The organism is Streptomyces tagetis (assembly GCF_018069565.1).
GTDB lineage: Bacteria > Actinomycetota > Actinomycetes > Streptomycetales > Streptomycetaceae > Streptomyces > Streptomyces tagetis.
On sequence record NZ_JAGPNL010000008.1, the window covers coordinates 352,405 to 397,035 of the forward strand.

A 44,631-nucleotide genomic window follows, 5' to 3' on the forward strand; every position below is an offset into this window, starting at 1 on the left:
CGGCGAGCTGTTCCGCGACGGTGTCCCGGTCATCATCAACCTGACGGCGATGGAGGCCGGCGACGCCAAGCGGGTCGTGGACTTCGCGGCCGGGCTCATCTTCGGCCTGCGCGGTTCGATCGAGCGGGTCTCGACCCGGGTGTTCCTGCTCAGCCCGGCCGACACCGAGGTCATCAGCGGGGAGTCGGCCGCGCGCCGGTCGGACGGTTTCTTCAACCAGAGCTGAGACGGGGCCCCGCGTCGCCGGCCCCGGCCTCCGGTCCCTGTCCCGCCCGCCCGTCCCGCCCCCTTGCCCGTTGCCCCTTGCCCCGGACCGGCCGGCCTACCGGAAGGCGTCGAGTCCGGTGAGCGCCTTGCCCAGCACCAGTTGATGCATCTCGACGGTGCCCTCGTAGGTGAGCACCGACTCCAGGTTGGTCGCGTGCCGCATCACGGGGTATTCGAGGGAGATCCCGTTGGCCCCGAGGATCGTGCGGGACGTGCGGCAGATGTCGATGGCCTCGCGCACGTTGTTGAGCTTGCCGAAGCTGACCTGCTCCGGGCGGAGCCGGCCGGCGTCCATGCGCCGCCCGAGGTGGTGGGCGAGCAGCAGCCCCTTGTGCAGTTCGACCGCCATGTCGGCCAGCTTGGCCTGGGTGAGCTGGAAGCCGCCGATGGGCCGGCCGAACTGCTCGCGCGAGGTCGCGTACTCCAGGGCGGTCTCGAAGCAGGAGCGGGCGGCGCCCATCGCGCCCCAGACGATGCCGTAGCGGGCGTGGCCCAGGCAGCTCAGCGGTCCGCGCAGCCCCTCGGCCTCCGGCAGGACGGCGTCGGCGGGGAGCCGGACGCCGTCGAGGACCAGTTCGCTGGTGACGCTGGCGCGCAGCGACCACTTGTGCCGGATCTCGGGGGCACAGAAGCCGGGCGTGCCCGCCGGGACGAGGAAGCCGCGGATGCCCTCGTCGGTTCGGGCCCACACCACGGCGACCCCGGCGACGGACCCGTTGGTGATCCACATCTTGCGTCCGTCGAGGACCCAGTCCCCGCCGTCGCGCCGGGCGCGGGTACGCATCGCCGCGGGGTCGGAGCCGTGGTCGGGCTCGGTCAGCCCGAAGCAGCCGATGACCTCGCCGGCGGCCATCCGCGGCAGCCACTCCCGCTTCTGCTCCTCGCTGCCGAAGCGGTGGATGGCGTACATGGCGAGGGAGCCCTGCACCGAGACGAGCGAGCGGATGCCCGAGTCGGCCGCCTCCAGCTCGACACAGGCCAGTCCGTACTGCACGGCGCTCGCGCCGGCGCAGCCGTAGCCCTCCAGGGACATGCCGAGGGCGCCGAGGGCCCCGAGTTCGCGGGCGAGTTCCCGGATGACGGGGAGTTCGCCGCGCTCGTACCAGTCGGCGATGTGCGGCAGCACGCGGTCGGCGGCCCAGCCGCGCACGGTGTCCCGGACCGCCAGGTCCTCGGGGGCGAGCAGGTCGTCGAGGCCGAGCGGGTCGGCGGGGTCGAACGGGGGTCGCGGCGCGGACGGGGACGACGGGGTCGAGACCATGGGACACACCCTCCGAGGACGAGAAACTAGCACCGCTAGTCACGGCTCCGCGCCGACGTTACGTGGCAGTCTCCCGCACGTCCACCTCGGCCGGGCTCCACCCCGCCGGGGCGTCACACCGAGACGCGGGGCGTCTCCCTGGCGTCGCGCGGGGCGGGCACGGCGACGGTCTCGCACTGCATGGCCCGGGGCAGCCGCAGCGCCATGAGCGCGCCGAGCAGCAGCAGGACCGCGCTGACCAGCAGGGTCACGTGCAGTCCGTGCACGAAGGCGTCGGCCGCGGCCCGCCGCAGGGCACCCGCCGCGGGCTCCCGCAACTTGCCGGCCTCCTGGTACGCCTCGCCCAGTGAGTGCCCGGCCGCGTCGGAGGCGGAGCGCGGCACCCCGGGCACGCCGCCGCGCAGGCCGGGGGCGTAGGCCGCGTTCATCACGCTGCCGAGGAGCGCGATGCCGATGCCGGCGCCGAGCTGGTAGGAGGTCTCGCCGATGGCGGCGGCCCCGCCGGCCTGCGACGGGGGCGCCTCGCTCAGCATCGACTCGTAGGCGCCGAACAGCGTGGTCTCCAGGCCGAAGCCGAGCAGGACGAACCCGCACAGCAGCAGCACCACGTTGTCGGCCCGGCCCATCGCGGTCAGCAGCACCACCGCGCCGGCCGTGAGGCAGAAGCCGGCGGAGACCATCCGGCGCGGGCCGAAGCGGCGCAGCATCCGCGCCCCGGCGAGTCCGGCGGCCATCGCGGCGAAGGTCAGCGGGAGCAGCCGCAGCCCGGTCTGGAGCGGGGAGAGTCCGAGCACCAGTTGGAGGTACTGGGCCGCGATCAGCTCCAGGCCGACCAGGGCCAGCATGGCGAGCACGATGCAGCCGACCGAGGTGCTGAACGCGGCCCGGCGGAACATCCGCAGGTCGACCAGGGGGTGCCGGCGGCGGCGCTGCCGTCGGGCGAAGGCGGCCAGCAGGGCGGCGCCGACCAGCGGGGGGACCAGGGTGAGCAGGCTCAGCGTCGGCTCGGTGCCGCCGAGCCGCTTCACGCCGAGGACCACGCCGAAGAGTCCGGCCGCCGCCATCAGGGCGCCGAGCACGTCCCAGGGGCCGTCGCGGTCCCCGGTCGACTCGGGCAGCAGCAGCCACCCCACCGGCAGGCTGACCAGCATCAGCGGGATGTTGACCAGGAAGACCGAGCCCCACCAGAAGTGCTCCAGCAGGAATCCGCCGAGCAGCGGTCCGACGGCCGCGCCGACCGCGGCCACCGCGCTCCAGACGCCGATCGCCAGCGCCCGCTCCCGCCGGTCGGGGAAGACCTGGCGCAGGATCGACAGCGTCGCCGGCATGATCATGGCCCCGCCGACGCCGAGCAGCGCGCGGGCCGCGATCAGCACGTGTCCGTCGTCGGCGAGGGCCGCCAGGGCGGAGGCGATGCCGAACAGGGCGTAGCCGAGCAGCAGAATCCGCCGGCGGCCCACCCGGTCGCCGAGCGTGCCGAAGAGGATCAGCAGCGAGGCGCAGACGAGCGGGTAGACGTCGACGATCCAGAGCAGCTCGATCGGGCCGGGCCTGAGGTCCTCGGTGACGGCGGGCACCGCCACGTGCAGGACGGTGGCGTCGAGGGCGACGAGCAGCAGACTGGCGCAGAGGACGAGGAGGACCACCCAGCGGTTGGCGCCGGCCCCGGCCGCCCGGCGGCGCAGCGCTGCGGCAGCCGTGGTCGTCCCGGACATGCGCGTACCTCCAAGGTGTTCCCTCGCGTCCGGCGGGCCGGACGGGGCGGGGACTGCCCTGCGGCCCACCCGGAGAGGAGCGGCGCCTGGTGGCCGGGCGGCGGAACGCGAGTGGTTCGTCAGCGTACGCGAGTCCGAATCCGGTCCGCGTGGCGGGCCTCACACATCCGGTGCGAGCGGCGTGACCTGCGTCACCGGGGTGGTACGGGCGGGCGTGCACCGGGCGGCGCGGACGGGTGCGCGGCGGATAATCGCCCGGTGACCGATGTTGCGACGCGTGGCGCCCCGGCCCGGCCCGGTCTCCTGGGCCGGGCCGCTCCCGCGCTCCTCGGCTACGCGGCCGTGCGCGCCCTGGGGCTGGCCGTGCTGGCCCTGTGGAGCGCCGCGCGCGGCAAGAGCGGCCACACCCTGCTCACCGCCCGCTGGGACGCCCTGTGGTACGCCCGGATCGCCGAGGGCGGCTATGGGTACGAGGTGCGGCTGCCCACCGGTGACGTCCACTCCGACCTGGCCTTCTTCCCGCTGCTGCCGTGGCTGGAGCGGCTGGGGGCGGCGGTGTCGCCGCTGTCGTACGCGGACGTCGGCTTCCTCGTCTCGCTGTGCGGCTCGTTCGCCGCGGCCTGGGGGATCTTCGCGGTGACCGAGCACCTGTACGGCCGGCGGGCCGGGGTGTGCGCGGTGGTGCTGTGGGCGGCGCTGCCGGTGGGGATCGTGCAGTCCATGGCGTACAGCGAGTCGCTGTTCACCGCGCTGGCCGCCTGGTCGCTGTACGCGGTGCTGACCGGGCGGTGGGTGAGCGCGGGGGCGCTGGCCGCGCTGGCCGGGCTGACCCGGCCGGTGGGGCTCGCGGTGGCGGCGGCGGTGTGGGCGGCGGCGTACGCGGCGAACGGGCGAACCGGGAGCGGGGGCGGCCCGGACGGCGTGCCCGGCCCGGAACGCGCCCCCGGCGACGGCGCGCGACGCGCACTGGCGTTGCTGCTCGCGCCGCTTGGCGCCGCCGGGTACGTGCTGTGGGTCGGTCACCGCACCGGCGCGGGTCCGCTGGGCTACCTCGACGTCCAGGCCGGCTGGCGCAACGGCTTCGACGGAGGTCTGGCCTTCGCCCGCTTCGTCGGCGGGCGGTTCACGTCCTTCCCCTCGGCCCTGGCGGGCGCCGCGCTGGTGGCCGGGGTGGGCCTGGTCGTCTGGCTGTACGCGCTGTGCCTGCGGCGGCGCCAGCCGCCGCCGCTGCTGGTGTACGCGGGGATCGTCACCGCCCTGGCGCTGTGCGCGTCGGGGTACTTCGGGTCGAAGCCCCGGCTGCTGCTGCCGGCCTTCCCGCTGCTGCTGCCCCCGGCGGTGGCCCTGGCCGGTCTGCGGACCTCCAGGTCGGCGCCGGTGCTGGGAGGGCTGGCCCTGGTGGCGGCCGGGTACGGGGCGTTCTGGCTGAACGGCTCGGGCCCCCCGTGAGCGCGCCCGGGGGCCGCGGTGAGCGCCGGGGAAATTCCGTACCGGCATTCGGTGAACGAATTCAAAAGCACGATAAGACCGTCGGCCGGGCCGATCAAAGGAATTGAACTCCCGCACGGGTGGTGATTGCGGATTTCCCGGAAATGGCGCGGCTCCTGAGAGGAATCCCACATCACATCGTCATCACAAACCCGTTGATTCGTCAGGGTTGAGTCCTCACTCGCTGTAACGTCGATTGGGTGCGTACCGAACGGAACCTCGCCCGTCTGGACCGGGTGTTCACGAGACTCGACCGGGAGCCGGAACGGCCGGCCCACCTGGTTGTGCCGGAGATGAGCCGGCACAGGATCGCGCTGTTCGCCGGAACCCTCGCGTTCTACGTGGCGATCGTGTGGGCCGTGCTCATCACTTCCTGGCTGGTCCGGCTCGACTGGCAGGTCATGTTCTTCCGCCCGTACCAGCAGTGGCCGGACATCCACGCGTTCGTCGACTACTACGTCGTGCTGGGCCAGCGCGGGCCGACCGCGGTGATGGTCGCGGCCTGGCTGGGCTGGCGCTCCTGGCGGCAGCACACCCTGCGCCCGCTGCTGGCGCTCGGGGTCTCCCTGCTGCTGCTCAACGTCACCGTGGGTGCCGCCAAGATCGGGATGGGCCGGCTCGGCCCGCACTACGCGACCACGGTCGGCGCCAACGAGATGTGGCTCGGCGGCGATATATTTCCGAGCGGTCACACCGCGAACGCCGTCGTGACCTGGGGCATCCTGGCCTATCTGGCGTCCACGCCGCGCGCCCGGCGCTGGCTGTCGGCCCTGTCGGCGGTCACCTCGCTGGGCGTCGGGATGTCCACCGTCTACCTCGGGACGCACTGGCTCAGCGATGTGCTCCTCGGCTGGGCCGCGGGGCTGCTGATCCTGCTGGCGCTGCCGTGGTTCGAGCCGCTGATCGCCCGCGCGGAGACCTGGCTGCTCGCTCTGCGCGACCGCCTGCGTGACCGGCTGCGCGACCGGCTGCGCGACCGCAGGGGCCGCCGCACCCGCGCGCGGCGCCCGGCCACCGCGCCGGTCCGCCTCACGCCCGTACCCGAGCGCGAGGAGCCGCCGGCGCGTGAGCCGGTGGCCGCCCCGCGCACCCGCGCTCCGGCGTATCTGGCCCCGGGCCCGCACACGGTCCGCGCGGACCGTACGCCGGTCACCCCGGCCGGCAGCCGGCGCCCGGCTCCGTACGCCGACCGCTCCCCGCGCAGCACGGCCCCGGCGGCCCGGCCCGTCTCGGGCGGCTGAGCGCGGCGCCGTCGCGCGCGGTCACCGTCGGCCGGCCCGTCCGGGCGGGCCTCAGCCCTTCCAGGCGCGGGTCACGCGGCCGGCCTCGACCTCGAAGTTGATCCGGCCCACGCGGTACTCCATGGTGATCATCGTGCCGGGTGCCAGCGACCGCACCGTGGACCAGCCCCGCTGCCGTGCGAGCCGTTCGGCCGCGCCGGATTCGAGGCCGACGTATGCGTCGGTGCTGTCCCGGGGTTCCTCGGGGGGTGTCGGAATCGATGCCATGCCGCCACGCTATGCCCCGCTTCGCGGCCGGGGAAGCCCGCCCGGGTAACGGGGGTCTCCGATGCCCCTCCGGTCACATTTCTGTCACAGGTCGACGACATGCGTTTTGGTCGAACTCCGTCACCCGGACGGACGGTTCCCGCCACCTTTAGCCGTCGGCCGGACGGAATTCCCCGCCACCTCGACGGGCCCGTGAATAGACGGCCGGAAAAGGACGGTGCGGAGGCGCCGGTGATCTCATCATTCCCCTTTCCCACGAAACGGAACGAACGCGGGGGATCAGATGTCGCCACAGGAAATACATCGTTCGATCACGGTGCCTCCGGGCCGGCCGCGGCGGCCTCGGAGCGGGCGAGGGAACGCGCCAGCCGGTCCCGGGCCGACCGGATCGCGTCGGTCAGGCCGGCCGGCTCCACCACCTCGAACTCCACCCCCAGCATCATCAGGTGCAGCACCATGACATCCGGGTCGGCGGCGCCGGTGCGCAGCAGGCAGCGGTCCGGACCGTCCGCCGTGAGCACCCCGACGGCCGGGGAGATCCGCTCGGCGGCCCGCGCCAACGGCATCGGCAGCCGCACCAGCGCGTGGGTGGCGTAGACCCGGGTGGAGACGCCCTCGGAGACGTACGCCGCGAGGTCCTCGGCGGGCGGCTCGCGCGGGGTGAAGCGCGGCCCGTGCGGCGGCGCCGGGGTGAGGCGGTCCACCCGGAAGGTGCGCCAGCCCGCCCGGTCCACGTCGAAGGCGACCAGGTACCAGAGGCGCTCGGTGCAGACCAGCCGGTACGGCTCGACGGTGCGGCGGCTCACCGTGCCGTCGTGGCCCCGGTAGGAACAGCGCAGCCGCTCCGTGTCCCGGCACAGCCGCGCCAGCTCGGTGAGGACGGCCGGGTCCACGGCACGGGCCCCCGGGCGGCGGAGCATCGGCACCGTGACCGCGTTCAGGGCGCCGACCCGGCGGCGCAGCCGCTCCGGCAGCACCTGCTCCAGCTTGGCGAGGGCCCGTACGCAGCTCTCGTCGATCCCCTCGATGCCCTGCCCCGCGGCGGTGCGCAGCCCCACGGCGACCGCGACGGCCTCCTCGTCGTCCAGCAGCAGCGGCGGCAGCTCGGCGCCGGCCCCGAGCCGGTAGCCGCCGCCCGTGCCGGGGGCGGAGCCGACCGGGTAGCCCAGCTCGCGCAGCCGGTCCACGTCCCGGCGGACGGTGCGCGGGGAGACGCCGAGGCGGTCGGCGAGGTCGGTGCCGGACCACTCGCGGTGGGCCTGGAGCAGGGAGAGCAGGCGCAGCAGCCGTGCCGAGGTGTCGAGCATGCGTCCAGTCTGCCGACGGCCCCGGACGGCGGGCGCGGGGGTCAGCCCGGCAGGGCGGTGACCTCCACGGAGAGGTCGTTGTCCCGGGTGAAGTACGGCCCCGCCTCCAGCAGGCCGCCCGGGGCGCGCACCCGGGCCCGGGGGTAGGTGACCACGGGCTGCTTGTCGGCGATGTCGTCCAGGAGCCGGGCGACGCGCACGGCGGGGCCCTGCTCCCCGGCGGGACGCAGCCACAGGTCCCACACGCCGGGCTCCAGGGCGGTGTAGTCGACGGCGAGGCGGAACTCCGTCCCCTCGGCGTCCAGCGCGGCCCGGCGCGCGCCGTCCGCGCCGGAGCCGGGGCGGGGCCGCAGCTCGGCGTGGGCGCCGGTGTCGAAACGGGTGCCGTACAGGCGTCCCCGCAGGGTCAGCCCCTCCTCGGCGAGGTGCGGCTCGCCCGCCTCGGCGTGCGGGGCGCGCAGCCAGCTCCGGACGGTGAGGTTGCCCTGCCGGGTGGCGTACGGGATGCGCACGGCGACGTGGCCGAGGAGTCCGCTCGGGGTGCGCTCGGTCAGGGAGCGCAGGTCGGTGACGCCGGGCACCAGGCGCAGCGGCTCGCCGTCGGACACGCGGGCGTAGGCGTCCCAGCGGCCCTCGGGCAGCAGGACGCTGCTGGGCAGCGCGGCGCGCAGCCGCCCCTCGGCGGCGGGGGCGAGGGGCAGGCCGACCTCGTCGTCCGCGTCGCGGCGGCGCAGTACGAGGTGGGCCGTGGCGGACTCGCCGCGCGCGGCGACGTCGAAGGTCAGTCCGCCCGCGGAGTCGGCGATGCAGTCGGCCCGCAACGGAGCGGCCGACGGAGCCTGCGGCGTCATGCGGTGCGGTGCCTCCTCGGTCCTCTCGTCGTCCGTTGAGACCGGGAACCCGGGCTCCTGGTTGTCCCTGTCCGGTTGCGAAGTGGTCACGGTCGGGGAACAGGGGCCACCCGGGGTCCCGCCGGACGGGACCGGACACCGCCGGAACCGGTGGCCGCGCCCTCCCGGCACGCTCGCACGCCTTCCCCACGACGGCGATTTCCCGCCATCGTCGTCCGCCGCCCTCCGGCACGGGTTTCCCGATATGTCGACTGAAGATCCCCAGGCGGGACGGCTCTCCTCCCCCGCACAACCCCCTTGTGCCACGGAGAACTTGACGCCTGACGGAGGTTTCCGGCCACCGGGCGGGCGGACTCTTCGGATGATTCGATTCCGTTCGCCCCGGAGCGTGACCCCCGCCACGGATCGCCCGTTGTCTTCAGCATGAGCCGGGAACCACCCCGGACATCGGACCGGGAGCCACCCGGCCCGGTCACGCACCGCATCCCGAGGAGCCACCCGTGCCGCGCATGCTCGACGTCAGCGACGAGGTACGCGCCGAGATCGGCGACGAAGAAGCCGACCGCCTGCTCGCCGGGGGCCACGCCCCGGGCGCTTACGACTGCACGTCCTGCCGTACCCCGGGCGACTGCGAGCAGGAGCGGACCAGCACCGTCCTCTTCATCGGCGACGAGACCGCCGTCCTCGCCTTCGCCCACGCCGGCTGCCTGCCCTCGCAGGTCGTCAAGGTCACCGAGGAGCAGCTCCAGGGCGCCGTGAGGTCCATCAGCTCCGGCGCCGTCCCGCAGGAGCCCGCGCCGGCCGCGCCCGAGCAGCGCGCCGCGCCCGCGCCCGAGCAGGCCGTCCTCGGCGTGACCAGCGGACTGGTCCTGATCGCCGGGGAGCTGCACCCCGCGCTGGTGGTGGAGCCGACCGCGCCGATCGTGCGGCCGGGCACCACCGGCGCCGGGGACGACTTCCTGCCGCTCCTCATCGAGCAGGGCTTCCGGCCCGTCACCGAGCTGTCCACCGCGCCGTCCGTGCTGCACGGCTGGTCGGTGCTGCTCGCCATGGGCCAGTTGCACGCGGTGCTCCAGCCCGGGAACCACGGCGGCCGTCCGGTGGCCTGGTGGCAGGCGCACCAGCCGCTCCAGGTCACCGAGGGCTGGCGCACCGCGGCCAACAAGCACCAGCAGGTGCTGATGTTCGCCGCGCCGGTCGGGTCGATCGGCCGTCAGCCCCGCGAGGACCTGCTGCGGGACGCCCTGGACAAGGCCGCGGCCAACGGCCGGCTGGTCGCCGCCGCGCTGCCGCTCGCCGGTACCTGAGCCCGGCGGCGGCGCGGGCGGGCCGGTGACCCCCTCCCCCGCCGCCGGCGGGCCCGCCCGCCGACCGCATCCCTTCCGGCCCGGGGTCGTTTGGACATACGTGCACGCATACGACTCCTTCCGCCGATACGGTGGCCCCTCGGCCACGCCGATCTACGACGCGCTCTACGCCGAGTACGTCAAGACCTTCCGCTCCCTGCCGGGCGACCGCAGCGGCGAGGAGGAGCTGGGCTTCACCGGATTCGGGAACATCTTCCGCGGCCGGGGCGGATACAGCGCCTACAGCGCGGGCGCCCACAGCGCGCGGATCGGCCAGCCGTCGCCGTGGCAGCGCGTCGGCCCCCTGGTCCCGCCGGGCGCCGGGCCGCTGCGCCCCGCGCAGGCGGCGCTGCCGCCGGCCCCGCGCAGGGGCATCTGAGGACGCGCCGACGCGCGAGAGGGGCGGTCCCGTCCGGGACCGCCCCTCCGCCGTGCCGCTCGGGCTACTTCTTCTTCGCGCCGCGCTTCTCGCGCACCCGCACCGAGATGTGGATCGGCGTCCCCTCGAAGCCGAACTCCTCGCGCAGCCGGCGCTCGATGAACCGCCGGTAGCCGGCCTCGATGAAGCCCGAGGCGAAGAACACGAACCGCGGCGGCCGGGTGCCCGCCTGCGTGCCGAACAGGATGCGCGGCTGCTTGCCGCCCCGCACGGGGTGCGGGTGGGCGGCGACCAGCTCGCCGAGGAAGGCGTTGAGCCGCCCCGTGGGCACCCGGGTCTCCCAGCCGGCGAGGGCGGTCTCGATCGCCGGGACCAGCTTCTCCATGTGCCGCCCGGTCTGCGCCGAGATGTTGACGCGCGGCGCCCAGGTCACCTGGCCCAGCTCGGTCTCGATCTCCCGCTCCAGGTAGTAGCGGCGCTCCTCGTCGAGGGTGTCCCACTTGTTGTACGCGAGGACCAGCGCGCGGCCCGCCTCCACGGCCATGGTGACGATCCGCTGGTCCTGCACCGAGATGGGGTCGGCGGCGTCGATGAGGACGACGGCGACCTCGGCCTTCTCGACGGCGGCGGCGGTGCGCAGCGAGGCGTAGTAGTCGGCGCCCTGCTGGAGGTGGACCCGCTTGCGGATGCCGGCGGTGTCGACGAAGGTCCAGCTCTTGCCGCCCAGCTCGATCCGCTCGTCGACCGGGTCGCGGGTGGTGCCGGCCAGCTCGTTGACCACCACGCGCTCCTCGCCGGCCACCTTGTTCAGCAGCGAGGACTTGCCGACGTTGGGCCGGCCGATCAGGGCGATGCGGCGCGGGCCGCCGACGGAGGTGCCGAAGGTCTGCTGGGGTGCCTCGGGCAGCGCCTCCAGGACCTGGTCCAGCATGTCGCCGGTGCCCCGGCCGTGCAGGGCGGAGACCGGGTGCGGCTCGCCCAGGCCCAGCGACCACAGGTAGGACGCGTCGGCCTCGCCGCTGGGTCCGTCGACCTTGTTGGCGCAGAGCACGACGGGCTTGCCGGCCTTGCGCAGCAGCCGTACGACGGCCTCGTCGGTGTCGGTGGCGCCGACCTTGGCGTCGACGACGAAGACGACCGCGTCGGCCGCCTCGATCGCGTACTCGGCCTGTGCGGCCACGGAGGCGTCGATGCCGAGGACGTCCTGCTCCCAGCCGCCGGTGTCGACGACCTTGAAGCGGCGGCCGGCCCACTCGGCCTCGTAGGTGACGCGGTCGCGGGTGACGCCGGGCCGGTCCTCGACGACCGCCTCGCGGCGGCCGATGATCCGGTTGACCAGGGTCGACTTGCCGACGTTGGGGCGGCCGACGACGGCGAGGACGGGCAGCGGGCCGTGCCCGGCCGCCTCGATCGCGCCCTCGACGTCCTCGACGTCGAAGCCCTCTTCCGCGGCGAGCTCCATGAACGCCTCGTATTCGGCGTCGCCAAGCGCCCCGTGGTCGTGCTCCTCGCCCGAGCCCGCGGAGTGGATGTGGTCGTTCATGAAGTCCGTACCTCGTTCATCGTGGTGATCGGTGGGCACCCGGTTCCGGGTGCGCCACTACTCGGATGCCGCCGTGCGGCCGGTGAGCCGTCCGGCGTGGTCCAGATGCGCGGTGAGCTGCTTCTGGATGCGCTCGGTCGCCTCGTCCAGCGCTTTGCGGGTCCGCCGTCCGCTGCCGTCGCCCGCCTCGAAGGGGTCGCCGAAGACGACGTCGACCCGGGAGCGCAGGGGAGGCAGCCCCTTTATCAACCGGCCGCCCCGCCCGGAACTTCCCAGCACGGCGACCGGGACGATCGGGGCGCCGCCGCGCACGGCGAAGTAGGCGAGTCCGGCGCGCAGCGAGGCGAAGTCGCCGTCGCCCCGGGTGCCCTCGGGGAAGATGCCGAGCACCCCGCCGGCGTCCAGGACGCCCAGGGCGCGGGCTATCGCCGTGCGGTCGGTGGAGTGGCGGTCCACCTCCACCTGGCCGATGCCGGTCAGGAACGAGCCGAGCGGGCCGACGAACGCCTCCTTCTTGACGAGGAAGTGCGTCGGCCGGGGCGCGACCCCCATGACCATGGGGCCGTCGATGTTGTGCGAGTGGTTCACGGCGAAGATCAGCGGGCCGCTCGCGGGCACCCGCCAGGCGCCGAGCACCCGCGGTCTCCACAGGCCGTACATGAGGCCGACGCCGATGCGGCGCCCGACCTCGGCGCCCCTCTCGGACGCGACGGTGGCGGCGGTCACTTCCCCGCCCGCTTCTCCTCGACGAGGGTGACGACGCACTCGATGACCTGCGCGAGGGTGAGGTCGGTGGTGTCCACCTCGACGGCGTCGCCCGCCTTGGCCAGCGGGGAGGTCCTGCGGCTGGAGTCGGCGGCGTCCCGCTTGATCAGGGCCTCGCGGGTGGCGTGCACGTCGGCGCCCTTCAGCTCGCCGCTGCGGCGGGCGGCGCGGGCCTCCGCCGAGGCGGTGAGGAAGATCTTGAGGTCGGCGTCGGGCAGCACGGTGGTGCCGATGTCGCGGCCCTCGACGACGATGCCGCGCGGGGCGCCGGCGGCGATGGTGCGCTGCAGCTCGGTGATGCGGGTGCGCACCTCGGGGACGGCGCTGACCGCGCTGACCCTGGCGGTGACCTCCTGGGTGCGGATCGGGCCGGCCACGTCGACGCCGTCGACGGTGATGGCCGGGCCAGCCGGGTCGGTGCCGGAGAGGATCTCGGGCTTGCCGGCCGCGGCGGCGACGGCGTGCGGGTCGTCGGTGTCGATGCCGTTGGTCACCATCCACCAGGTGATGGCCCGGTACTGGGCGCCGGTGTCCAGGTAGCTCAGGCCGAGCTGCGCCGCGACGGCCTTCGACGTGCTCGACTTCCCCGTGCCGGAGGGGCCGTCGATGGCGACAATCACGGCCGGCTCGGTCGGGGCGGCGCCGTTTTCCACGAGGAGACACCTTCCTGGTGCGGTGCGGTGGGTGGGGTGCGGGGCGATCGGTGCGCCCCGCACAAGGTTACTTGCTCCGCGCGGGCCCCAGGACCGGCCCGGGGCGGCACCGGGAGCGGGCCCGAAGCCGCCCGCCCGGGACCGGCGCGGGCGGTCCCGGGCGGGCGCGGTCACTGCCGGATGGCCCAGCCCCGTTCGCTCAGCGCGGCCGTCAGCACGGCGGCGGCCTTCGGCTCGACCATGAGCTGCACCAGTCCGGCCTGCTGCCCGGTGGCGTGCTCGATGCGTACGTCCTCGATGTTGACCCCGGCCCGTCCGGCGTCGGCGAAGATGCGCGCGAGCTGGCCGGGCTGGTCGTCGATGAGGACGACCACGGTCTCGTAGGCCCGCGGGGCCGAGCCGTGCTTGCCCGGCACCCGGACCTGCCCGGCGTTGCCGCGCCGCAGGACGGCCTCGATCCCGGCGCCGCCCTCGCGGCGCTTGTCGTCGTCGGCGGACTGGAGGGCGCGCAGGGCCCGCACCGTCTCCTCCAGGTCGGCGGCGACGTCCCCGAGCAGGTCGGCGACGGGCCCCGGGTTGGCGGAGAGGATGTCGATCCACATCCGGGGGTCGGAGGCGGCGATCCGGGTCACGTCCCGGATTCCCGGGCCGCACAGCCGTACGGCGGTCTCGTCGGCGTGCTCCAGGCGGGCGGCGACCATGCTGGAGACCAGGTGGGGCATGTGGGAGACGAGGGCGACGGCGCGGTCGTGGGCGTCGGCGTCCATGACGACCGGCACGGCCCGGCAGTACGAGACCAGTTCCAGGGCGAGGTTCAGCACCTCGGTGTCGGTCTCCCGGGTGGGGGTGAGCACCCAGGGGCGCCCCTCGAAGAGGTCGGCGGTGGCGGCCAGCGGGCCGGACTTCTCCCCGCCGGACATGGGGTGGGTGCCGATGTAGGCGGCCAGGTCGAGGCCGCGGGCCTCCAGTTCGCGCCGGGGGCCGCCCTTGACGCTGGCCACGTCGATGTAGGCGCGGGCGGCGCCGCGGCGCAGGGCGTCCGCGAGCACGTCGGCGACGAGGGCGGGCGGGGCGGCGACGACGGCGAGGTCGACGGGGCCGTCCGGGGCCTCCTCGGTGCCGGCGCCGAGCGCGGCGGCGGTACGGGCCTGCTCGGGGTCCCGGTCGGCGAGGTGGACGGTGACGCCGCGCCGGGTCAGGGCGAGGGCGACGGAGGTGCCGATCAGGCCGGTGCCGATGACGAGGGCGCTTCTCACTGGGCGATGTCCTTGCGCAGGGCCGCGGCGGCGCCGAGGTAGACGTGGGCGATCTCGGCGCGGGGCCGGTCGGACTCGATGTGGGCGAGGAGCCGGACGACGCGGGGCATGGCGCCCTCGATGTCGAGTTCCTGGGCGCAGATCAGCGGGACGTCGACGATGCCGAGCCCCCGGGCGGCGGCGGCCGGGAAGTCGCTGTGCAGGTCGGGGGTGGCCGTGAACCAGATGCTGATCAGGTCGTCGGCGGTGAGCCCGTTGCGTTCCAGGACTGCGGTGAGCAGGGCCGTGACCTGCTCGTCCATGTGGTCTGCGTCGTCCCGTTCGAGTTGGACGGCGCCCCGGACCGCTCGTACCGCCACGGCGATGCTCCTTGCTGACGTGCGTATCGGCTGCTGTCCGTCCAGCCTAGCCAGCGCGGGGTGGGCCGGTGTGCGGCGACCGGTCGCTGAGACGGGAGGCCGGGCCCGCCGCCCGCCCCCGGCGCGGGCGGGTTCAGGCGTCCCAGAGGTGTCCGAGGGCGAGCAGTTCCCCGCGGTACTCGATCCGCCCGGACCAGGCGTCGGGCCAGGCGTCGGCGCCGAGGTGGGCGCCCGCGAAGGCGCCGGCGAGGCAGGCGATGGAGTCGGAGTCCCCGGCGGTGCAGGCGGCGCGGCGCAAGGCGGTCAGCGGCTCGTCGGGGAAGAGCAGGAAGCAGAGGAGTCCGGCGGCCAGCGCCTCCTCGGCGATCCAGCCCTCGCCGACGGCGAGACAGGGGTCGGTCTCGGGCGAGACGGTGCGCACCGCCGTCCCGAGCCGGTCGAGCATCGCCAGGCACTCGTCCCAGCCGCGGGCGATGAAGTGCCCGGGGCCGGGGTCCTGGGAGCGGGTCCACAGGTCGCCGAGCCAGCGCTCGTGGTAGCGGGTGCGGTTCTCCAGGGCGTGGGAGCGCAGCAGGGCGATCAGTGCGGTGGGCTCGGCGCCCTCGGCGAGCAGGTGGACGGCGTGCGCGGTGAGGTCGGAGGCGGCCAGCGCGGTGGGGTGGCCGTGGGTGAGGGCGGACTGCAACTGGGCGGCGCCCGAGCGCTGTTCGTCGCCGAGTCCGGGGGCGAGGCCGAGCGGGGCGACGCGCATGTTGGCGCCGCACCCCTTGGAGTGGATCTGGGAGGCGTCCTGCCAGGGGCGGTCCGGGCTCTCCAGCAGGTGGCAGGCGCGCAGGCAGGTGTGGCCGGGGGCCCGGTTGTTCTCGGGCGACCGGTACCAGGCGGTGAACTCCTCGCGGACCGGCCGTTCCAGCCGCCGGGGGCCGAGCGGGCCCCGGTCCATCGCCGTGCGCAGGCCGCGGCCGAGGGCGAGGGTCATCTGGGTGTCGTCGCTGACGACGGCGGGCCGGGGCAGCTCCCTCTCCCGCCAGGGGCCGTGCCCGGCGAGGATCGAGGGGACGTCCTGGAACTCGGTGGGGAAGCCGAGCGCGTCCCCGAGGGCGAGTCCGGTGAGCGCTCCGGTGGCGGCGCGTTTGGCGGCTGCTCGTCCTGCGGCGGTCCTGGTCACGCGGGGTGTCCTTCCCTGGGGGTGCGCGGCAGCGGCGGGTGGAGGGCGGTGGCGGGGCCCGCCCGGTAGAGGGCGGCCGGTTTGCCGCGTCCGCCGGTGAGGCGGGCGCCGCCGGGGACCGGTTCGACGAAGCCGGGGGTGGCGAGGACCTTGCGGCGGAAGTTGGGCCGGTCCAGCGGGGTGCCCCAGACGCTCTCGTAGACCTGTTGCAGCTCGCCGAGGGTGAACTCGGGCGGGCAGAAGGCGGTGGCCAGGCAGGTGGACTCCAGCCTGGCGCCGACGCGGGCGCGGGCGTTGGCCAGGATGCGGTCGTGGTCGAAGGCGAGACCGGTGGCCCGCTCGTACGGCGTCCAGCGGGCCTCGGCCGCGTCGGTGCCGGGGCGCGGCTCGGGCGGGTCGGGCAGCAGGGCGGCGAAGGCGACGGAGACGACCCGCATCCGGGGGTCGCGGCCGGGTTCGCTGTAGGCGCGCACCTGCTCCAGGTGGAGCCCGCTCACGTCCGCCAGGCCGGTCTCCTCGCCCAGTTCGCGCCGGGCCGCCTCCTCGGCGGACTCCTCGGGCAGCAGGAAGCCGCCGGGCAGTGCCCAGCGGCCGGCGTACGGCTCCTGCCCCCGCTCGACCAGTAGCACGTGCAGCGCGCCCGCGCGGAGCGTGAGGACGGCGAGGTCGACGGTGACGGCGAAGGGCTCGTAGGCGTGCTTGTCGTAGCCGCGCAGGACCGGCCACCCCCTTAATAGTCAGTACGACTATAAAAGGGGGCGGCCGGTCGGGGCAAGCCCCTACAGCTCGACCTCCCGCATGAGCATCCCGACCTCCGTGTTGGAGAGCCGGCGCAGCCAGCCGGACTTCTGGTCGCCCAGGGTGATCGGGCCGAAGGCGGTGCGCACCAGGCCGTCGACGGGGAAGCCCGCCTCGGCGAGCATGCGCCGCACGATGTGCTTGCGGCCCTCGTGCAGGGTCACCTCGACCAAGTAGTTCCGCCCGGTCTGCTCGACCACCCGGAAGTGGTCCGCGCGCGCGTACCCGTCGTCGAGCTGGATGCCGTCCTTGAGTCGCTTGCCCAGGTCGCGCGGGATCGGGCCGACGATGTGGGCGAGGTAGGTCTTCTGCACCCCGTAGCGCGGGTGGGTCAGCCGGTGGGCCAGCTCACCGTGGTTGGTGAGCAGGATGACGCCCTCGGTCTCGGTGTCGAGCCGGCCGACGTGGAAGAGGCGGGTCTCCCGGTTGGTGACGTAGTCGCCGAGGCACTGGCGACCGTCCGGGTCCTCCATGGTGGAGACCACCCCGGCGGGCTTGTTGAGCGAGAAGAACTGGTACGACTGGGTCGCCACGGTCAGGCCGTCGACCTTGACCTCGTCCTTCTCCGGGTCGACCCGCCGGCCCTGTTCGAGCACGATCTCGCCGTTGACCTCGACCCGGGCCTGCTCGATCAGCTCCTCGCAGGCCCGCCGCGATCCGTACCCCGCGCGGGCCAGCACCTTCTGCAGCCGCTCGCCCTCCTGCTCGGCGCCCGGGAAGGTCTTGGGGAGCTTGACCTCCTTCTTCCCGGCGTACCGCTCGCGGTTGCGCTCCTCGGCCCGGGTCTCGTACTCGCGGGAACGGGCCGGGGCCGAGCGCCCGCGCTCCTGGGGCTTGCGCGGGCCGCCCTTGGCGCCGCCGCGGGCCGTGGGGCCGCGCCCGGACCGGGAGCCCTCGGGGGAGGCGCCGGGGCCGTCCTCGTAGCGGCGCTCCTCCGGGCGGGGCTTGCCGGGGCGGCCCTGCCCCTGCTTCTGGTCCCTGCTGTTGCCGGCGCCGCGGTAGTTCCCGCGCCCGCCGCTCTTGCCGCTGCTTCGCATCAAAGTTCCGTCGTCGTCGTGTTCGTATGGGTCGTGCTCGCCGTGGGAGCGTCGTCCGCGTCGGGCGCGTCCGGGTCGAACGACGGAACGCCCTCCTGGGTCTCGGCCTCGATCGCGTCCGCCTCCGGGAGGAAGGGCGCGAGGTCCGGAAGTTCGTCCAGGCCGCGCAGGCCCATCCGCTCCAGGAAGTGGTTCGTCGTCACGTACAGGATCGCACCTGTTTCGGGTTCCGTGCCCGCCTCGGCCACCAGGCCCCGCTGGAGGAGGGTGCGCATCACGCCGTCGCAGTTCACGCCGCGCACCGCGGAGACCCGGGCGCGGCTGACCGGCTGGCGGTACGCGACCACGGCGAGGCTCTCCAGCGCGGCCTGGGTGAGGCGGGCGTGCCGGCCGTCCAGGGCGAAGCCCTCGACGGCCGCGGCGTAGGCGGGCCGGGTGGAGTAGCGCCAGCCGCCGGCGACGGCCCGCAGCTCGAAACCGCGGCCCTGGGCGGTGTACTCGGCGGCCAGTTCGCGCAGGGCGCGGGCGATCTCCCGCCGGGGCCGGCGCAGGACCTTGGCGAGGTGCTCCTCGGTGGCGGGTTCGTCGACGACCATGAGGACGGCTTCGAGGGCGGGCCCGAGGTCCAGCGCGGCGACGGCGTCGGCGTCGCCGGGGCCGTGTGCGGCCGGATCGGCCGTGCCCGGAACGGCCGTGTGCCGTCGTTCCGGCCCCCCGGCCGCGTCCGCCGCGTCCGCCGCCCCGGCCGCTGCCGCCCTGCCCGTCGCCTGCGCCATGTCGTCTCCTCTCCCGTGGCCTACCCGTGGCTCCCTGCCATCTGTCTGCCGTCTTGTCTGCCGTCTGTCTGTTTGTCTGTCGCCTGGCTACCGTCCGCCTGCCGTCCGTCGGCGCTACCGGCCCCGGACCGGCCGCGGCTCCCGCGCCTGCTCCCTGCCCTCGCCGCGCCCCCCGGCGCCGTCCCGCTCCCCCGGCGGCCGGTCGAACTCGTCGGTCACCGCCGGTCCGGCCTCCCCGGCGCCGCCGGTCCAGCGCACCCGCAGCTCGCCGAGGGCGGTCTCCTGCTCCAGCTCGACCGCCTTCTCCCGGTACAGCTCCAGCAGCGCCAGGAAGCGCGCCACGACGGTCAGGGTGTCCCCCGCGTCCGCCACCAGCGCCTGGAAGCCCGCCTCGCCCAGCTCCCGCAGCCGCGCGACCACGATCCCGGCCTGCTCCCGCACGCTCACCAGCGGCGTGTGGATGTGGTCGACGTAGACCTGCGGCTCGGGCCTCGGCCGCATCGCCCGGACCGCGAGCCGGGCGAAGCCCTCCGCCCCGAGGCTGATGACCACCTCAGGCAGCAGCTCGGCGTGGTGCGGCTCCAGCCCGACGGTACGGGGGTGGCGGCGGGACTCGGCCTCCAGGCGCTCGCTGAAGATCTCCGCGATCCGCTTGTAGGCGCGGTACTGGAGCAGCCGCGCGAAGAGCAGGTCGCGGGCCTCCAGCAGCGCGAGGTCGGCCTCGTCCTCGACCTCGGCGGCGGGCAGCAGCCGGGCCGCCTTCAGATCGAGCAGGGTGGCCGCGACGACCAGGAACTCGGTCGTCTCGTCGAGGTCCCAGTCCGGCCCCATCGCCCGGAAGTACGCCATGAACTCGTCGGTCACCTTCGACAGGGCGACCTCGGTGACGTCCATCTTGTGCCGGGCGATGAGCTGGAGCAGCAGGTCGAAGGGGCCCTCGAAGTTGTCCAGCCTGACGGTGAAGCCCCCGTCGCCGTCCCCGGGAAGCTCAGGCGCCGTCCCGGGAGGCGCGGCCGTCTCGGGAGGTTCGGGAGGCTCGGCCGTCTCGGGAACCTCAAGCGCGCCGGCCGGCCCCGGCCCAGCCCCCGGTTCCGCCCCCGGAGGGACGGGCGGCGGCGCGCTCCCCGGGCCCCCGCCCAGGGCGCGTCGGCGGCGGGCCGGGGCCCCGGGGCGGTGAGCGTCGTTCGAGGTCATGGCCTCCGCAGGCTACCGCTACCGCCCGCGCAGCCGGCGTACGAGGATGCTGGCGTCCCCGCGGGTCTCCAGGTCGGCGAGGACCACGGCGACCGCCTCGCGGACGATCCGGCCGCGGTCGACGGCCAGCCCGTGTTCGCCCCGGAGCACCAGGCGGGCGTGCTCCAGGTCCATCAGCTCCTCGGCGGAGACGTAGACGGTGATCTTCTCGTCGTGGCGTTCCCGGCCGCTCGGCCGGCGGGCGGCGGGGCGGCTGCGCTTGCGGGGCGCGGCGGGCGAACCTTCCTGCATCGCCGGTCCGGGGACCGACCGCCGGGCGGGGCGCTCGCCGGTGCGGCTGCGCGACTCGCCGGTGGCGTCCGGTTCCGCGTCGGCCGCGGCGTGTTCCGTGCCCTCGCCGTCCCCGGCCTGGGCGGGCACCGACTGGGGCGCGTCGTCGGCGGCCGTCGGGTCGCTCTCCCCGGCCGGCGCCGGCACCCGGGCGTCGCCGCCGGCCGGCCGTCGCGGGGTGGACGCCTGGAGCGCCGTTCCCCCTGTCGTGCGGAAGAGTTCGTCGGCCCCGGGCAGACTCACTCGGCGTGACACCGGGCGAGCACCTCCCTGGCGAGCTGGCGGTAGGCGGCGGCACCGACGGAGTTGGACGCGTACGTGGTGATCGGCTCACCGGCGACCGTGGTCTCCGGGAAGCGGACCGTGCGGCCGATGACCGTGTGGTAGACGTGGTCGTCGAACGCCTCGACGACCCGCGCGAGCACCTCGCGGCTGTGCACGGTGCGCGAGTCGTACATGGTGGCGAGGATGCCGTCGAGTTCCAGGTCCGGGTTGAGCCGCTCCTGGACCTTCTCGATGGTCTCGGTGAGCAGGGCCACGCCGCGCAGCGCGAAGAACTCGCACTCCAGCGGCACGATCACCTTGTGCGCGGCGGTCAGCGCGTTGACCGTGAGCAGGCCCAGCGAGGGCTGGCAGTCGATGACGATGTAGTCGTAGTCGTCCAGCAGCGGCTTCAGCGCGCGCTGGAGCGTGGACTCGCGGGCGACCTCGCTGACGAGCTGCACCTCGGCCGCCGACAGGTCGATGTTGCTGGGCAGCAGGTCCATGTTGGGGACCGCGGTCTTCAGCAGCACCTCGTCGGCCGCCATGCCCCGCTCCATGAGCAGGTTGTAGACGGTGAGGTCGAGTTCCATGGGGTTGACGCCGAGGCCGACCGACAGGGCGCCCTGCGGGTCGAAGTCGACGAGCAGCACCCGGCGGCCGTACTCGGCCAGCGCGGCGCCCAGGTTGATGGTCGACGTGGTCTTGCCGACGCCGCCCTTCTGGTTGCACATCGCGATGATCTTCGCCGGGCCGTGGTCGGTCAGCGGGCCCGGGATCGGGAAGTAGGGCAGCGGACGTCCGGTCGGGCCGATGCGCTCGCGGCGCTGGCGGGCCGCGTCGGGCGCCAGCGTGGCCGCGTACTCGGGGTCGGGCTCGTACTCCGCGTCCGGGTCGTAGAAGTGCCCTTCGGGCAGTTCGTCGTAATCGGCGAAGTGGTTGCGGGGCGTGCCACTTCCGTTGCCGGCCATGGCGTTCACGTGTTGGCCATCCATGCTCTGGTGTGCTGTCTGAGGTGCCTGCGGGCTCTGGTGGGCTGCGAAGGTGCGTACAGCGACGGAGCCGACAGCCTCCAGACGCCCGGGGCCGTGGGACCGTACGGACATTCCTGGTTGACCACCCCCGGGAGTAAATGTCGACTCATTCACAAGTCGTCTTACCTCCTTGGGGACCAGGGAACTTCTAGACAGGTCAGCGTGGCACCATGCCGACGGTTGGCGACTCTATGGCGTGTCGGCCGTCCGCAGCAACACAATCCGCCGGACCCGGCCCGATGTGTCGGCAATGAAACATCCCCCTGTCAAGGGCGTACGGCCGTCGCACCGCAGGTTTCACCGGGAGGCGAAAGGTGCGAAGGGTGACCTTCGAGGCGAGTTGACCGAGAGCCGCGAAGTGACCATACACACACCCGGCCGGACCTTGTCGACAAGGTCCGGCCGGGTGAACGGGGTTGACGACCGGGGTTGACGTATCGCCTTGGTCACCGGGTGACTTGGCGACACGGCGCGGGCCGCCCGCCACCCCGGAGACTCAGCCCCGGAGCGTGTCCGGGTCGGCGCACTCCAGGCCGTGGGCCTGCGCGACCTGCGGATGGACCACCTTGCCGGCGTGGACGTTGAGGCCCTTGGCCAGCGCCGGGTCGCGGCGCGTCGCCTCGGCCCAGCCGAGGTCGGCGAGTTGCACGAGGTACGGCAGCGTGGCGTTGGTGAGCGCGTAGGTGGAGGTGTTCGGCACCGCGCCGGGCATGTTGGCGACGCAGTAGAAGACCGACTCGTGGACGCGGAAGGTCGGTTCGGCGTGGGTGGTCGGGCGGGAGTCCTCGAAGCAGCCGCCCTGGTCGATGGCGATGTCGACAAGGACACTTCCGGGCTTCATACGGGACACCAGTTCGTTGGTGACCAGCATGGGGGCCTTGGCGCCCGGGATGAGCACGGCGCCGATCACGAGGTCGGCCTCCAGACACGCCTTCTCCAGTTCGAAGGCGTTGGAGACGACGGTCTGGATGGTCGTGCCGAAGATCCGGTCGGCCTCCCTGAGCTTGTTGATGTCGGTGTCCAGCAGGGTCACGTGGAAGCCGAGGCCGATGGCGATCGTCGCCGCGTTCCAGCCGGAGACCCCGGCGCCGATGACCACGGCGCGGCCGGCGAGCACCCCGGGCACGCCGCCGGGGAGCACACCGCGCCCGCCGTTGGCGCGCAGGAGCTGGTAGGCGCCGACCTGCGGGGCGAGCCGGCCCGCGACCTCGGACATCGGGGCGAGCAGCGGCAGCGTGCGGCCGGGCAGTTCGACCGTCTCGTAGGCGATGGCGGTGGTGCCGGCGGCCAGCAGCGCGTCGGTGCACTCGCGGGAGGCGGCGAGGTGGAGGTAGGTGAAGAGGGTCTGGTCCCCGCGGAGTCGGCGGTACTCCTCGAAGACGGGCTCCTTGACCTTCAGCACCAGGTCGGCGGCCCAGACCTCGTCGGCGGTGCCGACTATCCGCGCGCCCGCCTCCAGGTACTCCGCGTCCGGGATCGAGGAGCCGACGCCCGCCTCGCGCTCGACGACGACCTCGTGACCGCGGCGTGCCAGTTCGTGGACTCCGGCAGGGGTGATGGCCACCCGGAACTCGTTGTTCTTGACCTCGCGGGGGATGCCGACCTTCACGGGGATCACGGTCCTTGGCTCAGGGAATGGGAGGATCAAGGCCATACCCGCTCAGGAACGGGCACGCCCGGAACGCCGCCGAAAAGGAAGCGACAGAACCAGTCTAATGAAGGCGTTCCCACGATCCAGCCTTTCAAAGCATCAATCTTTAGTCGGATCTCCGATAGATTCGCAGGAATCCAATGCGTCTTCCCTCAGCATTCGCTCGGCGGTGGCGCGATGCAACCCCGCCGCGGCGGGGTCGCCGAGCCGGTCGAGGGTGTCGGCGAGCCTGAGGTGCAGCGCCGCCTGCAACCGGACGTCCTCGGCCCGGCGGGCCCACTCCACGGCCTCCTGGCAGGTACTCAGGGACTCCTCGGGGCGGCCCGCGTACTCCTGGACCCGGGCCAGTTCGCTCAGCGCCCGCGCGTGCGCGGGGACGTCGCCCGCCCTGCGGTGCCCGGCGATCGCCGCACGCCAGTTGCGCAGCGCCTCGCCGTAACGGCCGGCGTAGGTGTGGGCGGTGGCGGTCCGGCCGTAGAGACGGGCGGCGTCGGCGCCCTCGTCGCGGGCCAGCCGCTGGGCGAGGGCCCGGCCGAACCAGTCGGCGGCCCGGTCGTAGTCCCCCAGCTCCAGGTGGGCGCCGCCCACCGACTCCATCGCCCGCGCGGTCGCGTACGGGTCCTCCGCCTCGCGTCCGGCGTCCAGCGCGGCCCGGTAGCGCACCAGGGCCTCGGCGGTGCGGCCGGTACGGGCGTCCAGGTCGGCCAGGTTGAGCAGGGCCGCCGCCTTCTCGCGGGGCAGGTGGCGGCGTTCGGCCACGTCGAGGACGAGGCGGTGGATGCCGTAGAGGTCGGGGGCGGCGGCCTGGGTGCCGAAGTGGGCGACCATCGCGCGTACGAGCTGGGACATCAGCCGGCGGGCGAGGGTGTCCAGCTCCCCGTCGGCGACGGCGAGGCGGGCGGCGGCCAGCAGGGCGGGCCGGCGGGCCCGCAGCCAGTCGGCGGCGGCGCGCGGTCCGGGAAAGCGCAGGGCGCGGGGCGTGCCGAGGAGCCGTTCGCGGGCCTGCGGGCTGTCGGTCTCGGTGATGGTCCGGCAGGACTGGAGCAGCCGCACCGTCCGCTCCAGCATGCGGGCGCGGGCGAGCTGGAGTTCGGCGGGCCGCTCGTGGGCCTCGGCGCAGGCCCGCAGCAGGGGGTGCAGGCAGCCGGGCACCTCGTACTGGGGCAGCGGGGAGCCGGCCGCGCGCAGCAGGCCGAGGGTGACGAAGTCGTCCAGGGTGGTGCGGGCCACGGTGACCGAGCAGCCGGCCAGAGCGGAGGCGGTGTGCGGGTCGACCAGCCCGGCGGGGGCCAGCGAGAGCAGGCGCAGCATCCGGGCGGCGGGGGCGGGCAGGGAGGTGTGGACGAGGCGGAAGACGCGGGCGAGGGGCCCCGCTCCGGCGTCCTCGGCGTGAAGCTGCTTGGCGAGGTCGGCGACGGCGGCCTGGGGACGGGTGGCGAGCCAGCCGCCGGCCAGGGTCAGCGCGGCGGGCTGGGCCTGGCAGATCTCGACCAGGTGCTCGGCGGCCCGGGGGTCGACGGTGACGCGGACCGAGCCGGTGTGCCGGGAGAGCAGTTCCACCGCCGACGTGGTGTCCAGTCCCCCGAGGGTGCAGGGGCGGACGTCGGCGATGCCGGTCAGCGGTCCCTCGGCGACGGCGACGACCAGGCACTCGGGGGTGTCCGGCAGGAGGGCGTCCACCTGCTCGGCGTCGGCCGCGTCGTCGAGCAGGAGCAGGGCCCGGCGGCCGGCGAGGGCGGTGCGCAGTTCCTCGGTGAGGTCGTCCTCGTCGGCGCCGGGCGGGGCGTCCAGGTCCAGTTCGGTCAGGAGGTCGCGGGCGAGCCGGGCCACGGGGACGCGGGTGCCGTCCGGTTCGCCGAGCCGGGCGCGCAGCACGCCGTCGGGGTAGCGGTCGGCGACCCGGGCGACGAGTTCGTCGGCGAGCGCGGAGCGGCCCGAGCCGGGCCGGCCCGCGATGAGCAGCACGCGCGCGCGGGGGGCCTTGCGGCCGGAGAGGGTGTCGAGTCCGGCGCGCTCGATGTCGGCGCGCAGCTCTTTCAACTCCCTGACCCGGCCGAGGAATCGACGCTTGTCCAGCGTGTCGTCCGCCAGCCGCACGCCGTCCGTGTCCACCGCCTGATCCGTCACGGGCACTCCCGATCCCACCGCACGCCGGCGCCCGCCGGAACTCCGGTTCGGGCGTTTCCCGAGCCTAGTTCACGCTCCGCTACCTCCCGGGCGGAGCGCGGCGGCCACATCCCTCGATCGGATCAACATATGGTCACACCGCAGGGCGTGAGGAACGCGCCGGCGGCGACCGTCCGGCGGACCGTCGGGTTCAGGCCACGAAGGGACGGGCCGGCCAGGGCGCGAGCGCCGGGCGCAGCGCGTCCAGCCCCTCGCCGCGTTCGGCGGCGACCAGTGCGAGCACGCCCACGACGAGGCAGTTGTTGTGCAGGTCGCCCGCGAGGACGCCCCGGACCAGCTCCGCGACCGGCACCCGGGCCACCTCCATGTCGGCCTCCTCGTGCTCGACCGCGAACCGCTCGCCCTCGGCCTCGCTCAGATCGCGGGCGAGGAAGATCCGCACGGCCTCGTCGCAGCCGCCGGGGGTGGTGTACACGTCGGTGAGGACCCGCCAGTCCCCGGCCTCGACGTGCGCCTCCTCGTACAGCTCGCGCCGGGCGGCGTGCAGCGGGTTCTCGCCCGGGACGTCGAGCAGGCCGGCCGGGATCTCCCACAGCCGCTCGCGCACGGGGTGCCGGTACTGCCGCACGACCAGCACCCGGCCCTCCTCGTCGAGGGCGAGCACGGCGACCGAGCCGGGGTGCACCTGGTAGTCGCGGGTGGCCTCGGAGCCGTCGGGCATGACCACCCGGTCCGTGCGCACGGAGGTCTTGGCGCCCCGGAAGGGGGTCGTCGTCGCCCGGATCTCCCACTCCTCGGGGGTGTCCTCGATGGTCATGCCCTGTCCTTCCAGCGGTACGCGAAGAGGCCGGGCCGCGCGCCTCGCGGACGCGCGCCCCGGCCACCGTACAACCGTCGTGCTACTTGGCCGTCTTCCGCTCGACGGCGGCCTTGACCAGCCCGGCGAAGAGCGGGTGGGGGCGGGTCGGGCGCGAGCGCAGCTCCGGGTGGGCCTGCGTGGCGACGAGGTAGGGGTGGACGTCGCGGGGGTACTCGACGTACTCGACGAGCTTGCCGTCCGGGGAGGTGCCCGAGAAGACGATGCCCGCCTTCTTCTCCAGCTCCGCGCGGTAGGCGTTGTTCACCTCGTAGCGGTGGCGGTGGCGCTCCTCGACGTACTCCTTGCCGTCGTGGACCTCGCGCACGATCGACCCCTCGGCCAGCTTGGCCGGATACATGCCGAGCCGCATCGTGCCGCCCAGGTCGCCCTCACCGGCCACGATGTCCAGTTGCTCGGCCATGGTGGAGACGACCGGGTGGGCGGTGGCCGGGTCGAACTCGGTGGAGTTGGCGTCCTGGATGCCGGCCAGGTTGCGCGCGGCCTCGACCACGATGCACTGCAGGCCCAGGCAGAGGCCGAGCAGCGGGACCCCGTTCTCGCGGGCGTAGCGGATCGCGCCCACCTTGCCGAGCACGCCGCGGTCGCCGAAGCCGCCCGGGATGCAGACCGCGTCGACGTCGCCGAGCTGGGCCTCGGCGCCGGCCGGGGTCTTGCAGTCGTCGGAGGTGACCCACTTGATCTTCACGCGGGCCCGGTTGGCGAAGCCCCCGGCGCGCAGCGCCTCGGTGACCGACAGGTAGGCGTCGGGCAGGTCGATGTACTTGCCGACCAGGGCGAGGGTGATCTCGTGGTCGGGGTTGTGGACGCGGTCGAGCAGGTCGTCCCAGGTCCGCCAGTCCACGTCGCGGAAGGGCAGGTCCAGCTTGCGCACCACGTAGGCGTCGAGGCCCTCGGTGTGGATGACCTTGGGGATGTCGTAGATCGACCGGGCGTCGGGGCAGGCCACGACCGCGTCCTCGTCGACGTCGCACATCAGGGAGATCTTGCGCTTGATCGCGGTCGGCACCTCGCGGTCGCAGCGCAGCACGATCGCGTCCGGCTGGATGCCGATGTTGCGCAGCGCGGCCACCGAGTGCTGGGTGGGCTTGGTCTTCAGCTCGCCCGAGGGGCCGATGTAGGGCAGCAGGGAGATGTGGACCACGAAGACGTTGTCGCGGCCGACCTCGTGGCGGACCTGGCGGACGGTCTCCAGGAAGGGCAGCGACTCGATGTCGCCGACGGTGCCGCCGACCTCGGTGATCACGACGTCCACCTCGTCCGTCGCCATGCGGCGGATGCGGTGCTTGATCTCGTTGGTGATGTGCGGGATGACCTGGACCGTGTCGCCCAGGTACTCGCCGCGCCGCTCCTTGGCGATCACGGTCGAGTAGACCTGGCCGGTGGTGACGTTGGCGGAGCCGTCGAGGTCGCGGTCGAGGAAGCGCTCATAGTGGCCGATGTCCAGGTCGGTCTCGGCGCCGTCGTTGGTGACGAACACCTCACCGTGCTGGAAGGGGTTCATCGTGCCCGGGTCCACGTTGAGGTACGGGTCGAGCTTCTGCATCACGACACGCAGGCCCCGGGCCTTGAGCAGCATGCCCAGGCTGGAGGCCGTGAGCCCCTTGCCGAGGGAGGAGGCGACACCCCCGGTGACGAAGATGTGCTTGGTCGTCGTGGCGGTGCTGTTCCGGAAAACAGAGGGCGGCATGGCCAAGAGGGGGCTCCCGTGGTCGCGGTCTGAGGTGCGCTGTGGACGTCCTGCCCGGTCGTCCGGGTGACGCCGTCGGCGCCGTCGCTGCGGTTCCGGGGTTTGTCTCCCACCGGTCCACGGGCTACCAGCGTATCAGCGCCCGGAGGGCCCGGCTCCCGGGCTCACTCCGCGTACGCTCCGCGCACGCGCCGCCACGGACCCGCGCGGGCTCTGGGGCGTCCAACCGCCGATCACTCGTTCGGTGGACCCGGGTTGCCGAGACCGGGACACAGATCATCTGAGTGCGTCGTATCCTGCTCGGACGTTCGCTGCCGAGCAGGCCGAATACACGGCACCACCCCCCACCCTCGTCCCCACCGGAACAACAAGAGCTCGTCGGCTCGTTGAGCAACAATTGTCGTTTGGGCAGCAGTGTTTGGCTTCCGGGCCGTACGCCTGCTTTGCTTCGCCTTTCAACGACGCATGACATACCCCTTGACCGCACTAGCGACCGCCCCCCTGTGGGGTGACGTGGCCGTTCGACTGGAGTTGCACGTGGCCGGGCGCATCGAAGACTACGCACTCATCGGAGACATGCAGACCGCTGCCCTGGTCTGCCGGGACGGCACAGTCGACTGGCTGTGCCTGCCCCGCTTCGACTCGCATGCCATCTTCGCCGGGCTGCTGGGCACCGAGGAACACGGCTTCTGGCGGCTGGGCCCCGCCTTCGCCGCCGGCTCCCCACCCCCCGCCGCCACCCGGCGCGGCTACCGCGGCGACTCCCTGATCCTGGAATCCGAGTGGGAGACCCCCGACGGCACGGTCCGCGTGACCGATTTCATGCCGCCCCGGGACGGCGCCCCCCAGCTCATCCGGATCGTGGAGGGAGTCTCCGGCCGGGTCCCGATGTGCTCGGAGCTGCGGATGCGCTTCAGCTACGGCCGGGTCGTGCCCTGGGTGCGCAAGCACGAGGGCCGCACCGTGGCCGTCGCCGGCCCCGACTCCGTGTGGTTCGACACGTCCGCCGAGACCTACGGCAAGGACCTCACCACCTACGCGGACTTCACCGTGGAGGCCGGCGAGCGCCTCTCCTTCACCATCTCCTGGGAGCCCTCGCACAAGGAGCCGCCCGCGCTGCCCGAGCCGGAGCAGTCGCTGGAGGCCACCGAGGAGTTCTGGCGCGAGTGGGTCGAGCACTGTACGTACCACGGCCCCTACCGGGAGGCCGTGATCCGCTCGCTGATCACGCTCAAGGCCCTCACCTACGCCCCCACCGGCGGCATCGTCGCCGCGCCGACCACCTCCCTGCCGGAGGACGTCGGCGGCGTCCGCAACTGGGACTACCGCTACACCTGGCTCCGTGACGCGGCCATCACCCTCTCCTCGCTGCTGCGCACCGGCTACCGCGAGGAGGCCCGCGCCTGGCGCGAGTGGCTGCTGCGCGCGGTGGCCGGCGACCCGGAGAACCTCCAGATCATGTACGGCATCGCGGGCGAGCGCGAGCTGGGCGAGGCCGAGCTGGACTGGCTCCCCGGCTACGAGGGCTCCGTCCCCGTCCGCGTCGGCAACGGCGCCGCCCACCAGCTCCAGCTCGACGTCTACGGCGAGGTCACCGAGGCCCTCCACCTGGCCCACATGACCGGCCTCGCCCGCAACGACTACGCCTCGGTGCTCCAGATCAAGCTGATCCGCTACCTGGAGGACCACTGGCAGGAGCCGGACGAGGGCATCTGGGAGGTGCGCGGCCCGCGCCGCCACTTCGTGCACTCCAAGGTGATGGTCTGGGTCGCCGTCGACCGCACCATCAAGCTCATCGAGTCCGGCGAAGCCGAAGGCCCGCTGGAGCGCTGGAAGCGGCTGCGCGACGACGTCCACCGGGACGTCTGCGAGAAGGGCTACGACAAGGAGCGCAACACCTTCACCCAGTCCTACGGCTCCAAGGAGCTGGACGCCTCCCTGCTGCTCATCCCGCAGATGGGCTTCCTGCCGCCGGACGACAAGCGCGTCATCGGCACCATCGAGGCCATCCAGCGCGAGCTGTCCACCTCGGACGGCTTCATCCTGCGCTACCCGACCGACGGCGACGGCGAGGACGTCGGCCTGGACGGCCTCCCCGGCGACGAGGGCGCCTTCCTCGCCTGCTCGTTCTGGATGGCCGACGACCTGGCGATGATCGGCCGCGTCGACGAGGCCCGCAAGCTCTTCGAGCGGCTGCTCGCCCTCCGCAACGACCTCGGCCTGCTCGCCGAGGAGTGGGACCCGCGCCTACAGCGCCAAGTCGGCAACTTCCCGCAAGCCTTCAGCCACGTCCCCCTGATCGACACCGCCCTCCGCCTCACCGCCAGCGGAGCATACGGCGGCTGACCGAAGCAGCGCCGGGGGTGCACCCGGCGCACCGGGCGCCGGGGACCCGGAGCACTCCCCGGCCTCCGACGTGCCCCCCGCGCGTCCCTGGTCGTCGGGGGTGTGGGCGTGTGTGCGGGGGGGGTGCTCCGAGGTAGCGTCCGGGCATGGATTCCCTCCGCGCACCCCGGCCCACGGGCATCACCCTCCGGCGCGCTCTGGAGCTCCCGGCGCTGCGCGGCGGCCTGCCCGAGATCCTCGCCGGAGCCGACCGGCTGGACCGCGTCGTGCGCTGGGTCCACGCCGGTGAGGTGCCCAACATCGCCTCGCTGCTCAAGGGCGGCGAACTGCTGCTGACCACGGGCTACGGGCTCGGCACCCGCCCCGCCGAGCAGCGGGCCTTCGTCCGCACCCTGGCCGAGCGCGGCATCACGGCGCTCGTGGTGGAACTCGGCCCGCGCTTCGCCCGGCTCCCGGCGGCCCTCGTCGACACCGCCCGCTCGGCCGGGCTTCCGCTGGTCCAGTTGCACCGCGAGGTGCCCTTCGTGACCGTCACCGAGGAGATCCACACCGAGATCGTCAACGGCCACTACGCGCTGCTCCAGCGGGCCGAGGAGGTGCACCGGCGCTGTACCGAGGCGCTGCTCGGCGGGGGCGGGGTGCCGCAGGTGCTGACCATCCTCGCCGCCTTCGCCGACAACCCGGTCTTCCTGGAGACCACCGACGGACGGCTGCTGTACGCGGCCGGCGCCGGACCCGAGGGCGCCGATCCGCTCCAGGTCTGGGAGGGGCTGCGCGGCCAGCACAAGGAGGCGGGGCCCCCGGCGGGCTCGGTCCTGGTCGACGTGCCCGGCGGCGGGCCGGGCACCGGGTCGGTGCGCGCCCGGCTGGTGCTGCTGCCGGTGCGGTCCCCGCTGGAGCCGGTGCACCGGATGGCGGCGGAGCGGACGGCGGGCATCCTCGCGGTGGTGCTGATGCAGGCCCGCCAGGAGGAGGAGCTGGCGGCGCGGGGGCGGGGCGACTTCCTCACCGACCTGGCGGAGGGCCGGGTCACCGCCGAGGACGCGCCGGCGCAGGCGCGGGTGCTCGGCTTCAAGCCGGGCTCGGGTCCGCTGCTGCCGGTGGTGATGCGGCTCGGGGACCCGTTCTCCCCGGCCGGGGGCAACTGGGCGGTGCTGGCCCGCGCGGTCGCCGAGGAGCTGGCGTCGGTGGGCGTACCGGTGCTGCTGGGGGTGCGGCCGGTGGAGGGGCGGGTGCCGCTGCTGCTGGGCCTGCGTTCGGACACGGAGCGGGCCACGGTCGCCGACCGGGTGGCGGCGGCGCTGCGGGCGGGTGTGGAGCGGGCCAGGATGCGGCGGCCGGAGTCGCAGCCGCCGGTCGTGGTCGTCGGGGTGCCCGGCGGCTGGGCGGCGGCGTCGGCGGGGCTGCGGCACGCGGCGGAGACGGCGACCGCGGCCCAGGGGCTGGCCGACCTGCCCTGGTACGACGCCCGGCGGCTCGACATCGACCTGTTGCTGTGGCGGCTGCGCGACCATCCGGACCTGGCCGCCTTCGTCGAGCGGGCGATCGGGCCGCTCCAGGAGCACGACCGCCGGTCCCGGCCGCCGCTGCTGCCGACGCTCCAGTCCTATCTGGCGCACGCGGGCCGCAAGGCGGAGACCGCCCGCGAACTCCACCTCAACCGGCAGACGCTCTACAACCGGCTGGCCCGCATCGGCGAGCTGCTCGGCACCGACCTGGACGATCCGCAGACCGTGCTGGCGCTGAGCCTCGCGCTGCGGGCCCGGCGCCACGTGCCCTGACCCCGCGGCGCCTGGGCGTCACAGGAACGGCTGGGGCCGGGTCAGCTCGTCGTAGACGCTGAGGACCTGGGCGACCGTCTCGTCCTCGGTCGGCCAGGTGGCCGCCTGCCGCACGCCCCGGTCCACGAGCGCCCGGCGCCGCCCCGGGTCCGCCAGCAGCCCGGTGACGGTGGCGGCGAGCGCCTCCCCGTCCCCGCGCGGGACGAGGGCGGCGGCGTCGCCGACGATCTCCCAGATGGCCCCGGCGTCGCTGGCGACCAGCGGCACGCGCGCGTGCAGGGCCTCCTGGGCGAGCGGGGCGCGGCCCGCCTCCCGGTGGCTGGGCAGCAGCGCGAGGTCGGCGGCGGCCAGCAGGTCGGGGATGTCGTCGCGCCGGCCGACGAGGGTGACCGGCAGTTCCTCGTCCTCGATCCGCCCTTGCAGCCCGGCGCGGAGCGGTCCCTCCCCGGCGATGACGACCAGCGGTTCCGGGTCGAGGCGGCGCCAGTGGCGGGCGGCGTCAAGCAGGACGTCGTAGCCCCGGTGTTCCTCCAGGGGGCCGGCCGCGAAGAGCAACGGGCGTCCGGTGGCCCCGAGTTCGGCGCGGACCTTGGGCCGCAGCAGGTCGGGGTCGGCCGCGTCGGCGGTGGGCCGGGGGCGGGCGGGGAGGGCGACGGGGCCGAGCCGGGCGTCCCGGGCGCCGGTGTGCCGGGCGCGGTCGACCAGCGCGGAGGTGGCGCCGAGCACCACGGAGGCCGTCCGCGTCACCCGGCGCTCCAGCAGCCGCAGCAGGTGGGCGCGGGCGCCCTCGGCGTGGGCGCGGTCGTGCCAGGTGACGACGAGCGGGGTGCTCCGCCCGCCGAGGGCCAGCACGGTACGGAAGGAGGCGTGCAGTCCGTGGGCGTGCACCAGGTCGGCGCCGGCTCCGGCCGCCCGCAGCGCGGCCAGGGCGCCGGGGTCGGTACTGCGCGGCACGGGGGCGTGGACGGCGCCGGCCCCGGTGAAGTCGTGGTTGCGCTCCGCCTCGACGGGGGCGCACACCGTGACCTTCACGCCCCGTGCGACGAGCCCCGCGGCCAGGGAGCGCACGTGCCCGGCGCTGCCGGCGTTGCCTCCGCCCAGCACCTGCACGACGTGCAGCGGCGACCGGCCGTGCGGGGAGAGGCTGCTGACGGAGGTCACCTGACCGGGGCTCCTGGTTCGCTGTCGAACGGACTCGAAGGGCGTCCAGGGGGCGGGAGCGGAGCGGAAACGCGCGCCGTCTCCTGGTCGTCACTCCGTCAAGGATGCCAGCACGTACGGGTGTTCCGGGAACGACGAACGCTCCCAGCACGCCACCAGCGGGACAACACGACAGCACGGATTCACTCACACGAGTGAACGTGCCCAGGTGCTCACCCGCTCCCCGCACACCGCGGCGGCCACCAGTGCCGCGGCGTGCGCGGCCAGAGACGCCCGGCGGCTCCCGGCGGCGACGGCGACGCCCAGGGCCGCGCCCAGCGCGTGCGCCCCGGTGTCGCCGAGCATCGTACGCCCGGCGGCGTCGCCGGGGAGGACCGCCAGAGCGGCCCCCGCCGCCGCGGAGGCGGCCCGCGCGCCGGGCCCCCCGCGCCACAGTCCCGGCGCGGCGAGCACGAGGACCGTTCCGGCGGCCCGCCCGGGGCGCACGTCGACGAGGTTGACGAAGTGCGCCGCCCCCGCGATCACGACACCCGCCAGGACCCGGTCCACCGGCCGCTCCCGCAGCGCCGCCCCGGCGGCGAGCCCGGCCGCGGAGATCCCGAACAGCTTCACCGCCCCGCTGGTCACCTCACCCGCGCGCAGCGCCGACAGATGGGCGCGGAAGCCGCGCCGCGGGTCCCCGGCCCCCGCCACGTCGTCGTAGGCGCCCAGGGCCCCGGCGGCAAGCACCACGAGACCCGCGGCGGGACCCTCCCCGGCGGCGACCAGGGCCGCCGCGCCGGTCGCGGCGGGCCCGGTGTGGAGGCCGACGGTCCGCCCGGCGAAGTTGGTCCGCTCCCACCTCCGGCGCCCGCCCGGCTCCGTGACACGCAACGCGGCCAGCCCGGCCCGGGTGAGCGCGGCGGCCACCAGCACTCCGGCACCGGCCCGCCCGGCCCGCCCGTACGGCACCGCTACGCGTCCGCCCGCGCGGCGGCGAGCAGTTCCTCGGCGTGCGCCCGCGCCGTCTCGGAGTCCTCCTGCCCGGCGAGCATCCGCGACAGCTCCCGTACGCGCTCCTCGCCCTCCAGGACCTTGACCCCGGACCGGGTCACCGAGCCGTCGTCCGTCTTCTCCACCAGCAACTGCCGGTCCGCGAAGGCCGCCACCTGCGGCAGGTGCGTGACCACCACGACCTGCGCCGTCCGCGCCAGCCGGGCCAGCCGGCGCCCGATCTCCACCGCGGCCTTGCCGCCGACCCCCGCGTCGACCTCGTCGAACAGGTACGTCGGCACCGGGTCCGTGCCCGCGAAGACCACCTCGACGGCGAGCATCACCCGCGACAGCTCACCGCCGGAGGCGCCCTTGGCGATGGGCCGGGGCGGGGCGCCCGGGTGCGGGGCGAGCAGCAGCTCGACCTCGTCGGCACCGGAGGGGCCGTAGGCGACCGCGCGCCCGCCGACCTCGACGCCCTCCGGGTCCTCGGTCTGCCGGACGGCGAAGGAGACGCGCGCGTGCGGCATGGCCAGCGAGGCCAGTTCGGCGGTGACCGCCCCGGCGAACCGCTCGGCGGCCTCCGTACGCGCGTCCGTCAGCGCCTGCGCCAGCCCGCCCAGCTCGGCCCGCAGCGCGTCCCGCTCGGCGGTCAGCTCGCCGATCCGCTCGTCGTCGCCGTCCAGCTCGGTCAGCCGGGCGGCGCTCCGCTCGGCCCACTCCAGCACCGCGGCGACGTCCTCGCCGTACTTGCGGGTGAGCGCGGTGAGCGCGGCCCGGCGCTCCTCGACCGCCGCCAGCCGCAGCGGGTCGACGTCCAGGTCGTCGGCGTACCCCGCGAGTTCCCCGGCCACGTCGCCGAGGAGGATGCCGATCTCGCCGATCCGCTCGGCGAGGGCGGAGAGCGCGGGATCGTGGGCGCGCACCGCGTCCAGGGCGCGCTGCGCGCCGGCCACGAGGGTCGAGGCGTCGACGCCCTCCGGGTCCTCCGGATCGGCGGCGAGCGCCGCGTGGGCGACGGTGGCGGCGGACGCCAGCGCCTCGGCGTGGCCGAGCCGCTCCGCCTCCTCCGCCAGCTCCCGGTCCTCGCCGGGGAGCGGCTCGACGGCGGCGATCTCGTCGAGGCCGTAGCGCAGCAGATCGGCCTCCTGGGCCCGCTCCCGGGCCCGGGTGGTGATCTCCTCCAGCTCGACGGCGACGGCCCGCAGCCGCCGGTACGCCTCGGTGTACCGGGTGAGCGGAGCGGCCACGGCCTCACCGGCGTACCGGTCGAGGGCCTGCCGCTGCCGGGCCGGTTTGAGCAGCCCCTGCTGGTCGGTCTGCCCGTGCACCGCCACCAGTTCGTCGGCGAGTTCGGCGAGCACCCCGACCGGCACCGACCGCCCGCCCAGATGGGCCCGGGACCGGCCCTCGGCGGAGACGGTACGGCTGATCAGCAGCGCCCCGTCGTCCAGCTCGGCCCCGGCCTCCTCGGCCCGCACCGCCGCCGAGGCGTCCCGGGGCACGGCGATCCGCCCCTCGACGACCGCGTTCTTCGCCCCGATCCGCACCAGCGCCGGGTCCGCGCGTCCGCCGAGCAGCAGCCCCAGGCTGGTGACCACCATGGTCTTGCCCGCACCGGTCTCACCCGTGACGGCGGTGAACCCCGGCGACAGCTCCACGACAGCGTCGTCGATGACTCCCAGTGACCGTATCCGCATCTCCTCCAGCACGTCCCAGACCATACGAGGTTTTCCCCGCGCCGCGCGAAGCGGCCCACCCCCGCGGGGCGTCACCCCCCGTCGTGGTCCGGGACCCGGCCGCCTACTGCGGCGCCCCGCGCCACCCGGAGACCGGCAGCGCGAACTTGGCCACCAGCCGGTCGGTGAAGGAGGCGTGGTGCAGCCGCGCCAGCCGTACCGGCACCGCGCCGCGCCGCACCTCGACCCGCGCGCCCGGCGGCAGTTCGACCGTGCGCCGCCCGTCGCACCAGAGCACGCCCGGCGGCACGTGCGGCAGCACCTCCACGGCCAGCACCGAGTCCGGCGAGGTCACCAGCGGCTTGGCGAACAGGGCGTGCGCGCTGATCGGCACCATCAGCAGCGCCTCCACCTCGGGCCACACCACCGGCCCGCCCGCGGAGAAGGCGTACGCCGTGGAGCCGGTGGGCGTCGACAGGACGATGCCGTCGCAGCCGAACCCGGTCACGGGCCGCCCGTCGATCTCCAGTACGACCTCCAGCATCCGCTCGGCGGACACCTTCTGCACGGCCGCCTCGTTGAGCGCCCAGTCGGTGTGCACGATGTCGCCGTTGCGGTGCACGACGACGTCGACGGTCATCCGCTCCTCGACGTCGTAGGCCCGCTTCACCACCCGGTCGACGACCTTGTCGAGGTCGTCGCGTTCGGCCTCGGCGAGGAAGCCGACCCGGCCGAGGTTGACGCCGAGCATCGGCACGCCGGAGGCGCGGGCGAACTCGGCGCCGCGCAGCAGCGTCCCGTCACCGCCCAGCACGATCAGCAGCTCACAGCCGTCCAGGCACTGGGGCGTGGCCTCCCGGACCAGCTCCACCTCTTCGGGCAGCGGCAGGTCGCGGGCCTCGGCCTCCAGGACGCGCACGCCGAGCCCGGCGAGCAGCAGCCCCTTGACCACGAGTTCCGCGCTGCGCACGGCAGCCGGGCGCCCGGTGTGGGCGAGCAGGAAAACAGTACGAGCTGGATTCGGTCTCAACGCGGCCCCTCCGCCACTGCACGGTCGACGTCGGCCGGGTCCAGCGCGTCTGCCCCGGCCCGCAGCCACAGAAAGTACTCGACGTTCCCGGAGGGCCCCGGCAACGGACTGGCGGTGACCCCCTTCACCCCGAGCCCCAGGTCCGCGGCCCGGCGGGCGACCCCGCACACGGCCTCGGCCCGCAACTGCGCGCTGCGCACCACTCCCCCGCTGCCGAGGCGTTCCTTGCCCACCTCGAACTGCGGTTTCACCATCATCACCAGGTCGGCGTCCGGTCGCGTGCACCGCACCAGGGCGGGCAGCACCAGTCCGAGCGGGATGAAGGACAGATCCCCCACCACCAGGTCCACAGGCTCCCCATCGATCGCCTCGGTCGTCAACTCACGTACGTTCGTACGGTCCTTGACGGTGACGCGTTCATCCTGCCGCAGAGACCAGGCGAGTTGTCCGTATCCGACGTCCACGGCGACGACGTGGGCGGCGCCCGCGCGCAGCAGGACGTCGGTGAAGCCACCCGTGGAGGCGCCGGCGTCGAGCGCGCGCCGGCCCTCGACGACCAGGCCGAGCGGCTGGAAGACGGCGAGGGCGCCGGCCAGCTTGTGGCCGCCGCGCGAGACGTAGTCGGGGTCGCCGTCGTCGGCGGTGACGACGATGGCCGCGGCGGTCTCCACCTGCGTGGCGGACTTGGTCGCGACGGTCTTGCCGACGGCGACCCGGCCCTCGGCGATCAGCCGGCCGGCGTGCTCGCGCGAGCGCGCGAGGTTGCGGCGGACCAGTTCCGCGTCGAGACGGCGGCGTGCGACTCCTGCCACGTTCGGTTCAGCTCCCTTGTGCGTACGGCGGTCCCGGCGCGGGCCCGGCGGGACCCGGTCGGGGGGTGGTGGTCGGTCGGGGCGCGGGAGCCTGCGGGCCCGGACGGGTGTCGAGCGCGGCGAGCGCCTCGCGCAGGCCCCGGTGCACATCCTCGTACACCTCGACGTGTCCCTCGGTGGCGAGGTGGTCGACGTCGGCCAGCCGCCGCAGCCGGTCGTCCACCGCGGCATGGCCGGTGGGGGTACGCGTCACGTCCAGCGGGGCGGGGGCGGCGGGCTCCCACCCGGGCCGCTGCCCGCCCGTGCGGTCCGTGCGGTCCGTGCCGCCGGTGCCGTCCGTCCCGCTCCTGCCGTCCGTCCCGCTCCTGCCGTCCGTCCCGCTCCTGCCGTCCGTCCCGCTCGTGCCGTCCGTCGCGGGGGGCCGGCCGGGCGGGTCCTCGGGGGTCCGCGGCTCGGCGGCTGCGTCGCTCATGCCCCGACGCTACCGCGAACCGCTGGGGTACCGTCGTGCGCGATGGCCACAATCGAGGAGTGCCGCGCCGCGCTGGAGCGGCTCGCTGGGAACATGGGCGGCGCCGACGGCGCCGTGCGGGCCGCCGCCGGACCGGCCCGCACGGTGAGCTGCCACATCACCGACCTGGACGTCACCTTCGCGGGCCGGATGGCGGACGGCCGGATCGAGGTGCGCGAGACCCTGCCGGGGCCGCCGCGCGAGCGGGCGCGCATCCGGCTGGCGATGACCGGCGACGACCTGGTCGCGCTGGTCGACGGCGCGTTGCCGTTCGCCCGCGCCTGGGGCTCGGGCCGGGTGCGGCTGGAGGCGGGGCTGCGCGATCTGCTCCGGCTCAGGAAGCTTCTGTAGCGCCGGCCCCGTGGGCGACGCGCGTCCTGCGGGCCGCCGGGACCACCAGCGGCGTCCCCGTCTCCGGATCGTCGATGACCTGGCAGCGCAGCCCGAAGACCTCCTCGACCAGCGCGGCCGTGACGATGTCGCGGGGTGCGCCCTCGGCGACGACCCGCCCGTCCCTGAGGGCGATCAGGTGGGTGGCGTAGCGGGCGGCGTGGTTGAGGTCGTGCAGGACGGCGACGAGGGTGCGGCCCTGTTCCTCGTGGAGTTCGGCGCACAGGTCGAGCACGTCGATCTGGTGCTGGATGTCCAGGTAGGTCGTCGGCTCGTCGAGGAGGAGCAGCGGGGTCTGCTGGGCGAGGGCCATGGCGATCCACACCCGCTGGCGCTGCCCGCCGGAGAGTTCGTCGACGTGGCGGTCGGCGAGTTCGCCGATGCGGGTACGGGCCATCGACTCCTGGACAACCCGCTCGTCCTCGGTGGACCACTGGCGCAGCAGCCCCTGGTGCGGGTAACGGCCGCGGGCGACGAGGTCGGCGACGGTGATGCCGTCGGGCGCGATGGAGGACTGGGGCAGCAGGCCGAGGGTGCGGGCGACCTGCTTGGCCGGCAGCGACTGGATGACCTGCCCGTCGAGCAGCACCCGGCCCTCGCTGGGCCGCAGCATCCGCGACAGCGCCCGCAGCAGCGTGGACTTGCCGCACGCGTTCGGGCCGACGATCACGGTGAAGGAGTGGTCCGGTATCGCCACCGACAAATGCTCGGCGATGACGCGCTGGTCGTAGGCGAGGGTGACGCCCTCGGCGGAGAGACGGTCCACGGTGCTCCTTCGGTTGTTCGGTCCGCCCCGGGCGGTGCCGGCGCTCATATGCGGCCCGCCCGGCGTCCGGTGACCAGCAGCCACAGCAGGCAGGCGCCGCCGAGGACGCCGGTGACGACACCGGCGGGCAGCCGCTCGGCGCCGAAGGCGCGCTGCGAGATCCGGTCGGCGGTGACGAGCGGGGCCGCGCCCCTGCACGGGGACGGCAGCAGGTTGGGGCCGGGGGCGCGGGTCAGGCACCGGGCGGGCCGCGGCGCGGTCGGCGCCGCGAAGGAGACCGGGCCCGCGGCGGGGGACCCGGTCGGCACCACGGCGGCGACCATCGGCAGCACGGCGGCGACGGGGAGCCCGGCGGCACGCAGCGCCCGGCGGCCGGGCGGCACGGGGACGGCCCTCGCACGCCCTTCGGGAGCGGGGCCGGCCTTCGCACGCCCTTCGGGAGCAGTGTCGACCAACACCCGGTTAGGCTAACCTAACCTCCTCTCCGGCCCGCCGTGCTCCCCGGGGCTCCCGTGCTCCTCACCACCCCAGCCGGGCCAGCGCCTTCCCCGGATCGAGCGCGCACCCCCGCTCGCCGCCGGCCGTCCACGCCGCGGCGCACAGCGCCCGCAGCCCGTCCGGCACCGCGCCGTCGCCCTCCAGCTCCAGCCGCTCGGCGCCCGCCCGCGCCGTCCAGCCACCGCAGCGGAAACCGCCCTCCGCGTCCCCGGCGACCTCCGGCTGCCCGGTGAGCAGCCCGCGCAGATCGGCGTCGACGTAGGTCGGCCGGTGCTCGGGCGGCGCCGCCAGGAGCTGCGCCCCGTCGGTGACGCCGGTGAGGACCAGCAGCGAGTCGACGTCGCCGTTGAAGGCGCCCTCGATGTCGGTGTCCAGCCGGTCGCCGACGACCAGGGGCCGCCGGGCACCGGTCCGCAGGATCGTCTCCCGGTGCATCGGCGGCAGCGGCTTGCCCGCCACCTTCGGGTCGGCGCCGGTGGCGATCCGCACGACCTGCACCGCCGCGCCGTTGCCGGGGGCGATGCCCCGGGCCCCGGGGATCGTCAGGTCGGTGTTGGAGGCGTACCAGGGCACCCCGCGGGCGATGGCGTAGCACGCCTCGGCGAAACGGCCCCACGGCAGCTCCGGACCACCGTAGCCCTGGGCGACCGCGGCCGGGTCGTCGTCGGCCGACTCGACCGGTTCCAGGCCCCGCTCGCGCAGCGCGACCCGCAGCCCCTCGCCGCCGATCACCAGCACCCGGGCGCCGCCGGGCAGCTCGTCGGCGATCAGCCGGGCCACCGCCTGCGCCGAGGTGATCACCTCGTCCGCGCCGGTCGGTATGCCCAGCTCGGTCAGGTGCCCGGCCACCGCGTCCGGCGTGCGCAGCGCGTTGTTGGTGACGTACGCGAGCCGCATGCCGCCCGCGCGCGCCACGGCGAGCGAGTCGACCGCGTGCGCGATGGCGTGCCCCCCGGCGTACACCACACCGTCCAGGTCGAGCAGAGCCGTGTCGTACGCCTCGCTCAGGGCCCGCCCGCTGCCCCGGGGACTCGTCCTGACGCTGCGGCCCATGATGCATCGCTCCTCGTTCGACGGCTTTCCCCCGATCATCCCCCATGCCCGGGGCACACGTACGATGCCGGGATGGACATCGCAGGTCACCCGGAAGCAACGACGCCCCGGGGCCTGGAACTCACCCCGTTCCGTGGCCTCCGCTATGACCCCGACCGGGTCGGCAGCCTGGCCGCCGTGACCTCCCCGCCGTACGACGTCGTGGTCCGCCCGGACGGGCTGCTGCACCTGGAGTCGGCCGACCCGCACAACATCGTCCGCCTGATCCTGCCCCAGGCCGCCACCCCCGAGGCCCGCAACGCGCAGGCCGCCGCCACCCTCAAGCGGTGGCGCTCCGAGGGCGTCCTGCGCCCGGACCCCGAACCGGCCCTCTACGTCTACGAACAGCGCGACGGCGAGGGCCTGCTGCAACGCGGCGTCATCGGCGCCCTGCGCGTTTCGGACCCGGCCGAGCAGATCGTCCTGCCCCACGAGGACGTCATGCCGCACGTCGTCGCCGACCGCGCCGCGCTGATGCGGGCCACCTCGGCCAACCTGGAGCCGCTCCTGCTCACCTACCGGGGCGACGACACCACGGCGGGCACGACCGGCATCGTCGAACGCGCCGCCGCCCGGCCGCCGTTGCTGTCCACGGTCACGGAGGACGGCTACGCCCACCGCCTGTGGTCGGTCACCGACCCCGCCGAAACGGCCCTCGTACGACGGGAACTGGCCGGGCACCAGGCGCTCATCGCCGACGGACACCACCGCTGGGCGACCTACCGCAGGCTGCGCGCCGAGCACCCCTCGCCCAGCGCCTGGGACGACGGCCTGGTGCTCCTGGTCGACACGGCCCGGCATCCGCTGCGGGTGCGGGCCATCCACCGGCTGCTGCACGGGCTGGCGGTGCCGGACGCGCTGACCGCCCTGAAGGGCCGGTTCCGTGTCCGCCGCCTCGACGCCCCGCTCCCCCGGGCCATGGCCGCCCTCGGGGAGGCGGCGGAGGCGGGCAACGCCTTCCTCCTCGCCGGGGACGGCGCCTTCCACCTCGTCGACCGGCCGGAGCCGGAGCTGCTGGAGCGCACGGTGCCGGACGACCGGCCCGCGGCCTGGCGCACCCTGGACGCCACGGTGCTGCACGCCACGCTCCTGGCCCACGTCTGGCACGTCCCGGACGACTCCGCCGCCCACGTCTCCTACATCCACGACACCGCGGCCACGGTGGAGAAGGCGGAGCGCGACGGCGGCACGGCCGTGCTCATGCACCCGGTCCGCGAGGAGGTCGTCCGCGAACTGGCCCGGCAGGGCGTCACGATGCCCCGCAAGTCCACGTCGTTCGGCCCGAAACCGGCCTCGGGGCTGGTGCTGCGCGCGCTGGACCTGTGAACCGCCTCCACGGCAAAAAAAGGGGGGCGGAGCCTGGTCGGCTCCGCCCCCCTTCACCTTCTCACCTTCCGCGGGTCCTCCGTGGGGAGGCGACCGGGGTCAGTCCCGCTCGCCGTCCCGGCCGGTCTCCCGGTCACGCTCCTCGTCGCGCTCGGCGCGCTCGTCGCGTTCTTCGGTCACGGCGCGCTCTTCGGGCTTCCCGGGCTCCTCGGGCTCGTCGGGCTCGTCGTCGGCCTGCTCGTCGAGGTCCGCCTGCTCGTCGAGGGCGTCCACGAAGTCGACACCGTCCAGCACGGCGAGCCGGTCGGAGGCGTCGGTGCTGCCGTCCCGGTCGGACTCGACGGCCTTGGCGAACCACTCACGGGCCTCGTCCTCCCGGCCGGCGGCCAGCAGCGCGTCGGCGTAGGCGTACCGCAGCCGCGCGGTCCAGGGCTGCGCGGACTGGGAGGCCAGCTCGGGGCTCTGGAGGGTCACGATGGCCGCGTCGAGCTGGCCCATGTCACGCCGGGCGCCGGCGGCGACGAGCCGCATCTCGACCTGCCCGGCCTTGTCCAGCTTCTGCACCTCGGGGGCGCCCGCCATGTCCAGCGCCTTCTCCGGCCGGCCGAGACCGCGCTCGCAGTCGGCCATGACCGGCCACAGCTCCGCCGACCCGGTCATCCGCCGGGCGGCCCGGAACTCCGCCAGGGCCTCGCTGTACTTCTCGGTGGCGTACGCGGCGAAACCGGCGGCCTCGCGCACGGCGGCGACACGGGAGGCCAGCCGCAGGGCCACCTTGGAGTAGCCGTAGGCGCCCTCGGGGTCCTCGTCGAGGAGCCGGGCGACCATCACCAGGTTCCGGGCGACGTCCTCCGCGAGCGTCTTGGGCAGACTCTGGAGCTCCTGCCGTACGTCCTTGTCGATCTCCTCGCCGGTGACCTCCTCGGGGATCGGCAGCCGCTTGATCGGCTCCCGGTCACGGTCACGCTCGCGCTCCTCACGGAAGCGTCCGCCGCCGTGCCGGTCGTCCCGGCCGTGGAAGCCGCCGGGCCGCCCACCGCGGTCGTCCCGGCGGGGCCCACGCCCACCACGGTCGTCGCGCCCACGGAAGCCGCCCCGGTCGCCCCGGTGGTCGTCACGCCGCCCGAAGCCACCGCGCTCGTCACGTCCCCGGTCGTCACGGCGGTCACCGCGGTGATCGTCACGCCGGTCGTCACGGCCACGGAAGCCACCCCGGTCACCGCGATCGCCGCGGTGGTCGTCGCGGCGGAACGCGGGACGGTCTCCACGCTCACCGCGGTCGTCCCTGCGGTCGTCGCGCCGGTCGTCACGGCGGAAGGGGGGGCGGTCGTCGCGGCGGAACGCGGGGCGGTCGCCCCGGTCACCACGGTCGTCCCGACGGAACGGGGGACGGTCGTCACGCCGGTCATCACGCCGGTCATCACGGCGGTCATCACGGCGGAACGCGGGCCGCTCGCCCCGGTCGCGGTCGTCGCGCCGGAAGGGCGGCCGGTCGTCCCGGCGCGGACCCCGGTCACGGTCCCGGTCCCGGTCGTCACGCCGGAAGGGCGGCCGGTCATCGCGGCGCGGACCCCGGTCACGATCGCGGTCGTCCCGACGCACGTATCCACCACCGCGGTTGTCGCCACCCCGGTGGTCGTCGCGGCGGAACGCGGGACGGTCTCCACGCTCGCCGCGGTCGTCCCTGCGGTCGTCGCGCCGGTCGTCGCGGCGGAAGGGCGGGCGGTCGTCGCGGCGGAACGCGGGACGGTCGCCCCGGTCACCACGGTCGTCCCGACGGAACGGGGGACGGTCGTCACGCCGGTCATCACGCCGGTCGTCCCGCCGGTCATCGCGCCGGAACGCGGGCCGCTCGCCCCGGTCACGGTCATCCCGCCGGAAGGGCGGCCGGTCGTCCCGACGCGGACCCCGGTCACGGTCCCGGTCGTCCCGACGCACGTACCCGCCACCGCGGCTGTCACTACCCCGGTTGTCACTGCCCCGGCTGTCACCCCCGCGGTTGTCGTCACGGCGGAAGCCGCCCCGCTCGCCGCGGTTGTCGTCACGCCGGCCGTAGCTACGACGGTCGTTGTCCCGGCGGTCGTTGTCGCGGCGGAAGCCGCCACGGTCACCGCGGTCACCACTGTCCCGTCGCCGCTGATCGCGCTCCGGTCGGTCATCGGGAGAGTTGGTGGACATCGGTGACTCCTGTCTTCGGTACCGCATTCATTCTCGCGCGTCGGGTACCCGACGCGCCCTGGAAAAACGAAAGGACCCCTGGTCCCCAGCATGAACGCTGGGGACCAGGGGTCCTTCCCAAAGATTGTTCGGCGGCGTCCTACTCTCCCACAGGGTCCCCCCTGCAGTACCATCGGCGCTGTAGAGCTTAGCTTCCGGGTTCGGAATGTAACCGGGCGTTTCCCCTACGCTATAACCACCGAAACCCTAATGGTTTCGAGCGAACAAGCACACTCTTCAATTGTGTGTTCTGCTCAAAGCCGGCAACGGTCGTTGCCTCAGAACTAACACAGTGGACGCGAGCAACTGAGGACAAGCCCTCGGCCTATTAGTACCAGTCAACTCCACACCTTACGGTGCTTCCATATCTGGCCTATCAACCCAGTCGTCTACTGGGAGCCTTACCCCA

The 44,631-nt window shown here is 74.4% G+C and carries 40 protein-coding genes, 2 rRNA genes and 1 pseudogene (1 of these 43 only partly in view); 10 read left to right on the plus strand and 33 right to left on the minus strand.

Annotated features, from left to right (window positions below; genetic code table 11):
- A protein-coding gene (locus J5Y05_RS25970; protein WP_210875497.1) for a cell division protein SepF crosses the window boundary here: on the plus strand, positions 1 to 226 show its 3' portion. 212 nt of this gene lie to the left of the window's left edge; the window shows 226 of its 438 coding nt (coding positions 213-438); the start codon falls outside the window, past its left edge; its stop codon occupies positions 224 to 226.
- Positions 227 to 322: 96 nt separating this feature from the next.
- On the opposite strand, the gene J5Y05_RS25975 is transcribed toward J5Y05_RS25970, so the two are convergent.
- Together J5Y05_RS25975 and J5Y05_RS25980 are read right to left on the minus strand one after the other, a co-directional pair.
- On the minus strand, positions 323 to 1,528 hold the full coding sequence (locus tag J5Y05_RS25975) for an acyl-CoA dehydrogenase family protein (RefSeq protein ID WP_210875498.1): 1,206 nt from the start codon (positions 1,526 to 1,528) through the stop codon (positions 323 to 325).
- 113 nt (positions 1,529 to 1,641) lie between these two features.
- The gene (locus J5Y05_RS25980; protein WP_210875499.1) at positions 1,642 to 3,243 is read right to left on the minus strand and encodes an MFS transporter; all 1,602 of its coding nucleotides are present in this window, start codon (positions 3,241 to 3,243) and stop codon (positions 1,642 to 1,644) included.
- Between the two features lie 258 nt (positions 3,244 to 3,501).
- Here J5Y05_RS25980 and J5Y05_RS25985 point away from each other — a divergent pair, with 258 nt between their 5' ends.
- The gene (locus J5Y05_RS25985) at positions 3,502 to 4,692 is read left to right on the plus strand and encodes a putative hexosyltransferase (protein WP_210875500.1); all 1,191 of its coding nucleotides are present in this window, start codon (positions 3,502 to 3,504) and stop codon (positions 4,690 to 4,692) included.
- Between the two features lie 239 nt (positions 4,693 to 4,931).
- The gene (locus tag J5Y05_RS25990; RefSeq protein WP_210875501.1) at positions 4,932 to 5,972 is read left to right on the plus strand and encodes a phosphatase PAP2 family protein; all 1,041 of its coding nucleotides are present in this window, start codon (positions 4,932 to 4,934) and stop codon (positions 5,970 to 5,972) included.
- 51 nt (positions 5,973 to 6,023) lie between these two features.
- Here J5Y05_RS25990 and J5Y05_RS25995 read toward each other — a convergent pair whose 3' ends face one another.
- The 3 genes from J5Y05_RS25995 to J5Y05_RS26005 all read right to left on the minus strand — a co-directional run bounded on the left by J5Y05_RS25995 (position 6,024) and on the right by J5Y05_RS26005 (position 8,397).
- Entirely contained in the window at positions 6,024 to 6,239 is a 216-nt protein-coding gene (locus J5Y05_RS25995; RefSeq protein WP_030417990.1) for an I78 family peptidase inhibitor, read from the minus strand.
- A gap of 311 nt (positions 6,240 to 6,550) precedes the next feature.
- Entirely contained in the window at positions 6,551 to 7,546 is a 996-nt protein-coding gene (locus J5Y05_RS26000) for a helix-turn-helix transcriptional regulator (protein WP_210875502.1), read from the minus strand.
- 41 nt (positions 7,547 to 7,587) lie between these two features.
- Positions 7,588 to 8,397: a hypothetical protein gene (locus J5Y05_RS26005; RefSeq protein WP_210875503.1), complete on the minus strand. Its 810-nt coding sequence runs from the start codon at positions 8,395 to 8,397 to the stop codon at positions 7,588 to 7,590.
- Positions 8,398 to 8,897: 500 nt separating this feature from the next.
- Between J5Y05_RS26005 and J5Y05_RS26010 the strand changes: the two genes are divergently transcribed.
- Together J5Y05_RS26010 and J5Y05_RS26015 are read left to right on the plus strand one after the other, a co-directional pair.
- Positions 8,898 to 9,704 carry a DUF8842 C-terminal domain-containing protein gene (locus J5Y05_RS26010; RefSeq protein ID WP_210875504.1) on the plus strand — a complete coding sequence of 269 codons (807 nt, stop codon included), beginning with the start codon at positions 8,898 to 8,900 and terminating at the stop codon, positions 9,702 to 9,704.
- A 100-nt stretch (positions 9,705 to 9,804) separates the two neighbouring features.
- Positions 9,805 to 10,122, plus strand: a complete 318-nt coding sequence (locus J5Y05_RS26015; protein ID WP_210875505.1) for a hypothetical protein — start codon at positions 9,805 to 9,807, stop codon at positions 10,120 to 10,122.
- 64 nt (positions 10,123 to 10,186) lie between these two features.
- Here J5Y05_RS26015 and der read toward each other — a convergent pair whose 3' ends face one another.
- From der to pyrG, 16 genes are all read right to left on the minus strand, one after another.
- Positions 10,187 to 11,665, minus strand: a complete 1,479-nt coding sequence (gene der, locus J5Y05_RS26020) for a ribosome biogenesis GTPase Der (protein ID WP_210875506.1) — start codon at positions 11,663 to 11,665, stop codon at positions 10,187 to 10,189.
- Positions 11,666 to 11,722: 57 nt separating this feature from the next.
- Entirely contained in the window at positions 11,723 to 12,325 is a 603-nt protein-coding gene (locus J5Y05_RS26025) for a lysophospholipid acyltransferase family protein (protein ID WP_247615361.1), read from the minus strand.
- Positions 12,326 to 12,387: 62 nt separating this feature from the next.
- A complete protein-coding gene (cmk, locus tag J5Y05_RS26030) occupies positions 12,388 to 13,083 on the minus strand; it encodes a (d)CMP kinase (RefSeq protein WP_210875508.1) in 696 nt (231 codons plus the stop codon).
- Positions 13,084 to 13,253: 170 nt separating this feature from the next.
- Positions 13,254 to 14,339: a prephenate dehydrogenase gene (locus J5Y05_RS26035; protein WP_210875509.1), complete on the minus strand. Its 1,086-nt coding sequence runs from the start codon at positions 14,337 to 14,339 to the stop codon at positions 13,254 to 13,256.
- Complete coding sequence (aroH, locus tag J5Y05_RS26040) at positions 14,336 to 14,698, minus strand: chorismate mutase (protein WP_210875510.1); 363 nt, start codon at positions 14,696 to 14,698, stop codon at positions 14,336 to 14,338. The genes J5Y05_RS26035 and aroH overlap by 4 nt, the downstream gene beginning before the upstream one ends.
- A 133-nt stretch (positions 14,699 to 14,831) precedes the next feature.
- Positions 14,832 to 15,866, minus strand: coding sequence for an ADP-ribosylglycohydrolase family protein (locus J5Y05_RS26045; RefSeq protein ID WP_210875511.1), 1,035 nt, complete (start codon positions 15,864 to 15,866; stop codon positions 14,832 to 14,834).
- Positions 15,863 to 16,582 carry an NUDIX hydrolase gene (locus tag J5Y05_RS26050; RefSeq protein ID WP_210875549.1) on the minus strand — a complete coding sequence of 240 codons (720 nt, stop codon included), beginning with the start codon at positions 16,580 to 16,582 and terminating at the stop codon, positions 15,863 to 15,865. Before J5Y05_RS26050 ends, J5Y05_RS26045 begins: the two co-directional genes overlap by 4 nt.
- A 63-nt stretch (positions 16,583 to 16,645) precedes the next feature.
- Complete coding sequence (locus J5Y05_RS26055; protein WP_210875512.1) at positions 16,646 to 17,701, minus strand: pseudouridine synthase; 1,056 nt, start codon at positions 17,699 to 17,701, stop codon at positions 16,646 to 16,648.
- On the minus strand, positions 17,701 to 18,477 hold the full coding sequence (scpB, locus tag J5Y05_RS26060; RefSeq protein WP_210875513.1) for an SMC-Scp complex subunit ScpB: 777 nt from the start codon (positions 18,475 to 18,477) through the stop codon (positions 17,701 to 17,703). The genes J5Y05_RS26055 and scpB overlap by 1 nt, the downstream gene beginning before the upstream one ends.
- Before the next feature lie 114 nt (positions 18,478 to 18,591).
- The gene (locus tag J5Y05_RS26065) at positions 18,592 to 19,671 is read right to left on the minus strand and encodes a segregation and condensation protein A (protein ID WP_210875514.1); all 1,080 of its coding nucleotides are present in this window, start codon (positions 19,669 to 19,671) and stop codon (positions 18,592 to 18,594) included.
- An 18-nt stretch (positions 19,672 to 19,689) separates the two neighbouring features.
- Positions 19,690 to 20,256: a hypothetical protein gene (locus J5Y05_RS26070; protein ID WP_307854093.1), complete on the minus strand. Its 567-nt coding sequence runs from the start codon at positions 20,254 to 20,256 to the stop codon at positions 19,690 to 19,692.
- On the minus strand, positions 20,241 to 21,368 hold the full coding sequence (locus J5Y05_RS26075; protein ID WP_210875515.1) for a ParA family protein: 1,128 nt from the start codon (positions 21,366 to 21,368) through the stop codon (positions 20,241 to 20,243). The genes J5Y05_RS26070 and J5Y05_RS26075 overlap by 16 nt, the downstream gene beginning before the upstream one ends.
- 424 nt (positions 21,369 to 21,792) lie before the next feature.
- Positions 21,793 to 22,905: an alanine dehydrogenase gene (gene ald, locus J5Y05_RS26080; RefSeq protein WP_210875516.1), complete on the minus strand. Its 1,113-nt coding sequence runs from the start codon at positions 22,903 to 22,905 to the stop codon at positions 21,793 to 21,795.
- Positions 22,906 to 23,046: 141 nt separating this feature from the next.
- Positions 23,047 to 25,074 (minus strand): tetratricopeptide repeat protein, encoded by a 2,028-nt coding sequence (locus J5Y05_RS26085; protein ID WP_210875517.1) that lies wholly within the window; start codon positions 25,072 to 25,074, stop codon positions 23,047 to 23,049.
- 190 nt (positions 25,075 to 25,264) lie between these two features.
- Positions 25,265 to 25,891 carry an NUDIX domain-containing protein gene (locus tag J5Y05_RS26090; protein ID WP_210875518.1) on the minus strand — a complete coding sequence of 209 codons (627 nt, stop codon included), beginning with the start codon at positions 25,889 to 25,891 and terminating at the stop codon, positions 25,265 to 25,267.
- 82 nt (positions 25,892 to 25,973) lie between these two features.
- Positions 25,974 to 27,641 carry a CTP synthase gene (pyrG, locus tag J5Y05_RS26095; protein ID WP_210875519.1) on the minus strand — a complete coding sequence of 556 codons (1,668 nt, stop codon included), beginning with the start codon at positions 27,639 to 27,641 and terminating at the stop codon, positions 25,974 to 25,976.
- Positions 27,642 to 28,178: 537 nt separating this feature from the next.
- Here pyrG and J5Y05_RS26100 point away from each other — a divergent pair.
- Positions 28,179 to 29,987 carry a glycoside hydrolase family 15 protein gene (locus tag J5Y05_RS26100; RefSeq protein ID WP_210875551.1) on the plus strand — a complete coding sequence of 603 codons (1,809 nt, stop codon included), beginning with the start codon at positions 28,179 to 28,181 and terminating at the stop codon, positions 29,985 to 29,987.
- A 146-nt stretch (positions 29,988 to 30,133) separates the two neighbouring features.
- Positions 30,134 to 31,768, plus strand: coding sequence for a PucR family transcriptional regulator (locus tag J5Y05_RS26105; RefSeq protein WP_210875520.1), 1,635 nt, complete (start codon positions 30,134 to 30,136; stop codon positions 31,766 to 31,768).
- A gap of 18 nt (positions 31,769 to 31,786) precedes the next feature.
- Here J5Y05_RS26105 and J5Y05_RS26110 read toward each other — a convergent pair whose 3' ends face one another.
- The 6 genes from J5Y05_RS26110 to J5Y05_RS32035 form a co-directional block, all read right to left on the minus strand.
- Positions 31,787 to 32,929 carry a glycosyltransferase family 4 protein gene (locus J5Y05_RS26110; RefSeq protein WP_210875521.1) on the minus strand — a complete coding sequence of 381 codons (1,143 nt, stop codon included), beginning with the start codon at positions 32,927 to 32,929 and terminating at the stop codon, positions 31,787 to 31,789.
- Positions 32,930 to 33,115: 186 nt separating this feature from the next.
- Entirely contained in the window at positions 33,116 to 33,880 is a 765-nt protein-coding gene (locus J5Y05_RS26115; protein ID WP_210875522.1) for a hypothetical protein, read from the minus strand.
- A gap of 2 nt (positions 33,881 to 33,882) precedes the next feature.
- Positions 33,883 to 35,625 carry a DNA repair protein RecN gene (gene recN / locus J5Y05_RS26120; protein WP_210875523.1) on the minus strand — a complete coding sequence of 581 codons (1,743 nt, stop codon included), beginning with the start codon at positions 35,623 to 35,625 and terminating at the stop codon, positions 33,883 to 33,885.
- A 79-nt stretch (positions 35,626 to 35,704) separates the two neighbouring features.
- Complete coding sequence (locus tag J5Y05_RS26125) at positions 35,705 to 36,610, minus strand: NAD kinase (protein ID WP_030417964.1); 906 nt, start codon at positions 36,608 to 36,610, stop codon at positions 35,705 to 35,707.
- Positions 36,607 to 37,422, minus strand: a complete 816-nt coding sequence (locus J5Y05_RS26130; protein WP_210875524.1) for a TlyA family RNA methyltransferase — start codon at positions 37,420 to 37,422, stop codon at positions 36,607 to 36,609. The genes J5Y05_RS26125 and J5Y05_RS26130 overlap by 4 nt, the downstream gene beginning before the upstream one ends.
- Positions 37,423 to 37,429: 7 nt before the next feature.
- Entirely contained in the window at positions 37,430 to 37,894 is a 465-nt protein-coding gene (locus tag J5Y05_RS32035; protein ID WP_247615294.1) for a hypothetical protein, read from the minus strand.
- Positions 37,895 to 37,936: 42 nt separating this feature from the next.
- On the opposite strand from J5Y05_RS32035, the gene J5Y05_RS26140 reads away from it, so the two are divergent.
- A complete protein-coding gene (locus tag J5Y05_RS26140; RefSeq protein WP_210875525.1) occupies positions 37,937 to 38,284 on the plus strand; it encodes a sterol-binding protein in 348 nt (115 codons plus the stop codon).
- On the opposite strand, the gene J5Y05_RS26145 is transcribed toward J5Y05_RS26140, so the two are convergent.
- The 3 genes and pseudogenes from J5Y05_RS26145 to J5Y05_RS26155 all read right to left on the minus strand — a co-directional run bounded on the left by J5Y05_RS26145 (position 38,268) and on the right by J5Y05_RS26155 (position 40,640).
- On the minus strand, positions 38,268 to 39,137 hold the full coding sequence (locus tag J5Y05_RS26145) for an ABC transporter ATP-binding protein (protein ID WP_210875526.1): 870 nt from the start codon (positions 39,135 to 39,137) through the stop codon (positions 38,268 to 38,270). The two genes, J5Y05_RS26140 and J5Y05_RS26145, sit on opposite strands and share 17 nt — an antisense overlap.
- Positions 39,134 to 39,421 (minus strand): annotated as a pseudogene (locus tag J5Y05_RS26150) (iron chelate uptake ABC transporter family permease subunit); the annotation flags it as partial. The pseudogene J5Y05_RS26150 and the gene J5Y05_RS26145, both read right to left, overlap by 4 nt.
- Positions 39,422 to 39,608: 187 nt before the next feature.
- The gene (locus J5Y05_RS26155) at positions 39,609 to 40,640 is read right to left on the minus strand and encodes an HAD hydrolase-like protein (RefSeq protein ID WP_210875527.1); all 1,032 of its coding nucleotides are present in this window, start codon (positions 40,638 to 40,640) and stop codon (positions 39,609 to 39,611) included.
- 72 nt (positions 40,641 to 40,712) lie between these two features.
- Here J5Y05_RS26155 and J5Y05_RS26160 point away from each other — a divergent pair, with 72 nt between their 5' ends.
- Positions 40,713 to 42,005, plus strand: coding sequence for a DUF1015 family protein (locus J5Y05_RS26160; protein ID WP_210875528.1), 1,293 nt, complete (start codon positions 40,713 to 40,715; stop codon positions 42,003 to 42,005).
- A 99-nt stretch (positions 42,006 to 42,104) separates the two neighbouring features.
- Here the strand turns inward: J5Y05_RS26160 and J5Y05_RS26165 are convergent, their stop codons facing one another.
- A complete protein-coding gene (locus J5Y05_RS26165; RefSeq protein ID WP_210875553.1) occupies positions 42,105 to 42,941 on the minus strand; it encodes a tetratricopeptide repeat protein in 837 nt (278 codons plus the stop codon).
- 60 nt (positions 42,942 to 43,001) lie between these two features.
- On the opposite strand from J5Y05_RS26165, the gene J5Y05_RS32330 reads away from it, so the two are divergent.
- Positions 43,002 to 44,189, plus strand: coding sequence for a hypothetical protein (locus J5Y05_RS32330; RefSeq protein WP_210875554.1), 1,188 nt, complete (start codon positions 43,002 to 43,004; stop codon positions 44,187 to 44,189).
- Between the two features lie 120 nt (positions 44,190 to 44,309).
- Here J5Y05_RS32330 and rrf read toward each other — a convergent pair.
- Both rrf and J5Y05_RS26180 read right to left on the minus strand, forming a co-directional pair.
- Positions 44,310 to 44,426: ribosomal RNA gene (rrf, locus tag J5Y05_RS26175) — 5S ribosomal RNA — on the minus strand.
- Between the two features lie 104 nt (positions 44,427 to 44,530).
- Positions 44,531 to 44,631 (minus strand): 23S ribosomal RNA (locus J5Y05_RS26180); the annotation flags it as partial.

What these genes read in the sequence shown, in the direction of transcription:
- J5Y05_RS25975 (WP_210875498.1), bottom strand. Translation starts at nt 1,528, where the DNA reads ATGGTCTCGACCCCGTCGTCCCCGTCCGCGCCGCGACCCCCGTTCGAC.
- J5Y05_RS25980 (WP_210875499.1), bottom strand. Translation starts at nt 3,243, where the DNA reads ATGTCCGGGACGACCACGGCTGCCGCAGCGCTGCGCCGCCGGGCGGCC.
- J5Y05_RS25995 (WP_030417990.1), bottom strand. Translation starts at nt 6,239, where the DNA reads ATGGCATCGATTCCGACACCCCCCGAGGAACCCCGGGACAGCACCGAC.
- J5Y05_RS26000 (WP_210875502.1), bottom strand. Translation starts at nt 7,546, where the DNA reads ATGCTCGACACCTCGGCACGGCTGCTGCGCCTGCTCTCCCTGCTCCAG.
- J5Y05_RS26005 (WP_210875503.1), bottom strand. Translation starts at nt 8,397, where the DNA reads ATGACGCCGCAGGCTCCGTCGGCCGCTCCGTTGCGGGCCGACTGCATC.
- der (WP_210875506.1), bottom strand. Translation starts at nt 11,665, where the DNA reads ATGAACGACCACATCCACTCCGCGGGCTCGGGCGAGGAGCACGACCAC.
- J5Y05_RS26025 (WP_247615361.1), bottom strand. Translation starts at nt 12,325, where the DNA reads ATGTACGGCCTGTGGAGACCGCGGGTGCTCGGCGCCTGGCGGGTGCCC.
- J5Y05_RS26055 (WP_210875512.1), bottom strand. Translation starts at nt 17,701, where the DNA reads ATGCGAAGCAGCGGCAAGAGCGGCGGGCGCGGGAACTACCGCGGCGCC.
- scpB (WP_210875513.1), bottom strand. Translation starts at nt 18,477, where the DNA reads ATGGCGCAGGCGACGGGCAGGGCGGCAGCGGCCGGGGCGGCGGACGCG.
- J5Y05_RS26065 (WP_210875514.1), bottom strand. Translation starts at nt 19,671, where the DNA reads ATGACCTCGAACGACGCTCACCGCCCCGGGGCCCCGGCCCGCCGCCGA.
- J5Y05_RS26075 (WP_210875515.1), bottom strand. Translation starts at nt 21,368, where the DNA reads ATGTCCGTACGGTCCCACGGCCCCGGGCGTCTGGAGGCTGTCGGCTCC.
- J5Y05_RS26090 (WP_210875518.1), bottom strand. Translation starts at nt 25,891, where the DNA reads ATGACCATCGAGGACACCCCCGAGGAGTGGGAGATCCGGGCGACGACG.
- pyrG (WP_210875519.1), bottom strand. Translation starts at nt 27,641, where the DNA reads ATGCCGCCCTCTGTTTTCCGGAACAGCACCGCCACGACGACCAAGCAC.
- J5Y05_RS26105 (WP_210875520.1), top strand. Translation starts at nt 30,134, where the DNA reads ATGGATTCCCTCCGCGCACCCCGGCCCACGGGCATCACCCTCCGGCGC.
- recN (WP_210875523.1), bottom strand. Translation starts at nt 35,625, where the DNA reads ATGGTCTGGGACGTGCTGGAGGAGATGCGGATACGGTCACTGGGAGTC.
- J5Y05_RS32035 (WP_247615294.1), bottom strand. Translation starts at nt 37,894, where the DNA reads ATGAGCGACGCAGCCGCCGAGCCGCGGACCCCCGAGGACCCGCCCGGC.
- J5Y05_RS26140 (WP_210875525.1), top strand. Translation starts at nt 37,937, where the DNA reads ATGGCCACAATCGAGGAGTGCCGCGCCGCGCTGGAGCGGCTCGCTGGG.
- J5Y05_RS26145 (WP_210875526.1), bottom strand. Translation starts at nt 39,137, where the DNA reads ATGAGCGCCGGCACCGCCCGGGGCGGACCGAACAACCGAAGGAGCACC.
- J5Y05_RS26155 (WP_210875527.1), bottom strand. Translation starts at nt 40,640, where the DNA reads ATGGGCCGCAGCGTCAGGACGAGTCCCCGGGGCAGCGGGCGGGCCCTG.
- J5Y05_RS26160 (WP_210875528.1), top strand. Translation starts at nt 40,713, where the DNA reads ATGGACATCGCAGGTCACCCGGAAGCAACGACGCCCCGGGGCCTGGAA.